This window comes from Lysinibacillus mangiferihumi (assembly GCF_003049665.1).
GTDB lineage: Bacteria > Bacillota > Bacilli > Bacillales_A > Planococcaceae > Lysinibacillus > Lysinibacillus mangiferihumi.
Genome location: NZ_PYWM01000026.1, coordinates 1 through 57671 on the forward strand (window position 1 = coordinate 1; position 57671 = coordinate 57671).

Consider the following 57671-nt stretch of genomic DNA (forward strand, 5'->3'; position numbering starts at 1 on the left):
ATTCTCACCTTTTCCGCGGGTAGCACTCTCTACTTCGCGGGTATTCTCACCTTTTCCGCGGGTAGCACCCTCTATTTCGCAGGTATTCTCACCTTTTCCGCGGGTAGCACTCTCTATTTCGCGGATATTCTCACCTTCATTGCTAACTATCTATTCACTAGATCCGTCCATTCATTCTTGCAGCTTGTTGTAAAGGATCCCATACCCCATTGAAAGGTGGTGCATATGCTAAATCTAAATCGAGTAAGTCCGGTAATGTCATTTTATTGTATAAAGCGGTAGCAAAGACATCAATACGTTTATCTACACCAGCAGGTCCAACGATTTGTGCCCCTAATAGTTGCTGATTTCTCTTTTGGACAACAATTTTAATATACATCCGTTGTGCACCTGGGTAGTAGCCTGCAATATGACGTGCTGAGAGTTTATATGCCTCGTAATCGAACCCAAGCTTTTTGGCAGTGTTTTCATTGATGCCTGTAGTAGCGATTGTCAAATCAAAGAATTTCATTATAGAGGTGCCAACAATGCCCCGAAACGGTGCAAACTTTCCAGACATATTAAGTCCAGCTAAGCGCCCCTGCTTATTTGCTGTCGTTCCAAGAGGTACATAATCTAAGCGTTCCTTTACAATATGAAAATGGGTTGCACAATCTCCAGCCGCATAGATATTCTCAACCGACGTCTCTAAGTGGCGGTTAACAACGATGGCTCCATTTTTAGCTAGTGCAATGTTTGTCCCATCTAAAAATTGTGTGTTCGGTTTTATGCCAGCAGCGACAATTACTAAATCCGTCTCTAGCACGCCATTATTTGTAATAATTCGTTCAACTCGTGAAGAGCCTTCAAAGCCTTCAACATTCGTATTTAATAGAAGCTCTATTCCTTGCTTTTTCGCCTCATCATGAACATGCTTTGCTAGTTCTTCATCTAAAATATTGGCAACTTGACTACCTCGTTGAATCAGTCGAACTTTTTTATTACATGCATGAATCGTTTCGGCCATTTCAAGTCCGATATAGCCTCCACCAAGAATGGTCACCTGTTCGATATTTGGCGATAAATCGGCTAGTAACTCTTCTAATCCAGGTATTGTTTTAATTTTATGAATACCAGCTAATTCTGCACCTTTCTTTACTGGCATTATCGGATCCGCTCCAGTAGCGATAAGAAGCTTATCATAAGCAATTTCGAATGGTTCGCCTGAAAATTGCGTACCCATAACAAGCTGGTTCTCAACATCGATGCGTTCGACCTCATGTCCAACGCGTGCATCAATACCGTATTTATCTCGGAATGTCTCCACATCTCGCGCGATTAGGCGCTTTGTCGATGAAATCCGACCATCTACTACATAAGGCAATCCACATTGTCCATATGAATAAATAAATCCACGCTCTAAAGAGGTAATTTCTGCCCCTGGTACATTTCTATAAATCTCCATAGCGGCTGACATTCCCGCCGCATCTCCCCCAATAATTACGAACTTCATCCTACAAACCCCCTTATTCATATCCTAATTCTACATACTGGTTCATATATAGAGGACACGTTCCGCCTCACACAGCGACTTTAAATCAATGTTAACAAAAAGCCAAATACAAATGCACGTTTCCAGTACTACCATTTTCTAATTTATCGTGACAAAAAAACAGGTAAAGAAAAACAATTGTTTTTCTCTACCCGTTTTACGTACTTAAGCTTTTGTGATCTCTTCTTTGCAGAACGTTAAAATTTCTTCTAATTCATCATCTTCCAGTGCAAAGTCTAAATACTCTCCCTCTGCCTTCTCCATAATGAAATAATTTAAAATAAATGGAGCTCCTTCTTTTTCACCAATTAAAACACGAATTTCAATACCTGCTTCATGGTATAGCTCATCCTCTTCGTCAATGTCCACATCTAAAATAAATTCAAAACGTTTACCTTCAATAATATTCGTCGGATCTAAAATTTCTTCCATCGAGAATTGTGTAATATCCATTTATACTAGCTCCTTTATCTTTACCTATTCTTTTCTATAATAAATCAATTTCAGCATGGGTCAACTAGAAAACCTGTATACACCTTCATGCAATTATGACACAATAAAATAAAACTTTTAGCCGTATGCTATTTTTCAGCAATCAAAATTAGCTAACAGTTAACGCTTGGCAAGCTACATACTTATTACATAAAGGAGGCTTTTTAATGAAAGAGCTACTATATTATCAAGACGCTATGCAACAAGAATTTACAGCAACGGTTGTACGTACTGGTAGTGAGCCTGATGGACGCCAGTACGTTGTGCTTTCTAATACCGCCTTTTACCCTACCGGTGGTGGTCAACCACATGATACAGGTACTTTAAACAATACTAACGTAATCGATGTCGAAAAGATTGACGATGAAATACGCCACTATATCGAGGGTGAAGCTTCTACTTTTTCTGGCGAAGTACATGGCAAATTGAACTGGAAGCGCAGATTTGATCATATGCAACAGCACGCTGGACAGCATATTTTAACAGCAGCATTTGTCGAACTTTTTGATGCACCAACCGTAAGCTTTCACCTCGGTAGTGAACAAGTTACAATAGATATTGCTGTAGACTCATTATCAAATGAACAGCTTGCGGCGGCTGAAGCTCGGGCAAATGCTATTATTTTAGAAAATCGCCCAATAGAAACAAAATGGATTACCGAACAGCAACTTGCTGACTATAACTTGCGTAAAGAGGTAGCTGTCACAGGAGCTATTCGTTTAGTCATCATCCCTGATTTCGACTACAATGGCTGCGGTGGAACACACCCGACATCTACAGGGCAAGTTAGCGCAATTAAAATTCTAGGGACTGAAAAAATGAAAGGCAATGTACGGGTCTCCTTTGTATGCGGAGGGCGGGTTTTAGCAGAGCTAGCGATGCGCAAGACCGTACTGGCGGACGTGGCTAGACAGTTAAGTGTGCCAGAAGCCGAAGCAGCAACTGCCCTTACAAAGCTTTTAGCAAGCCAAAAAACGACAGAAAAAGCGCTTGTAGCCGCAAGAGAAGAATTGCTTGCTTTTGAGGCAAAAGCATTAGCTGCTAGTGATACACATATTATCGCTACTGCTTTTCATAATCGCACGATACAAGAGCTCCAAAAATTAGCTCGTTTTATTGTTGCTGAACGTGCTGATGTGATTGCCCTACTTGTTTCAGAAAATGAAGATAAATTACAATTTGTAGCTGCTCGCGGTACACAAGTAGACACCAGCATGAAAGAGCTTGCTACAAACGTTTTACCATGTATTAATGGTAAAGGCGGTGGTAGCGATCAGATGGTGCAAGGCGGTGGTGAGCGCATTATTACTTGCGAACAACTGCTCACTGCTATGCAAGTTGCGCTACAATAAATCTATATACAGTAACAAGCCTCGCACAGCAAAACTGCTTTGCGAGGCTTGTTGTGTAATGACTTAATTTTCTAGATTAAAACCCTTCAAGAATAAGTTGATTGCCATTAACTTGAGTCGCTTATTCCAACAAAATTCAAGCTGCCCAAATAACTTTGGACAGCTTTAGCTTGTATTTTATAATTTGAATTTTTGGATGGCTCCATGTAGACGGTTTGCCATGTCCGACATTTTTACAGTTTGCTTGTTCATTGCCTCTACCGTGTTCATTTGCTCTGCAGTAGCATTTTTTACTTCCGCTACATAATCACTTGCAGCATGGGCAGTTGCCGCCATTTCCTCCATAGAAGCAGAAACCTCTTCCGTATTAGCTGACATTTGTTCTGCGGAAGCATTCATTTCCTCAATTTGACCTGCTATTTCACCGACAGCTTGAACTATCTCTTCAAAGCGCTCTCCTACTGCTTCGATTGCTACTAGACCTCGCGCTACATTCTCCTCGCCATTTTCTGCTGCTTTTACAACCTCTATTGTGTGCGCCTGTACTCTATCAATTAATATATTAATTTTGGCAGCAGAGCCAGCTGTTTGCTCCGAAAGTTTTCTTACCTCCTCTGCAACTACCGCAAAGCCTTTGCCTGCATCTCCTGCACGCGCAGCTTCAATTGAAGCGTTTAATGCTAATAGGTTTGTTTGGTCTGAAATATCCGTAATCATTTTGGAAATTAGCTCTATTTCTTTCGATTCCTGTTCTAGCTTATGGATAATGTCCAGTTCTATAGCTGTTCCACGTTGTATTTCATCCATACGGCTAATCGATTGCTGGACTGCTCCGTTACTTTCACTTATTTTCTCGGAAATAAAATCAGTATTCGTAGCTATCGTTGAAGCAACTTCAGCAAAGTTTTGAATACCAAGTGCCATTTGTTCCATCGCTGAGGCACTTTCCTCCGCCATTGCCGTTTGACTTTGTGCGCCACGATCTACCTCACCTATTGCAAGTGCGATTTGCTCAGAATGTTTAGTGACAGCAATTACATCCCCCATTAACTCACAAGAGGTTTCATTTACCGCAGTCGCTTCTTTACCAGCTTGCGATATCATATCTCGCATATTATCTGCCATTTTATCTAAAGCCCGCACCATTGTCCCCATCTCATCAATACGCTTCAAATATTTAGCCGGGATTTCTTGTGTAAAATCTCCCTCAGACAATCCTTCACTAATACGAAGTACGTGGCGAAGCGGTTTACTTACAGATCTCGATATCGCAAACGAAATCAACAATCCCAAGATAGAGACGATAATCGTCATTATAATAAAGTTTGTCTTCAATTGTGAAAGCCCTGCTAGCATTTCATCCTCTAGTGCGACAACCCCCATTTTCCAACCATTATCTAACGTATGATACCCCATTAAACTTGTACCTTGTTCCTTCGTATCGAAGGAGAAATAGCCATTTGTATTACGAATCATTTCTTTTGCAGCTAACGATTCACCTGTTATTTCGCCAGATTCTTTTGCGGCAGAAATTGCATTCACTTGCTCTTTCACAAGGGCATGGTTCTTATGTCCGATAACGGTACCTTTTGCATCTAACATAAGGGCATAACCATTTTCTCCAACTTGAATGTCTTCAACAATGTTAGATAAATAATAACCATCTATACGCGCTAACAATAATGCTTTTTCACCTGTCACAGTATCAATTGGTGCTACGATTAAAATAACTGGTTCACCTGTGACACGACTAATCGTGATTTCTGACATTACTGTCTTGCCTGTAAATCCTTCCTTTATATAATCACGATCACCTAAATCTGCTGTTGTATTATCTAAATAATGGGCTATCCCATCAGATGTGATAATGCCAAAGCCTAGATAATTTTTACTATCATCCATACGCTTTGTTAAATAGGTTTTTTGCTCCTCAAAGTCCATACCACGGATAACTGCTTGTTCCGCAATAGCCTCCACTTCCACTAAAGCTAGCTGAAAGTGCTCTTCTATATATTTTGATACATCTGCTGCTCTCGCTATCAAATTCGATTCAACCTGGTCTTCAACTGCTTTTGTACTATTCAACCATGTAGAAAAACCAAGGGTACCACATGTAACAAATACTAAAGCGATAATTGCTATAACTAATTTACCACCAATACCTTTAATCCACATATTCGCTTTGCTCATTTCTCCAAATTTATTTTTCATTATCATTTTAATTTTTGTAATTTTTTGCCCTTCTTCTTCAAGAGTAAGGTCACTAAAACTAGAAGTCAATAAAAGTTTTCCAATAAGGATAAAAAATGTATAAAATTGTATTTATTATCATACTCATAGTGCTTATAGTCTAATACATTTTATCCATACTCTTCCTAAATCGTTATTAAATAGATTTTTTATGGAATAAAATTAAAAATTTTTCCATGGTAATTTGATTATAATTTGCTTTTTTTGCTGATTATAAAAAATAGAACACAATCTGTTTACTTTGGAGGGGTGTATTTTTTATGAGTGCAGATAATAATGTCTCACGTCGAGATTTTTTAAAAACAACAGGTATTGCAGCTGGTACATTAGTCGGTGGTGGATTAATTGGTGGTCTTGTTGGCTATAACATCAACGGTAAAGGCACTGCTACAATAGAGCATGGTAATGGGACGACAAGTGAAGCTGCTGGTTCACCTAAAGCAAAGATGTTTTTCATGAACGAGCGCGATTTTAAAATTTTATCGAATGCTACTGAACGTATTTTTCCCAAGGATGATTTAGGACCTGGTGCGATTGATTTAGATGTACCTTACTTCATAGATCATCAGTTAGCCGGACAATATGGCAGTAATTCCAAAGAATATATGCAGGGTCCTTTTGGTGAAGGTTCCCCTACACAAGGCTATCAAAGTCGCTTAACACGCGCTGAAATTTTCAAACAAGGCATTGCCAAAATGGAAACGGAAGCTCAAAGTCGATTCAAAAAAAGCTTTAATGATTTAGAGGGCAAGCAAATGGATGAAATATTAACAGCTTTTCAAAAAGGTGACATACAAATGAGTGGTGTCACTTCCGCATTCTTTTTTGCACTATTACGTGCCGCTACTTTAGAAGGAGCGTATTCAGATCCTTTATACGGTGGGAACCGAAATATGGAGGGTTGGCGTATGAAAGGCTTCCCTGGTCATCAAATGGCTTATATCACAATGATTGAAGATCCTAAGTTCCAAAAAATTGAACCAAATCAATTAGGCAATCACTAATCTCAGGGGGTTTATAGATGGCAACAACATTACCAAGTGTAGACGTTGTAACAGTAGGTGTTGGGTGGACAGGTGGCATTGTCGCTGCTGAGTGCTCGAAAGCTGGATTAAAGGTCGTTGGTTTAGAACGTGGTCAGAAGCGTGGCACCGAGGATTTTTTAAGTATTCATGATGAATACCGCTACGCAATTCGCTATGATTTAATGCAAAATCTTTCAAAGGAAACAGTTACTTTTCGTAATAATCGAAAGATGCAAGCTTTACCGATGCGTCAACTCGGTTCCTTTTTATTAGGTGAAGGGCTTGGAGGGGCTGGGACGCACTGGAATGGTATGACTTTCCGCTTTTTACCGTATGACTTTCAGATTAAAACCATGACAGACGAGCGTTATGGGGCAAATAAATTAGGGCCTGACTATCTATTGCAGGATTGGGCACTAAACTACGATCAATTAGAACCCTATTTTGATAAATTTGAAAAAACACTTGGCATTTCAGGGGATGATAAAAATCCTTTTGCAGGTAAACGCTCAAGTGCCTATCCAACACCTCCTATGAAAATGACGCCTATGCTACAACAATTTGAGAAAGCAACAAAAAATCTAAAATTATCACCTTATATGGTTCCTTCTGCCAACATTTCAGAAGTCTATAAAAATCCTGATGGTGAAACAATTAATGCTTGTCAATATTGCGGCTTCTGTGAACGTTTCGGTTGTGAATATGGGGCAAAATCTTCCGCGGAAATTACCGTAGTACCTACTGCTTTAAAAACAGGAAATTTCGATTTGCGCTTTAACTCTAACGTTGTAGAAATTTTAAAACAGGGTAACAAGGCAACCGGCGTAAGATATATCGACACGGTATCTGGTGAGGAGTTTATTCAGCCTGCGAATATTGTCGTATTAACAAGCTATGTCTTCAACAACGCTAAGCTGTTAATGGTTTCTAATATTGGTCAACCATATGATCCAACAACAGGTAAAGGAACATTAGGTCGAAACTATTGTTATCAAATATTACCTGGTGCTAGCGGATTCTTCGATGAACAATACAATACTTTCATGGGTGCAGGGTCTCTTGGGATGAGTATAGATGATTACAATGGGGATAACTTTGACCATAGTGAATTAGATTTTATCCACGGTGGCAATATAGCGCTTACTCAAACAGGTACACGTCCTATTAGCTCTAACCCAACCCCTCCTGATACGCCAACATGGGGACCAGAATTTAAAAAGCAGTCTATTCATTACTATACACGTTCGTTTGGTATTGGCGCTCAAGGTGCCTCTATGCCACATAAAGAAAATTATCTGTCTCTTGATTCCAATTACAAAGATGCGTATGGGTTACCACTCATACAATTAACCTACAACTTTACTGATCAAGATCGGGCACTTCATAAATTTATTTCAGCTCGCGCTGCTGACATTATGAAAGAAATGGGTGCCAAAACGATTGTACCTAATGCAGAAATTACAGATTATAACATCGTCCCTTATCAAACGACACACAATACAGGTGGGACAGTTATGAGCTCAACACCAGATAAGGGCGTTGTGAATAACTATTTACAACATTGGGATATAGAAAATCTTTTCGCTATAAGTGCTGGAAGCTTTGCTCATAATAGTGGCTATAATCCAACCGGTACCCTCGGCGCACTAGCTTATCGCTGTGCAGAAGGTGTTGTGAAATATAGCAAATCAGGTGGTGCGTTAGTGTAGGGCAGCTATCTTTACTATGAAAATTGGAGAGGAGGATGAAGCGATGGGAGGTCTTGGTGCAATCGGCATTCCTGGGTTAATTATCATTTTGGTCATTGTACTTATCGTTTTCGGTCCAAAAAAATTACCAGAAATCGGTGGTGCAGTCGGTAAAACATTTGCAGAGTTCAAAAAATCAACAAAAGGATTAATGGATGACGACGATGAGCCTGCGAAAAAAGTAGAAAAAAAATCTGATGTTTCGTAGGAGGTTTCCTATGGATCCTTATGAAGAAAAAAATTATTTAAGTCCACTCGATAAAAAGCAAACAGAGCCTCCATCCTTACAGGAGGCTTTTGTTGAAATAGCCAGTATTGACGATGAGCAGACAATTGTCGAAGATAAACCACTTTTCCCTGTAGACTCTCTACTGGAGCATATTACAGAACTGCGAAAACAAATCATTAAAGGGCTTGTCGTCTTTCTATTATTTTTTATTGTCGCATTTTCAACCATTAATATTTGGTTTCCTTATGTAACTCGTGGCCATTCACTTATTATATTAGGACCTTTAGAGGTCGTTAAGTTTTATATGACCATTTCAACTACTCTAGCCTTTGGTCTATCGATGCCCTTTCTCGTTCACTTTCTTTGGAGCTTTGTCAAACCCGGCTTAAAGGAAGAGGAAAGCCGTTTTCTCGGGCTCTATGCACCTGTAATGTTTGTGCTCTTTTTATTAGGTATCGCATTTGGCTATTTTGTTGTAAACCCACTTAGCTATTCATTTTTAGTAAGCTTAGCTGCTGCTAATTTTGATGTAATGGTATCAGCTAGTGAATACATGCATTTTTTAATTATGACGACTGTACCACTCGGCTTATTATTTGAGTTACCCATCGTTGCACTCTTTTTATCGTCTATTGGTTTACTAACTGCCGAATCCATGAAAAAAATACGAGGCTGGTCCTATATCGCAATGGGTGTTGGCTCTGCAGTTATTACACCACCTGATTTCATTAGTCAATTACTTGTATTAATACCGATGATTATTTTATACGAAATTAGTATTCATCTTGTTAAACGTATAGAACGTAAACAACTGGAAAGCACTGCGTAACTACTAATGTTGATATCGGGCATGGAGGATTATATCCATAAGCATATCGCGCCCTTCTCGCTTGCGTAAAAATATTTTAAAATAATTCTTGTATTTCACCGTAGAGGCTGGGACAAAAGAGAAAAAGTGTTAGATTGACTGCCATCAATCTAACACTTTTTGCTGCGCCTTTGTTGTCCGCTTCGGCGGTGCTTTCCGCTCAGCACAGTAAGCCGCAACCCTCGCTAACGCGCAGAATGCCAGCGTCTTACGCTGTGTGCGTTCTGAGCAGGAGTCACCGCCTCGCTACCAACAACTAGTGAACACTTCTAATTTTTAATTTTTGCAAAAGCAAGAATGGCTAAGTTCCCATAATAGCCAAAATTTACGAACACCTTTCCTCTGTTCCTTAAATTTTTTTAGTTATGTGCCAGCCTCATTTAACGTCTGCACAGCGCTGAGATTAGAAAACCTAAGGGATATCGTAGATTTCATCGAATAAGTTTTTTCTGAAATACATTCCCATAAATGCATATTTATTAAAGTTAAGATGGAATTAATTTAAAGTTAAGATGGTTTTTTATTTTAATTTATATACTGTCATTGGAGGTGTTCAATATGTGCAGTAACATAATTGAAACTGTCAATTTATGCAAAAAGTATAAAACGACATATGCTGTAAAGGATTTAAATTTGCAAGTGAAGAAAGGTGAAATCTATGGTTTTTTGGGACCCAATGGCTCAGGAAAAACCACTTCTATCAAAATGTTATTAGGGTTAATAAAGGCGACAGCTGGTTCTGTTACTTTATTTGGAAAGCAATTAGAAAGTGATAGAAACCACATATTAAAAAAAGTGGGTGCATTGGTTGAATCACCCTCTTATTATGGTCATTTAACAGGTTATGAAAATCTTAAAATTATTCAACGTATGCTTAATGTATCAGAAAAGCGAATTGAAGAAGTATTAAATATTGTTAGATTAACAAAGGCTAAAAATAAACTAGTTAAACAATATTCTTTAGGAATGAAACAACGACTTGGAATTGCAATAGCACTTTTAGGCAAACCTGAATTGCTTATTTTAGACGAACCTACAAATGGTTTAGATCCAGCAGGTATTCATGAAATTCGTGATTTAATAAAAAGTCTTCCTGAAACCGATGGGATAACAATATTAATTTCTAGCCATTTACTTAGTGAAATTGATCAGATGGCTACACAAGTAGGAATTATTTCTGAAGGAAATCTTATATTCCAAGATTCTATAGAGGTATTACGCAATAAGAGTGATTCCCAAATCAGAGTGCGCGTAAATGATGCTAATAAAGCAAAAATTATTTTAGAAAACAAATTCGATGATAGCATTCAATTAGATGCTAATAGTAATTTGATTTTAAATAAGACAGATGATAATCACATTTCTTTGGTGAATAATATGTTGGTCGATTCTAATCTATCAGTATATAGAATTGAAGAAATAAAATCTTCTCTTGAAGATGTCTTTCTTAACATAATTAAGGGGGAATATTCATGAGAGAGGTCATTATAGGAGATAGGATAAAGTTTAAACGTTCAAAGTTATTGTTAATTGCTTCAGTATTCCCTTTATTCGTTTTTATAATGAACTTTTCAGATTTTTATTTAAGGTTGGACTTTAATAGAGAGTTGGCACAAGAATTACATACTACTGAATGGTCTTTTCTTGTAATTAGCTGCCACTGGGCTATGTTCATTATGGTGCCTTTAAGTATTACTATATTTGCTTCTAAAATAGTCAATATTGAACACGAGGCCAATACTTGGAAGATCTTATTTGCTTTACCTATATCAAAATATTCAATATATTTATCGAAATTTATTTATTTATTTTTACTTTGTATGTTTTCCGCTACTTTTATTGTTGGATCTTTGCTTTTCATTGGTATTTTTTTAGACTTTAATGGACCAATACCATGGGATTTAATTTTAAAACAAGCCTTTTATCCCTATATTGTATCTTTTCCATTAATGGCTTTTCAGCTATGGGTATCAATGGTTTGTCAGAACCAAATAATCCCTATATCTTTAGGGATTATATTCACTCTTTCAGGATTTTTCCTTCAAAATGTGAAATGGTTATTTTGGGTTTACCCAATTTGGGGGACTCCTATCTTACCATCTGATGAATTTAACAAAGTAATAATTAATACCGATTTATCATTTTTCTTTATTATGAGTTTAACAGTAGGATTATTGTTCTTGATAGGCGGTATGATTCATTTTAGTAAGAGAGAATTGAGATGAGATAGAGGGTGAATGAAATTGATAAAGACAATGGTTTTTATTGAATTTATGAAGTTAAGGCGTCAATGGCTTTGGGCGGTATTAATTATAGTTCCACTTGTAAGTTGTTTATTGGGCTATAATAATTTTTTTACTTATCAAGATATATTAGTACAGATAGATGACAATGAATGGATAGAAGCATGGACACAAGCATCACTATTTTATGGAATGATAATGTTACCTATTTTATCTGGGTTTTATTGTTCTTTAAGTTGTCGAAATGAAAATTTCGGCGGAGGTTGGAAACAAATGTTGGTATTGCCTCCCTCAAGAGTAGAAATCTATACAGCTAAAATGATTATTATTTTATTTCTTGTGTTAGTAACACAATTAGTTTTAATAACAGAATTTATTATCACAGGATTATTACTTGGACTTCAAGATTCTATACCGTGGTTTTTCTTATTTAAAGTTCTTGTTCTCGGCTTTTTAGCGGTTTGTGCTTTAGTAGCTATTCAACTTTGGATGGCATCGCAAATTAAGAGCTTTGTTACTCCCATAGCAATAAATGTTGCACTTACTCTGTTAGCTTTTATAGCAGCAGGTGCCGAATGGGGTAATTACTATCCATGGGCACAGCCGACCCTTGCCATGTCTGCTCCTGATGAAGTAGGAATCAGTTCATTATTGTTCTTTTTATCTATAAATTTAGTGATATTTAGTCTAGCAACAATTATAGGAGTAGCTTCATTTGATAAAAAAGATATAAATTAAAACCATTTTTTCTTAAACTTGAGAGGAGCATTAAAATGACAAAAAAGGTACTTATAACTAACTTAATATTAATGATTATTGCTGTACTATCTATGTTCTGGAATTATTTTCAGGCATCTGCGGTGTATAAAATGTTTACAAATGATATAGGGATTAAAACTATTGATTTTAAATTGGTAACTATAGAGTTTACTGGTACAGATGGCTCCATACAGAACATATATAATTATCCGGTTTTTATAATCAGCTTCATAATGATAGTAAATATTTATTTCTTTATTGTAAGTAAACGCTCTGAGGTAAATACAATAGATATTTAACATCGAAGGAATGAAGGAAATTTAGACTTATGGAAATGCTTCTTAAAGAACATTTCCATAAGTTTTGTAAAAATGAATGTAAAATAAATGAGGCATACTTAAGAGGCATTAGTTAAATCCAGCTTAAAACTAATATAAACAACGGTCCCTTTATTTAAAGTACTTTCAACAGAAACAGTGCCTTGATGAGCTTCAATAAGTTGTTTAGCAATACTCATACCTAATCCTGTACCTTCAGAAGGTATTTTAGTTGAAGTTCCTCGATAATAACGATTAAATAAATTTTTCCTAGTTTCATTATTCATCCCGACACCATTATCTGAAATTTTGATCATTAACTTATCACTGTTCATAATAGATATCATGATTTCAGTATTATTAGGATTATGGATGATGGCATTCATTAAAAGGTTATTAATAGCTCGTTTTAGTATCTGTTCATCAAATGTAAAGATTACAGGCTGAGTTGTATTTATCCCGATTGAAATATTTTTCTGTTTAAGTAATGGATTTTCTGTTATTTCCATAACTATTTCATGAATAAATTGAGAAATGTCTTGTTTGTTTAAATTTAAAGGAAATTGTCCATGATCAAAATGAAATACTGTATTTAAATCTTCAATTATATTTTCCATATGAATGGCTTGTTTTTTTATTTGAGCGGCGAACTCTTGTCTTTCTTGTTCACTCCATTCATGTTCAGTCGAAGATAACATAAATGAGTAACCTTTTATATAAGTAAGAGGCGTCTTTAAATCATGGGATATTCCTGCGGTCCACTCTTTTCTCATTTTTTCTAATTCTTTTCTTTCTAATTCATTTCGTTTTAATATGCCCATTAAGGTTCTCAGTTGAATAAAAATATCTTGGAAAATACTAAATCGTGGATTTTTATATGGTTTATTATTAGCATTCTTCCTCTTTCTTTTTGGTTCTTGATATATGCCTTTTGATAATAATAGGATCCATTCTATAATGTAAAAAAAATCTGACCCTATCCACCAACCATATAATAAACAGAAAATGATAACCGCTAGAAAAGGTAAGATTGGTAATAATTTTTGATCTACAAAATAAGAAGCAATAGTATCATCCGAAGTGAACCAAATAATTGCATGATTAACAAAAGTAGATAATAGAATAATCATACATAAAACAAAAACACCTAAGAAAATAAGGCTTCCAAGAAAGTGGAGTGCTAGCTTAATTTTTACTTTCATATGTCCCCCATTTTTGGAGGAATGAATTTATAACCTATGCTCCTTATATTTACAATTATTTTTGGTTTTTTTACATCCTCCTCAATTTTTTTTCTAAGACGTAGGATATGAACCATAACAGTATTTCGATCATTTAAGCCCGTTGATTGCTGCCATATCTTTTCATAAAGTTGTTCAGCTGAAAAAACTTGATTGGGATTGGCACAAAAAAAGGATAGCAGTTCAAATTCCTTTGCAGGACATATTATGCTCTTTCCGTTAACAAAAAGTTCTCCTGTTTTTTTGGATAAACTAAAATAACCATAATCGTATTGATCTTGATTTAATAATTTATTTTGTGATTGCAACTGTAAATTGTGACGCCGCATGTGAATCTTTATGCGTGCTACTACTTCAAGGGGATTAAATGGTTTAGTAATATAATCATCCCCTCCTATATTTAAACCAGTTAGTTTATCAATATCTGACGTGCGAGCACTTATAAATAAAATTGGAACATCACTTTTTTTCCTAATTTCTTGGCAAATTTGAAATCCATCTATATCTGGTAGCATGATATCTAGGACAATTAAGGAATAATCAACGTTATTTATTTTTTCAAGAGCCTGTTTGCCTGTTGCTGCAATATCTATATCTATAATGCCTTCCTTTTGTAGCATTATTTTTAACATATCTAGTAAACCTTCTTCATCATCAACTAATAATATTGGATACATTTCTATCACCTAGATTATTATCTTTTATTTTTTGAATATATTTAACTTTTTTAGTATATTAATTTGTTTCTTACTATTTATTATTAACATAGTCAACTATACAATTCCAATATTTTCATAAAATGATTGATTTAATTTTTAAAAGAGTTTAATGGAAAATATTAAAATGGGTTCTTAGCAGGAGTAATACTTAGCATCCACATCTAGTGAAGAGCAAGAAATATATGATGACGACTTAAGGGCTTACCCGATTTAAACTTACTTCCCTACTAAGTATAAAAAGCAAAGGCATTGAGTTGAAACTGATTTGCACCTTCTATTAGTAGATGTCGGCTACCAATGGAAGTACAAAACGAAACGATGAAAGCAAAATTTAAAATGAGCCCGGTACAATACCGAACTCATTTTACTCAAGCTGTCTAATGAAATAACCGTAGAGGTCATTTCATTAAAAGTGCTGATACCTTTTGTTATGAACAATGCTTATTTTTTCTTTAAATCCATGACAATAATTTCTGGTAGATTAAAAATTCGATATGGTACACTACTATTTCCTAGACCTCGGCTAACGACCATTTTGGTGCGTTCTTCCTCGTATAAACCAGCAGTGAACTTAGGAAACAGTCCCTGTCCTGGCGCCACAAGTCCTCCCATGCCAGGAATCCGCACTTGCCCACCATGTGCATGTCCCGAGAATACCAAATCTATTCCTTGATTTACATACGTACTAAACACTTCTGGTCGATGCGCCAGCAATAACTTTAGCATATCTTCTGGAACATACGCTGTCGCCAACTCTAGCATTTCTTCTGTCGATCTACCCATTAACGGATCTTCAATACCAAGAATCGCCAAGCGCTCCCCGTCGCGCTCTAGCACGGTCGATTCATTAGCCATCACATGTACACCTAACGATGAAAGCGCCTCATAAATTTCATTAACCTTATTCGACGCCACTTCATGGTTTCCTAGTACATAATATACATCCGCTAATTCAACTAGTCCTTTAACTGCCTGTAGACTTTGTTTTAAATCGTAACGATTGCTATCAATCACATCACCCGTGATAAAAATATAGTCAGGATTCGTATCCTTAACCTTAGCAATCAGTTTTTGCTGATTGTTACCAAAGCGGGCATCATGTAAATCCGATACTTGTACAATGCGTAGCCCATCAAAGCTGGCAGGCACCTTTTCTGATTCGAATACATGTTCACTAACGACTAGCCAGTGATTGTTTACGTACAAAAAAATGACTATAAAAAGAATAAAAAAGATACCATATAATAATTTTTTCAATCGCAATCGCTCACTTTGCGGCTACTTTTTTTCAGAATAAAACTCTGACTACTCTATTATAAGCAAAAACCAAAGTGATTGTAAGTATATGCACTTTAATAATATAAAATGCACAAAAGTACTATCTTCATATTCCTTCATTCTTTAGCATATGGCATCCAAAATCCATACTACTTTTTAGATTGAGATTCTCGTTGCGCCATCATTATTACTAGAATACAATTAAAAGCGCATTTAGTTCTCTTCTTTAAAAGAGCTAGATGCGCTTCACTATTTATAACACTTTTTCTAAAAAATCTTTTGCACGTTGTGTAGAAGGAGATGTGAAAAATTCTTCTGGAGGTGCATCCTCTATTAGCTTTCCACCATCAAGGAATAAAATACGATCCGCTACTTCTCGAGCGAAGCCCATTTCATGGGTAACAATTAACATCGTCATCCCTGAATCTGCTAAGTTTTTCATAACTGCCAATACTTCTTTAACCATCTCTGGGTCCAGTGCTGAAGTCGGCTCATCAAACAGTATCACTTTTGGGTCCATTGCTAGTGCTCTGGCAATTGCCACGCGTTGTTTTTGACCACCTGAAAGGCGGCTTGGATACTCATTACGTTTTTCAAAAAGCCCTACTTTTGTTAGTAAATCTTCAGCTACTTTGATCGCTACGGTCTTATCCATTCCCTTTACATTGATAGGTGCATACGTTAAATTTTCTAATACGGTTTTATGTGGGAAAAGGTGAAAATGTTGAAATACCATACCTACTTCTTCCCGTATTTTCATAATATTTGTCCCTTTATCTGTCAGGACATCGCCAGCAATTGTTATTTTCCCACTCGTCGGTTCTTCTAGTAAATTTAAGCAGCGTAGGAATGTAGACTTACCAGAACCTGAAGGCCCAATAATAGCAATTACTTCTTTTTCTTTTATTTCAGTTGAAATACCTTTCAATACTTCATTTTGCCCATATGATTTGTGTAAATCTTCAATTTTAATCACTTTTTCTCATTCCTTTCTCGATTCGTTTACCAAGGAACGTTAAGACAAGCGTCATAATATAGTAGATTACCCCTGCAAATAATAATGGTTCAAGATATCGATATGTTGAACCCCCTACAATATAGGCACGGCGCATAATATCAAGGGCACTAATGACTGTTACAACTGCTGTTTCTTTGTTTAATGTAATAAATTCATTTACTAAAGAAGGTAAAATATTTTTCACTGCTTGTGGAATAATAATATCCTTCATCATTTTTGAATACGGAATACCTAGTGCTTGAGCTGCTTCCATTTGACCTTTATCAACGGCATTAATACCCGCACGAATAATTTCTGAAATATAAGCTCCAGAGTTTAAGCCAAACGCAATAATTGCAGTTGGAATTGGCTGAATTTGAATGTCTAGTAGCTGTGGAACAGCGTAGTAAATAATTAATAATTGTAATACAAGTGGCGTCCCGCGGAAAATTGACGTGTAAAAGTCCGCTAACCAGCGTAGCATTTTTACTTTCCCAATTTTACATAATGCTAGTAATATACCAACAATAAACCCAATGAGAGAAGCACCGATTGCTATTTGAAGTGTAACACCTATTCCTTTTAAAATATAAGGAATAGAGGGAATGATTGCTGAGAAATCTAAATTCACAGCGTACCCTCCTTTCTCGTTTCCTTTTAGTGAAATGGACAAGCGATAGCCCTAAATAGGGCTATCGCATATCGATACTATTATTCAGCTTTTTCTAACCATTTTTCTTCAAGCTGTTGAATTTTGCCTTCATCTGCTAATTCTTTTAATGCTTTGTTAATTTTATCTTTTAAATCGCTACCTTTTTGAACAGCGATTGCTTTATAGTCTTCTGGCTGTTCTTCTACTGGGAATGCGGCTAATTTATCGTTTGTTTTCAGATAACCTTTCGCTACGCCACCTTCTAGAATTGCTGCGTCTAAGCGTTTAGACATCATATCTTGGATGATTTCAGGAATACGTGTGCGTCCTTCAACTGATACATCTACTTTTTTAGCAATGGCATTACCTAAATTTTCTTGAATAGAAGCTGTTTGTACGCCGACTTTTTTACCAGCTAAGTCCGCTTCTTTTTTAATGCCACTATCTTTTTTAACGATGATAACTTGTTCTGTTTGATTGTATTTATCTGAGAAATCTACTACTTTTTCTCGTTCTTCATTTGGTGTCATACCAGAAATAACAACATCTACTTTACCTGCTTGTAAAGCTGGCACAAGGCTGTTAAAGTCCATATCTTGAACTTGCATTTCTACACCTAATTTTTCACCAACTAATTTAATTAAATCGATATCGAAACCAATGATTTCTTCACCTTTAGCAGCGTCTACATATTCAAATGGTGCATAGTCTGCTGATGTACCTACTTTTAATACTTGTTTGTTTTCTGTATCTGAGCTTGAATTTGTTGCTTTATCTTCTTTAGTGCCACATGCTGCAAGTAAACCGATTACTAAGACAAGCATAAGCATGAAAAATTTGTTCTTCATCTTTTATATCTCCTTTTGATGTTTTTTATTGTCTATGAGATAGGAATGTCTCGAAAATAGTCGATTGGATATTTATTCATATAGCAGAATAAAAAATCTATCTGCTAATTAAGATATACTCTTTCAAAATATTTTTCAAGCTATACATGAAATTTTTTAGCAAAATATTTTACACAGAATTTTCTAATAAATCAATGTTTTTTATTTTTCAGTCAGTATATTTTTAAATTGCTCCTTTATAGGTGATACTATATATTTTCCTTCTTCTAATTTTTTATTCCTGTCGTTAAGTAAATACCCTATATTTCCTTTAATATAAACAACCCATGTAGCAGGCCAAATAAAAAAGCAAGGTATTGACGTTTTAAACGCCTTATACCTCGCCTTGCAACGATAGCAAATTTTTGCTTTCGCTATTCTTTTTCTGGAAATAGCTTTGATTTTAATTCATCTTCACCAGAACCTTCCGCTAATGGAACACGAGATCGATAGGCGGCACGACATATTAAATGCCCTGCTACTGGTGCTGTGACAAATACAAAGAGAATACCTAATATTAGTCGAACACTTACATACCCGTCATGTATCCAGAAATAAATAAAAGCTCCTAACAAACAGGTTAGTACTGACAACGTTGAGCTTTTTGTTGCAGCATGTGAACGCGTATAGACATCTGGCAAACGAATCATCCCAAACGCACTAATAACACTAACGATAGAACCAACAAGTATAAGGATGACTGCCGTCCACTCAATCATTTGATTTACGCTCAACAATCACACCTCTTTCAATATATTTTGTAAAAGCAATTGTACCGATAAACGCCAATATACCTAAAATTAAAATCGCCTCTAAATACGCTTTGGTTTTTAAGACAATCGATACAATGGCAATCGCCGAAAGTAGATTAATACCAATTGTATCAAGCGCTATTGCTCGATCCGGCATGGATGGACCTTTAATGACACGATATAGAGACAATGCAATTGACACACTAAATAACGCTAGTGCTAAAAGTAAAATTTTTTCAACCATTAGCGTGTCACCTCCATAATTGCTTCTTCAAATTTTCCAATGGAGCGAATAACGGCATCTTTAGATTGTTCTATATCCATAGCATGGATATAGAACATATCTCCCTCCTCCGAGACCTCCATCACTACTGAACCAGGTGTGAGCGTTAGCAAGAGTGCAAGAGCTGTAATTTCCCAATCTCCGTTCAGCTTTGTTTTATACGTAAAAATGCCAGGCGTAATATTTAACTTTGGTGTTGTGATTTGTTTTAGGACATTATAGCTTGAAAGTAATAGCTCCCAATTAAATAGCCATAGTAGTTTAATAATAGAGAAAACGCGGCGCAAATAAAATTGGGTTCCATAAAACCGATGCATCACATACAAAATCCCAATACCGACGACAAACCCCATTAAAAAGGTGGAAAACTGTGGCGTGATTTCGTCCTGTAGCAATAACCATAAGGTAGCGATAAATAAATTTAATATAAACTGCATAGCCATTACTTATTCACCTCACCTTGCCATTTTTCTCCATTTAACACTGCATCAATATAAATAGAGGGTGTATGAAGCGTTTCTGCCGCATCCTTCACATATGGCGCCATTGACTCGGCTCCTATACCTAAAGCAATTGTGCAAATAGAAAGTAATGTTAAAGGCAATACGATTCGCTTTGGAAGTGGTTTTTCATCTTCAATACTGAGGATCGTTTCGCCAAAAAAGGACGATAGAAAAATGCGCAGTAACGAATAGAGAACAATTAAGCTAGAGAGAAATCCTAGCCCTAGTAGGACAAAATTTCCTCCCTCAATCGCGCCTTGTCCTATTAAAACCTTGCCTAAAAATCCACTTAAAGGTGGAATTCCTGCAATTGAACACATCATAATAAAGAACAGCCATCCAAAAAAGGGATAATTTCGAATAAGTCCACTCATATTATCGATAAGTGTTTCACCTGTTACATATATCATCATCCCTACCGCTAAAAACAACATGGCCTTGACCACCATATCATGCATTAAATAATACGTTACACCTTGCAGTGCTGACTCTGTTCCGATAGCTAGTCCAGCAACAATAAAGCCAACACCAATTAGGATATTATATGAAGCGATTGTCCTCACATCTCTTCCAGCAAGGGCACCCATGCAACCAGCAAGTATTGTTAGCCCAGCCATAATACCGAGAGTTGTGTGGGTTACCTCACTATTCGTTGTAAATAGTAATGTAAATGTACGAACAAGGGCATAAATACCAACTTTAGTTAAAAGTGCGGCGAAGAGTGCAGCTATAGCGGTTGGAGGTACTCTATAAGAACCTGGCAACCAAAAGAATAGAAGTAATCCTGCTTTCAGGCTAAAAACAATTAGAAACACCAGTCCAACTGTAGTAATAAGTGGATCAGCTCCAGCTTCCATAACCCGCAATGAAATATGAGCCATATTTAATGTTCCGATCGTTCCATATAAAAATGCTAACGCTACTAAAAAAATCCATGAAGCTACAATATTAATAAGTACATATTTTAACGCCTCTCGTAGTTGGACTTTCCCTCCACCTAAGCTAATAAGGGCATAAGAGGCAAGCAACATCACTTCGAAGCACACAAACAGATTAAAAATATCTCCCGTTAAAAATGAACCATTTACACCTGCTACCATTAAGAGAACAAAAGGATAGAAATACATTTTTTCATAGTGTTCTCCAATTGTAAAAAAGGCGTAAACTACACAAATTGCTGCGACAATATTCGCTACGAAAACAAGTAATACTGCAAAAGAGTCTGCAACAAATAGAATGCCGAATGGCGGTATCCAACCACTAAAATCAATGCGCATTACACCTTGCTGCTGAACTTCTAACAAAAGGACAACGCTAATGAATATAACAAAGCCCAAAGTACACAAGCTCAAAATGCGTTGAATCATTATATTTTGTCTTAAAAACACAAGTAAAATAGCCGTTATTACCGGCACGATTAATGGTAAAACGATTATATTACTCATCAGACGTACCTCTCAATTCATCAAATTCCCCAGTGCCATTTGTTTTATAAGCACGATAGCCGAGAACAAGCACAAATGCTGTCACTGCAAAGCTAATGACGATAGCTGTTAAAATCAATGCTTGTGGAAGTGCATCTGTATAAGGACCTGCTGATTCCCCAATAAGTGGCACATCCCCTTTTTTAAGGCCACCCATCGTTAAAATCAGTAAATGTGCAGCATGTGAAAGGACTGCTGTCCCTAAAATGACACGCAATAATTGTTTAGAGAGGATAAGGTACGTCGCGACAGCAACTAATACACCAACTAATAATAGTATTAAAGACTCCATTGGCTATTCATCCTCACTTATACTTAAAATTATGGTTACAACAACGCCAACGACAGTTAGTGCCACGCCAGCCTCAAAAATAGTGACGGTCGAGAAGCCCATTTTCCCGAAAACCGGTACATTGACATATTCATACGTCTGCGTTAAAAATGGCACATCAAAGAAAAGCGAACCGATGGCTGTCCCTGTCGCAAGTAATACGCCCAGTGCAGCAACCTTTTTGAAATCAAACGGCATTCCTTTATGAACTGTTTCAATGTCATAAGCTAAATACAGTAGTACTATTGCAGAAGCAAGCACAAGACCGCCGATAAAGCCCCCACCAGGAGCGTGGTGGCCCGCAAAGAATAAATACACACCAAGCGTTAAAATTATAAATACAATCGCCTTAGTAATCGTTCGTAAAATAACATCATTAATTTTCATGGTCTGCCTCCTCTTTTCGTGGCTTTAGCTTAGTTAATGTGTACACACCTAAGCCAGCTATTAAAAGAACGACAACCTCTAACATCGTATCAAATGCACGAAAATCTCCTAAAATTGTGTTAACGATGTTTGAACCGCCTGCTAAATCATAAGCATCATTAAAATACAGTGCTACCGTTTCAAAACGGTCATAATGTACAACAGCCAAGCCGACTAATGTCACCGTAGCCCCTGCAAAAATAGCAATAATAGCATTTGCCCACTTCACTCTCATGCGTGAGTTTTCAGGCAATAAATCCGGTAAATATTTAAAACATAGCAGGAACAATGCTGTAGTCACGGACTCAACAACTAGTTGTGTCAGCGCTAAATCAGGTGCGCGAAATATAACGAAAAAGAAGGCAATCGAATAACCGAGAACTCCATTTAAAAGCATCGCTGTAATTCGTCCTTTGGCAAAAACCATCCAGATCGCAGCAAACATCATGACAAACACTAAAACTAACTCATAGGATTCAACAGGTGAATCCTTTGCAAATTCAAATACCATGGCATCAGACCAAATAAAGTATCCTGCAATCAGTGCAACAAAAAATACATAGATATAGACAAAGTAATGAGTTAAATTGCCAGACATATAGCGGTTCGTAAGCTTCATTGAACCTTTTTCACTAAAATTAATAAGGTGATTATAATAGCTATTGAATGTAAAATTTTGCGAAAAAACTCGGTATAGTGGCTTCCAGCTTTTTAATGTTTTAAATAATACAAAGCCAATAATGATTACACCAAGGGTCATTAATAATTCTGTATTCACACCATGCCATGCAGAAATATGAGGTGTTAACTCGCTAACCGTTGGAAAAGTTGGATATATACTAGCCATCGCAGGCTGTAAGATATAATGTCCTAGAACATTTGGAAAGAAGAAAATAGTCACTACTAATAAACAAAGTACTATTGGCGAAATTAGCATCCCAATGGGTGCCTCGTGTGGTTTTTTGTCCAACTTGTACGGCTGTAGCTTTCCAAAAAAAGTATGGCCAATTAAAATCATGCTGTATACAAACGTAAAAATACTTGCAACCCATGCTACAACGGGGAACAATATGCCCCAAGTATCGATGGAAAAGACCTCAACCTCACGAATAGCCAAAACCGCGGCAAAGAACATCTCCTTACTTAAGAAGCCATTAAACGGTGGTAATCCTGCCATCGAAAAACCACCTATTACTGCAATCGTAAATGTCACAGGCATCAATGCCATTAAACCACCAAGGCGTCGAATATCGCGCGTACCAACTTCATGATCGACAATACCGACCATCATAAATAACGCCCCTTTAAACGTGGAGTGATTAATAAGATGGAACAATGCCGCAAAGCTTGCCTGTGTGTATATAATGGAACTTTCTGCATAGCCAAAATAATGTCCCACAGAGCCCAAGCCAAATAAACTCATAATCAACCCAAGCTGGCTAACTGTTGAAAAGGCAAGTAACGCCTTTAAGTCTGTTTGACGAACAGCATTGAACGAGCCCCAAAATAATGTTACAAGGCCAATTCCACTTACTAACCAGAACCAAACTGGCTCACCACCAAATACTGGGGAGAAACGCGCAACTATATAAATTCCAGCCTTCACCATCGTAGCTGAGTGGAGATAAGCACTAACTGGAGTTGGTGCCTCCATCGCATCAGGCAACCAAATATGAAATGGAAATTGAGCTGATTTAGTAAAAGCACCTACTAAAATTAACAATAAGGCAGGAACAAACAATGTGTGCTCGCGTATCATCTCAACGTTCGATACAATGTCACGAATACTAAATGTGCCAGATGCTACATATAGCATTAGAAAACCTGCGAGCATGGAAAGACCACCGAAGACTGTGATTGTCATGGCTTTTCGTGCACCAGCACGTGAAGCTTTACGATGATGCCAGAAGGCGATTAACAAAAATGATGAGACGCTTGTTAATTCCCAAAACGTATATAGCACCATTAAATTATCTGAAAAGACGACGCCGAGCATAGCGCCCATGAATAGTAATAAGTAGCAGTAAAAATGATGAAGAGATTCTTTCGTTGATAAATAAAAAATTGAATATAAAATAACTAAACTACCTACACCTGTAATCAGCAATCCAAAAATGATACTGAGTCCATCGAGGTATGTCGTGAAGTTTATATTAAAAGAGGGAATCCACTCATATGTATCAATAAATGTTTTACCCTCGGCAATTTGAGGAATGTACCGTGCGAGTAAAATAAACAATATGATTGGAACGGATAAAACAAACCAGCCTAAATGTGCCATTCGCCTTAGTCGCCTATAAAGCAAGGGAATCAGCGCAGCACAAACAAATGGTAAAAGTATCGCAAAGAGAACTGTGACCAAATGAAAACCTCCTACAATCAAATTCGCCCAGCGAATTAGCATCTTCAATTTTGTATGTTTCTTAAGCACTGCATAATACAAGTCAGTTAGAGCATGAATAATGTATTAGCATAACTTTCTCATTACAAAAATTTGTGATATTCGCCGTTGTGCTTTTATTTACACAGCAAGCATTGAACAACCTGCGCATAAAGCAAAAGCGTGCTATATCTACCATTCTTTGAAGGAAGGTAGATTTTATACGAAAAAAGATGAACGAATATATCAGAATTCTTGTACATTTAGGTATTTTCTATACGCATGGCTGAGCATACGAGACATTTATCATGTCTAAAGTAACCGACAAAGCGTTTCAATGCATCAATACTTGACTATCCATTTAACTCACTGCATAATAATGTGGCATATGGAAGCTATTTATTTAAATGCATATCATGCATAAACAAAGTAGCCTTAGAACATGGACATTAGCCAAATTCCTTAAGGGTTTTCCGTATATCGTCCTTAACTTTTATTCATTTTTAAGTATACAATATAAATAAGCATAATGCACTGTAACAGCATTGATTTTAGCTGTTTTAGGATATTTTTTCATAATAAGCAGTACGAATAACAAAATAACAATAGGATAAAGAGGTGTATATTTTTAATGAAGCATGTAAAAGGGAGATTGGACGAAAGTATTTTAGTATGTGTCTATTATGGGCTTAACGGGGAACGCTTAATTCGTCGCGGTCATAAAATGGCCACGATGCTCGATTGCCCACTTTATATTCTTTCAGTCGATTCACAACCTCTTGATGCATTTGATGCAGAGAAATCTGGTTATATTGAACAGTGGAAAAACCTATCTGAAGAACTTGATGTTGAAAAATTTATTTTAGTAGATAATGAAAAACGCCCGATTCAAAAGGTTATTGCTGAAGTGGCTAAAAATTACGGTATTTCACAAATTATCGTAGGTCAAAGTGCACAAAGTCGTTGGGAGGAAATTACAAAGGGGTCTTTCCTAAATGTTCTGTTAAAGGAAGTTCCTTTTGTAGACTTTCACATTGTCGCTGTCCAACGACCAACTGAAGATGACGCCTACGATACATATGAAAAAGGGGTACGTGCTTATTTGATTAAAGAACAGGACAATTTCAAAGTAGCCTTTACCTGTCCAAAATATGTTTCAATTGAAGGTATTTTCTTTAAAGAAATTGGCACTGATTTTGACAATGGTATTTTTAAGTTCACGTACAATGATAAAATGCATGAAATCCATATTTCTGAAGGTCTAGTAATGGATAAAGAAAAATTGCCTCAAGAGTTTACATCTCCATTACGTCAATAGTAGGCTGTTATTTAAAAATTGCAGGGACAAAGATATTCCCCCTGTGTAATTTGGACAAACTAAAAAATTTTAACTAACCGCTGTAACAACAACGGCATAGCAAAAAAGTGTTAGATTGACTGCAATCAATCTAACACTTTTTCTCTTTTGCCCAACCTTGTATTTATAAAGCAGAAGCTGGTGTATCTTTAGGCAAGAAAAATGCCACTAATAATAACAACGGGAGTAATGAAACGACTAACATTGTAAAATCAATACCTTTATAATCCATTAAAACACCAATAACCATGGCACCAATTGCTCCCATACCAAATGCAAAGCCAGTTGTTAGCCCTGCCATTGTACCAATCTTAGTTGGTACGAGCTCTTGCGCATAGACAACCGTTACAGAGAAGCTAATCATAATTAATGTTCCGATAATGACTAAAAATATTGTTGCAGTCCATAGCGGTACATAAGGTAAAGCTAAACAGAATGGCATCGGCACGACAACTGACAGTAAAATAACATTTTTTCGTCCAATACGATCTGATAATGAACCCCCAAAAAAAGTACCAACGACGCCAAAAGCCATAAAAGTAAATATTAATATTTGTCCAAGACGCAGACTTACATCATAATGATCCATTAAATAGAAAACATAAAAACTTGTTATATTTGTTGTATAAAAGGATCTTGCAAAAATAATAGTAAATAATAATGTTAAAGCAATTCCCACCTGTTTCTTTGTTAATGGTGGTAAAGATGACACCAATGTTCGTTTTTTATTCGATAGACGTTCTTGCTCCAATTGTTTCTTATACCATTTAGCAATTTTACTCAATAAAAGAATCCCAAAAGTTGTGGCGATTAAGACGAATGCCGCTCCGCGTTGTCCAAAAATATCTAATATATATGCACTGATTAATGGTGCTAGCGCTTGTCCAGAATTTCCACCGACTTGATAAATCGATTGTGCAAGGCCTCGTTTAGAACCTGCTGCCATAAAAGATACGCGCGAACCTTCTGGATGAAATATAGCTGAGCCAAAACCTAAAAATAATACAGCTACAAGTATTACCCAATATTGCGCTGTGAAGGCTAAAATCGCGATACCTATAAACGAGCTAATCATTCCTATTGGTAAAGCATAGGGCATCGGTTTTTTATCACTGACATAGCCGACAACTGGTTGTAAGGCAGAGGCAAACATGTTTAATACGAATGAAATAAGCCCGATTTGTGTAAAGGTCAAACCGAGCTCACTCTTCAATATTGGAAACATCGCAGGGATGACAGCCTGCATTGTATCATTGATTAGATGGGCAATGGCAATAGCAATCATAATCGGAAATACCGGGTTGTTGTTAGAATGCACCATTTGTTTGTTCATGCTACCACCACACTTCCTTATCTATTTGATTCTTTAATTTAAACAGATTGTCGCATACAATTCCTCTTTTTGCACAAGCTATTCTTCGATAGTAGTTTAAGGAGTTGATTGTTACTATGGATGAATTTTTTCACGCTAATTTTTGGGAAATGATAATTAGAGCGTCCCTTTCCTTTTTTGCACTACTCATCGTTACACGAATACTTGGCAAAAAACAGCTAGGACAGCTTACATTTTTCCACTATACAACAGGTATTACTTTTGGATCCATTGCTGCAGAAATTGCAGCACATTCTGAGACACCCTTTTTAGAAGGGCTTATTGCATTAATTTGGTGGAGCGTTTTAACGTATCTTATGACCATTATTACTATTAAATCTAAAAAAGCGCGTGTGCTGATTGACGATAAGCCCACTATTGTTATTCAAAATGGGCTTATTTTAGAATCTGCACTAAAGAAAAATCGTTTACACATGGATGAGCTAACAATGATGTTACGTGAACAGGCTGTGTTTTCCGTTCAAGACGTCCAATATGCCATACTAGAAACTACTGGTAATTTAAGTGTATTATCTAAACCTACAGAGCAACCCGCTACAAAACAAGATGTGAAAGCGGATGTTACGCCGCCTACTTATTTGCCAACAGAAGTCATTTCCGATGGACAACTGATTAAAGCAAATATCGTCGAACTTGAATTGACCGAAGATTGGGTCATGAAAAAATTGAAAAAACAAAATGTCCAATCTTATGAAGATGTCTATTTCGCGCAAGTTCAAGCGAATGGCTCCTTATACATCAGTCTAAAAGATAAAGCGAGACGGTCAAGCCCTTAAGCTTGTTTCGTCTTGCCTATTCTACTTGCATTATATCCAATGGTGTAATAATACCAATCAGTTTTTGGTGTGTTTTGCCGTGCTCGGTAATTAACAACGCTTCAAAACGTCTTCCTCTCTCCACACCTTGCTTAAATATTTCCTCAGCCTCATAAATCGTTATGTATCTACTCACAAATTTGTAATTTACTCTATTTTTTTCGTGTAATAATATATCATGCAATGTAGGAACGTGCCTCGGTACATGATTGCCTCCCATGACAGATGCAAGCCAGTTAGTAATACCAACAGTCGTCACGAGACCTTTAAATTGCGTCTTATTGTAAACCGGAAATTGAGTGAATTTCCGACTGCGAATCACTTTTAATACATGCTTTAAAGAATCCTTTTCTTGAAAGACCAGCACCTTTTTTCGGAACATTTGTCCTACAAGTGTTGGTTTTGCCAGCGTAGCGTCCATATATTCAATGCGCTCTACGACATCTACATGCGGTTCTGCAATTACATATTCCATAGATGTACGATGGTGGACAATCGCATTCCGTAAATCTGCATAGGACCGTAAATCATCCTCATATTTACGCACCAATACATCCTTTTTCTTCGCCTGATCCACCAAACGGTAAAATGGCATAAAATCTTTTGCACCAATAATATCTCTTAGCCTATGGTCAATTCGATTAAATGCCGTTAGAAAGCGATCAGAATTTTGAGTAGTAACCAATCTTATCACCTACCATAGCAATATTTTATATTTTTCGAGTTATTTGACAAATATTGAGTTATAGCTACATTATATTCCTAAGTTATGGATATTCCAAGAAAAGTTCGTGCAATAAGTTTGGGTGCCAAGTTTGGGTGCCTGGCACTCACACAAATGTGAAAAATCTGAATTGCTCAGGTGCCTGGCACGTAAAAATCCACTTCGCTTTCCGCAGGCTCAAGGTAAGCCGCGAGAATCAAAGTGGATTGGGGTGTCAGGCACCCAAACAAATTTAAATATTCTGAATTATTTGGGTGCCTGGCACTATATTTTAGTCGATGATGCATTTTTCTTCATTGAAAAAACACCGATACTCATACATACACATATAAGAACAACTGTCATAACTAGGCTCCACCAATAATCAGACATCTCCATCGTGCCACGAATAAGCTGAACACCGTATAGTGGTAATTTCCAAGGTGATATAGTCCAAAACGTACCTACAAGTCCATCAATAATTTGACCAATAAAAATAATAATAAATGCAGCTGTTGCCGCAACAGTTGTTTTAAATGCAGCACTCATCATTAACGTTAATGCTAAGACAAATAAAACCCATATAAAATAAGTACCAATACTTGCCAAAAGCGTCCCAACTTCAAATGTTCCATACAGCACAACCGTATAGTACACACTTGCTGCAAACCCCGCCACTATACTGACAAAGCCAACTGCGCTAATCACAATAAACTTACTTATAAAAAAAGAACCAAATGAAATAGGTCGTACATACAATAAGGTTGCTGTTCCATTTGAACGCTCCTTACTAATAGCCCCTACAAAAGAAGCCATCAGCACCAGTAATCCAATTAATTGAAACTGACTAATTGTAGCAAGTAACAGATCGGCTGGTACTAATTCTGGCATCAACATTTCAAAACCTTCAGGCATATTGCCAACCGCCTCTAGTATATCCATCATATAATAGTTCGTTAGTGGTTCGCTCATACCTAAAAGTGCGAAAACAAGTGGAATCCATAAAAACTTTCTACTTCGCCACGCTTCTCTGAATTCCTTCTGAAGAAGTACGTTCATGCCACTCATACTCGTTTCGCCACCTTCATAAAAATTTCTTCGAGCGATGCTGTTTGACGTGCAACATTTCTCACTAAATACGGATAAGCAGTAAGGCTTTCAAGCAATTGCTGCATGCTTGGTTTATCTTCTTGAATGGCTACAGACACATAGCAACCATTGACTGTACATTTAAATGTAGATTGACTGACAAAATACTGCGCCTCTTCCACTGTACTAAACTCTACTACATAATTTGGCTCGTCATAACGTTGGCGTACCTCACGTAATGTCCCTTGTTCGACAAGTTTGCCATCACTCAAAAATAATAGTTGGTCCGTCATCTCTTCCGCATCATTTAAAATATGTGTGGAATATAAAATTGTCGTCTGTTGCTGTAAGCCTTTTAATAAATCAAGTACTTCCCTACGTCCAACAGGATCTAAAGCAGATACTGGTTCATCTAACAACAGTAGTTTAGGCTTATGGACAATTGCCTGGGAAATACCTAGCCGTTGTTTCATCCCACCGGAAAACGTTGCAATTTTTTTATGAAGATCATTTCCTAAGCCGACAAATTCTAATGTTTTTTGAGCTTCCTGCTTTGCCTTTTTAGCAGATACACCGCTTAACTTTGCAGCCATCTCCGTAAACTCTAATGCACTTAACCACGGCTGAAATTGTGGATATTGCGGTAAAAACCCAATATTTGCTCGTAAATCTCCCCCCACCATGTTTACACTACCGAAAGAGGGTCTTAATAAACCTGTTAACATGGATAAAGTTGTTGTCTTTCCTGCTCCATTTGGTCCGATTAACGCTGTAGAGGTATGCTCTTCTAAAACAAAATCAATGGCATCCACTACAGTTTTTTCCGCAAAACGCTTCGTCAACCCTGTTACCTGTAGTAATGTAGTCATGATTGTTTTCTCCCAACGATAAAATATGCTATTGGTCCAAGTAAATTAATAAATAATATTATCAATACCCATAAAATTTTCGGTCCATTCGTTGCATGAATTTTACTAAGATCAATTAATGCAACAATAACTAAAATAATTTGTACGCCGATTAGTGGCGCTATAATCGCCCAAGGGATATTTGCTAACTCCTCCATCATCCAAACCACCTCGCCTTTTGTTCTAATTCAACTATAACAATTTTGTTATAATATGTATAGAACAATTTTTATCTTGCTTATAAATTTTTCAATAAGCGCTAAATCAAGAAAGCGTGGATTTCAGTAGATGTCTCAAGTACGGCTAAGACGGCTCTGGCAGAACTATAACTTGTATATCTGACTTACCTACAAATTAGTCATACCGCAGTTACTTAAATTTATTAAAAATTATAAAAAGCCCACCATTTGAACATGGCAGGCCGCGTTTACATATAGATTTGTTTCGTAAGACGATAACATGTAGATGCTAAGGTTGATAGCACTACTTTTCATACAATTTCTTTAAAGCAGTAGCCATATTTGGGCGTATCGTTACTTGGGAACGAGCCTGTTTAACAGCTAACTCCGCTTCCTCCAAAGAATTGGCTAAGCCAAGTTCCATTAACACAGCCGTTGCCGCTACACCTGCTCGTCCACCCCCACTTCCACAATGGAAGTAAACCTTCTGTCCAGATTCATAGGCAGCGACTATTTTTTTCGCTACTGTGTCAATAGACTGAGCTACTTGTGCTTCTTCATCAGCGATAGGCAGATGGTTGTAGTTATAGTGTGCTGCTTGCTGTTCTAGTTCAGTTAATCCATTTACTCGAACATCAATGACAACGTCTACCTGCTCATTTGAAAAAGCAGCTTCAGCATCCTGTGCACCACCAAAAAATAATCGATCTTTCACTAACACATCATAGTTTTTTTCCATCCTATGCACGCTCCAAGCTGTTATTTCTCTAATAAATGTCCGATCTTATGAAGATAATTAAGTTGAACAGGTTCCGCCTTAATCGCTCGTTGTCTAAATACTTCTAGGAAAAACCAAGCTTTTTCATTACCTCCATTACTCGTTGTTTCAATGCTTCTAGGGAAAACCAATCTTCTTCGGTTTCATCAATTTCAACAACGCTAGATTGTACCCTCTCAATTGCTCGTTGTCTAAATACTTCTGGGGATACCCAATCTTCTTCTTCAAATTCATCAATTTGAGAAACTTCAATGCCTTCTAGGCCGTCTCCCCATGTAACTGTAGCTTTTACTTCCTCTAAAATTTCTATATATTGTTGATGTAATTCTTCTTTTTCTTGTTGACTTAACTCAGTTACAGGTGCTGTATCAATTTTTGTAATAAAGAATATAAAGGGGATACAAGCCAAGGCAAAAAGGATTGTGAACAATTTGTACGTTTTTAATCGACGTTTTTTTTCCATTCTATCCTACTCCTTATGATGTTCAGATGTCTCATAAAGAAATATTTTTTGATTTATGTTATGAAACTACACCAGTTGGACTGCAATAGAATTTTGTATTTAATGTATGATAAGTTGTTAAACCAACATACTTTAAACTTCCACCAATCGTAAATGCGTAAGTTGTGCCTCTATTAGTAATACGAGCGTCTATTCCTGTACGGGTAAAAAAACCTCTTGAAGGAATAGTGCGTAAATTAGAATAGCCAGTTAATACTTGGCGACCATCAGAAAGCTGTGTTGTAAAAGTCGCAAATATTGTTATATCAATAGGAGTTGATTCATGTAACACTCTAACCTTACGTGATGCAGAAGTAGTAGACAATAGCGTTATGTTATTTGCAAGAGCCGCAACAGGGTTAGCTTGTGTCGCCCCAATTGCTCGCCGTTCGAATATTTTTTCTGAAAACCTATCTTCTTCGAATTCATAAAAAGGAATTTCAGGAATTTCAATTTCAACAACGCTAGATTGTACCCTCTCAATTGCTCGTTGTCTAAATACTTCTGGGGAAACCCAATCTTCTTCTTCAAATTCATCAATTGGAGAAACTTCAATGCCTTCTAGGCCGTCTCCCCATGTAACTGTAGCTTTTACTTCCTCTAAAATTTCTATATATTGTTCATATAATTCTTCTTTTTCTTGTTCCTGTTGACTTAACTCAGCTGCCGATGCGGTACTATTATTTGTAATAAAGAGAATACAAGCGAAAATAAAAAGAACTGTGAACAATTTGTACGATTTAATCAATGACTTTTTTTCCATTTTATCCTTCTCCTTATCTTTCGGAATAATTAAATAATACACCATTAGCAAAAGGCAAGAGCAAAAGAGAAAATTTATTTATACATTTTAATCGACTATTTTCTGCTACTCTATCCCCCTTCGTAGTTTTTTGAATAATTAAATAATATATTATTTATTTAGGGGCAGTCTAGTAAAAATGACAGAAAATATAGTATTTTTTAAGCTATAATGTCAAAAAAGCTAAGTAAAAAACTACTTCATGGTCATGAACTTGCTTGCCGGCATTAAACAATCGTTTTTATTACGAGTCAACTTTATTGAAATGTATGGCCAATATGTTCACAATACAGACTTCGACCAGCAAATCCTGAATAGCATGGTAGAAGCTATTAAAACAAGACAGGATCGCCGTATCAATGTGATTGATGCATCTATGCGGAATCCTCATAATATGGGCAACTATAAGTCATATGGCCGCAATGCTCGCACGTTTGCTTTAGGTGTAGCAGAAGACATGGCTGACTTTTATAAACATGCCACCTTTGATCGCATCGCTCTTGGCGGTCTAAAGGGCTCCACTGTTTCAAACGAAGTCTTTGATGTACTTATGCTTAGTCCGCATATTACAATTCAAAAGACAAGTGAGCGTCTTCTCGAGAAGAAAGAAAAAGACATGATCAAAGAGACAGTCAAGTATCTTCGTCCAGGAGGATTTCTAATCTTAGCGTTGCCGCACTTCCGTTTTTATAAAGACATTTGCACGATTTTAGCAAAGGCTTATAAGAACATTCAGATCCGCAAATCAGCTGATCTAGACCGTGGCAAGTTTATATATATCTTAGCGGAGCGGAAGCTAAACAAAGAAGAGATGAAAGAGGTAGACAAAGATGTCTACAATCTTCTTCGTTCCGCTCACTCTAATCAAAAGTTCGATAACGTCATTGACGAGCCATTCAATGAAGTATATCTTCCAGATGGAGAACTTGATGTTAAGACATTCCGTGGCAGCATCTTAAATAAAGATGAGCTGGCTAATATCTTAAACTCTTCTCCATGTATGTCAGCCTTCTTAAAGGATCAAAGATATGCTTCAGAGAGTGATACAACTCGTGAGCCTTTGCTGCCGTTTACGACTGGCCAATTAGGTTTAGTATTGACTTCCGGTGCACTAGACGGAATCATCGACGAAGGCAATGGTCATTACCATGTCGTTAAAGGTCGTGTAGTAAAAGATAAACAATCCAACCGAGATGAAGACCGAGAAACAAATCAGATTACATTCACTGAGACTGTTGCGAACCGCGTTGAGATCACAGCAATCACAGCGGACGGGACAATCAAAAGGTTGGCTTAATGAATTTAGCGAAATACATCCCCGTCGTGAAGAAGAAGTTATGGTTCGGCCTGAGCTCTCCTTCTGTCGGTGATATTGCTTACGATACAAGTACGGAATCTTTATATATCTACAACGGATCCAGCTGGGTTCGTGTTAAAACAGAAGCCTAAGAAAAGGGGGATTAACCATGGAATTAAGACGTGTAACTGTCGACAATACAATCAAAGCAAATGCAAACATGGCCGCTTTCGATGGTGTGACGCACAAGCTAGTTTTCCTGTCGGTTTTAGGATATGACGCTGCTATCAAAAAGCTTGTCAAAGAAATAAACCGCAAGACAACTGTTTACGTGGAGCGCTTTGGAAACTACGGCACAGGTTATAAAGAATACGACGTGAAGCGTCATAAGGACCAGGCAACAGATTATGGCCATACCGTTATCTCAATCAAAGACCAAGTCGATGTGAGTGAGTCTGGAGTCGTATCTCTGCGCGGCTATGTCTACGCAGAATTAACAGCAGAAGAATTTAACTTGCGTGCAGCTACTCATGAGCGAGGCGAGATTCATGAAGATTTAATCAACTTGGTTCATGATAAGCTTAGTCAGCACATGCCGGTTGCCATAATTGAAGAGTGGAAGGACTATGTAGTTGAGCAAGTATTCCGCAATCGTCTAGTTGATGAGATCCGTGTCTTCAAAGACGAGAACGATAAACTTCGTGTATTTAAAGTTAGTATTGATTCAAATCAACTGTCTAACATCATTCAGAACGGATTACAGAGACGTGAAATCTCGATCATGGGAACAAACACTGTCTCTGAAGAAATGGCAGAAGTAACAGGAATGGACTCTTACTTGAATGCATTCTCTGTACCTACAGCGAATAAATTAGAGGACTTGTTTACGCCGAAGTTTATTCCTGGCCAAAGCGAGTACAATGAAAACATGCAAACATTCATTGACTATGCTGAATACAAAGGCATTTCTTTGTATGAGCCACAAAAGATTGTTGTTCAGTCAACATCTAACAACTTAGATAAAAATAACGTTAGCTTTATCATTGCAAGACCAGGTTCAGGTAAAACAATCATGGGAGCGGCTGCTGTTTATGCCAATGCCAAGAAGCCTAATACAACAAACATTGTATTGTGCCCGGGCCACTTAGTTGAGAAATGGGCAGCGGAGATTACAAAATACACTCCGCTATCAGAAGCCATTGTTGTAGATGACTTTGCTCACTTCAAGAGCTTAGAGCCTAAGATCAACGACAGACGCCGTCGCAAGCATTTGTTCTTGGTTATCTCTACTTCTACAGCAAAGACAACTTACGAGAAACGCCCAGCTGTTATTTGGTCTTCTGCTAAGAAATCTTACTGCTGTCCAAAGTGCGGTCAAAAGCTTCTCAAGAAAGAATTTGCAGGAACTGGCCGTAACCGCTATGAATACTATCGTGATTTAACAGAGCTAGACTTCACAAAGGAATACGCATTTAACCAAGTGTGTGACCGTGAAGTGCGCTACTGGAATAAAGAATCACGTCGTTGGGACACTCGTCCTTGTCACGAGCCATTATGGACTCCATTCATGAAGGAAGAGGGCGGCGACCGTTGGATTCGTCTTCCACGATCTCAAGGATGGATTGAGAAGATCCACATGAACAAATTGTTCGATGAGCTTGTTGTTCGTACTGATCTTGACCGTAATGAGTCTAGATTGTTGTCTGCTCTTTCTGAAGCGATTCAGACAGAAGAAGATGGTACAACAATCGTTCGTGCGCCACGTAAATATTCATTAGCGAATTACATTCGTCGTTTCTACAAAGGGAAGATTGACTACTTGCTTGCTGATGAGCTGCATCAATACAAAGGCGGTAACTCACAACAAGGTCAGGCATTCGGGGATCTTGTAAACTCCGCTCGTAAAATCATTGGCTTAACAGGTACTCTGTTAAATGGTTATGCTGATTCATTGTTCTACATCCTGTATCGTACGTATCCTCAGCTAATGAAGGCAGAAGGATTCGATTACAACGATGAAAAAGAATTTGCTCGCACATTCGGTGTTGTTCGAAGCATGAACCGCTTCAACATGAATGCAGCTGGAAACCCAACGACTCGTGTTGGTTCTGGCAGTGAGAAGTTCTTACCAGGTGTTTCTCCACTTGTATTTACGAAGTTCTTGCTAGAGAATGCTGTCTTCTTAAACTTAGAGGATATCTCTGATGACCTTCCGAACTATGAGGAGATTCTGATTGCTGTTGCAATGGACGAAGATTTACAACAAGCTTATGAGGAGCTTGAGCGTGAATTGCGTTCTAACATTGGATGGGGCTCAGGCGGATCTAAGATCATGGGATCCATGTTACAAGCATTGTCTGCTTACCCAGACATGCCTTATGATCAACCTGCAGTTATTCACCCAGACACAGGTCAGACAGTTGTTACGTTGAATGACCTTCCTGTTTTTGAGCGCACAAAAGAAACAGAGACTGTTCGTTTATGTCGTGAACGTGTAGCGGCCGGAGATAAAGTTTTACTTTACTATCACTGGACAAACCGCACGAATGTTGCAGAGCGCATGACAGAACTTCTAGAAGCAGCTGGTCTACGTGTAACTGTGTTGAGTTCTAATTCATCTTCTACGCGTGATCGTGAAGCATGGATTAAAGAACGCACGCCTGAGACAGATGTTTTAATCTGTAACCCAACTCTTGTTGAGACAGGATTGGATTTATTGGATTACACGTCTATCATTTTCTATCAAGTTGGTTATAACATCTTTACAATGCGACAAGCTTCTAAACGTTCTTATCGTCTGAACCAAACGAAAGACGTTAAGGTATACTTCGTGTATTACCAAGACACTGTTCAAGAACAAGCTCTATCTCTAATGGCAACGAAGCTTCAGGCTTCACAAGCGATTGAAGGAGACTTCTCTGAAGAAGGGCTTCATGCTATGAGTAACAATGAAGATCTGTTAACTCAAATTGCTAACTCTGTCGTGAAGAACATCAAGCACACTGTTGATATTGATGTCTTTGCCGGAACAAAAGAACGCACAATTCATACTGACTTAGATACAGAGAACATGCCGTTCGATACAATCTTCTCTGAGGTTCCAGATGCCAAACGTGAAGTTGTAGCAGAGTTTATAGACAATAAAGTTATTCGCATTGAGTTTAGAACGTACTCTTTGAAAGATTCTCTTGTGAATAAAACAAAGAAATGCAAAAAGAAAAAAATTGCTGCCCAAGTTACAGCAACTCAATCTAACACTAACAAACTAATGTTTATGCTCCGTAATAAGCAGACGCATATTGCAAATTTACTGTAATGTGTGTCTGTAATGAATAAAAAATCACAAGAAGATATCCTGAAAATAGATATCTTCTTGTGTAATAAAAATTATACTATACATCAAATATCGGAAATTTATTTACAGTCGATTTCAACAGTGTTACATTATGATTACTATTTAATATATAAAATTTTGTAATTTTAGTAAATTAAGAAAGGATAAATAGTTATGTTTTGTATTCATTGTGGAGAAAAAATTTCTGAAGAAGCATTGTTTTGCAGTAAGTGTGGAACTACAACCAACAAAAAAGAAGCACCGATCTTAACAGGTAAAGTTAATAGAAAATTCAAACTCGGTGTTTTTTATTCTATTTCTGCTTATGTTATGGGTGGAGCTTTAATTCCTATTTTTATATTTATTTTTTTAACATTTAAATTCCATGAATCAATTTACGGCATTTTGTTGTCTATGCCTGGAGTACTTTATGTTGTAGGTTATGGAGTAGCAGTTTTATTATTTTCTCATTTTTTTGCAACCACTACGATGTCAAAAATATTAGTAAAAATTACTTTTATAACTTATCTAATAGGAACTATTGTAGTAGCAATCAATATCCCTTTCTTCCTTTTTGCTGCAGTTTCTGTTGATTTTAATACGATTAGTGATATGAATCCAATATTCTCAGATGGAAAAAAAAGAATTGTTGCGCTCTTAATGATACTCCCTGTTTTATTTGTTATGGCTAGTTATTTATTGATAATTTTCTTATTATTAAAAAGATGGTTTAAAAAAGAAAAAGGAATTACTCTTAAAAAAGGTTTGCAATCCATTTTCAGGCCAAAATTTAATAAAATTAAATTCATTAATATTGTGAAAAATTTAAGATAAATATATCAAAAAGATTAGAGACTAGAGTATCTGGCATCTGGTCTTTTTATTTATTAAAAGAAATTAATACATAGCAATTGCAATGATTCTAAAGATCGTTCCGAGCTTCTCTGATACTGCATAGACGGTTGCCGAGAGTGCTCCCTTCGGGTTAGTTGAACAAAGTAGGAATTATTGGAACTTCATCTTAAGTTCTGGCGTCAATCGTCACCTTTGCTTTTTACAAAATACCAAAACATAAAAACCATCTATTAAATCAATATCAACATAATTTCATACTACTTATATTAGTTCTTCATTTCAAAACAAAAAGGAAGCAGATTAAATGATTAAAACACTGGAACCAATGACTAATCGTGTTTTCTTCGTACTCTTTGAAAGAAACATCTATGCGAATGTAAACGTAACTAATGACGGCTGGCATGTATGTAGCTTTCGATCTGAGGCGGAAACGCAAGAGGACTTCGTCAAGGAATGCGAGAAGTTCATGAAGACGAGCAAGTATAAGAGAGCCCTTGCATTGCAGAGGGGATATTGATGGGAGGTGAAGACATATTTACTCATATCTTGTATTGCCTTGGCTTTATGGCGCTTGGCGTATACACGACAGTTAAAACGCTTGTAATCTAATGACACTTCAGTCCTTGTCTTGTATAATCAAAGACAAGGTGGTGACGCAATGAATTTAATAGACCTTATGAAGTGCCGCTTTGTATTTGACCTATTGGAATCAGAGCTTTTTAAGCTTTCATACCACAAGAATTCTTTCCGTGCGGCATTCTCTAAAAGACCTGTTGATCTCGTTAAGGTACGCGCAACAGTTCGTAGTCTACAAGGCAACTCACTTAGGATAACTAATATTAAAGTCACGTCTAAAGATAAAAGCAAAACTATTATATCTTTCCATTCTGAATAATATTTTGTATCTTGGAAGTTAGTATGCGGAAAGGAAATACACAGCTTTAGCTGCTACGCTATTGTGTAAAAAACTATCTGTTACATAAAAAGAAAAGTACTTACGTTCCCATCCTGTTAGCTACTTGGACAATAGCATGTTCCTAAATAAACTACAAAAATAGTTTTGGCATATGTTAACTTAATAACTTTGTAAAAAAGAAAAAGATGTACCATAATCAGCACATCTTTTAATTAATTTTTATTTATATAGACCTACACCCACTGTAACTCTTATTTCTCTAATAAATGTTTGATATCTTCATAATACGGTAACGCAGTTAACGCACCTGGCTTTGTCGCTGCCATCGCACCTAAGCGATTACCAAAGCTCACACAACGAACTAGCTCCTCTTCCGTTGTTGGTAAACCGTTGTAATGGACATCGCGCAGAACGCCTGCCATAAATGCATCTCCCGCACCCGTAGTGTCCACTGGCACAACTTTCTCGGTCGGTACATGTATAACCTCACCGTTTAATACTGCATACGTGCCCTCTTCCCCTACAGTTACTAAAATAATCGGCACTAAATAACTGTTTAATTGTTCAATACCTTCTGCTAAAGTAGTCGTCTCTGTTAAGAAAAATAACTCATCATCCGTGACTTTTAAAATATCTACATTTTCAAAGAAAGAAGTAATGGTCTCACGACAAATTTCTTCACTGCTCCAACGCAAAGGTCGAATGTTGGCATCCATTGCGATAATAGCACCTTTTTCCTTTGCCATATCAACAGCAGCACTAGTCGTTGCAAGTGCAGTTGGATGGAACATTGTGCCTGAGCACACAATGAGAGCAGAAGCATGTTTAAAGGCCGCTTCATTTAATTGTGTTGCTTCCACCTGTAAATCGGGTGTCTCATCGACATAATCTTTGAAAATTCGCTCACATGCTTCTGTTAAATGTACGTATACACCACTTACACGTTTTGCAGGGTTAAATACCGCAAAATCGAGGTTCACGCCTTCTTGTGCAAGGCCATCTCGAACAAATTGTGAGCCTTCGTCATCTCCTGTAATCGTAATTAGCGCAGATGGAGCACCGATACGGCTAATGCCTGCAGCCACATTTACCGTTGCGCCACCCATATATTTAGTAAAAGATGTATTCGTTACATCATCAGCAATATAGTCAATAAAAGCATCTCCATAGACTAAAATATAATCCTTATCTTCCTTTGTCATTGTAGTCCCCCCGAAAGTCTATTCATTCTAGATTAACATGAAAGTTGAATTCCAATAAAGTTTTAAACTTTCGGAAAAATAATGAAAGACATACATCATTTACGCCAGCACAGCTTCTTTAGCTTAATTTGGCCATCCAAAGGAGGAAAACCCGCCCGTAAAGGCAACCAACGGCAGTGTTTTCTATATTTAATTTGAAACATTTTTCTGTTTTATTCTTCTAACGATTATATTTTTTTCCTTTCAGCAATGGCGGCATCGATGTATAGTTCGTAAGACGAGGAATCCCAGCGCCTGCAAGGGTTGTGCTGAGCGGAAAGCACCGACCGCAACGTCTATCCATAGCCAAAATATTTGATAAATATAAAGTAGCGAATATTTCAAAAGCTTGAGACATCATCTATCTTTGTTATACTTGCCTATAGAAAGGTAGGGATTTTAACAATGAGTATTACGATTCGACAAGCACAACCACAGGATGCCCGTGCCGTTGTGCCACTAATTATTGATGCGATTGGTGAGATTGCCAACCGTTTAACAGGTGAACAGACAGCTTCAATGGTTGAACAAGAACTAACAGTCCTCTTCAAACGTGAAGACAACAGACACTCTTATTTAAATACTTTTGTTGCTGTGGAAGGTGAACAAGTATTAGGCATCCTTGTTTACTATAATGGTGAACAAGCCATTCAAATGGATGCCAATCTCGTAAAATGGCTTGAAGAGAAAAACGCTCCTTCTATCGCCATCGATCAAGAGGCGCATCAAGATGAATATTATATTGATACAGTTTGTGTAGCACCAGAGGCTCGTGGTAAAGGAATCGGTACACTATTAATCCAATTCGCCATTGAGCAAACAAAACAACGAGGCTTTACAAAATTATCACTGAATGTTGAAACGCAAAAAGAAGATGCTCGTCGCTTATATGAACGTATGGGCTTTGTGATTACTGAACCATGGTCCATCATAGACGAACCTTTCCATCATATGGTGAAACAGATTTAGGATGTGGATTAATTAAGCATGAAAACAAATTTATTATATCCTCTGTTGATTGTCATCGCTTCTAGTAGCTATGGCATTTTATCGACCATTGTGAAAGTAGCTATGCTGGATGGCTTTACATCATCGGAGGCGGTATCGAGTCAATATATCATTGGCTTTATACTTGTTTTAACAATTTTTATCATCACTCAAAGAAAACTACCGAAACTTTCAAAACACGGACTATTTATATTAGTCAGCGCAGGGGTTTTTACAGGTATTACTGGCATCGTTTACGGCGAGTCATTAAAATATTTACCTGCATCTCTAGCTGTCGTTATGCTTTTCCAATTTACTTGGATTGGTTTGTTGTTGGATTGCGTTCTCCATAAACGTATGCCAAGTAGACCAGAAGTCATTTCGATACTGATACTATTTGCGGGAACTATTTTAGCTGCCGGTGTATTGAATGTCGATTTAAGCGATATTGCGATTCAAGGCTGGTTATTTGGGTTAGCTGCTGCATTTACATTTGCCTGCTTTATCCAATTTAACTCTCGTCCCGTTGAAGGTGTTACAACGACATCAAGAGTTTTAATTGTTTCTTTTGTAGCACTAATTATGATTAGTATTTTCCTCAGTCCTGAAATTGCATGGAATGGCAAATTATTCGCTGAAGGCTTATGGAAATATGGATTAGCACTTGGACTATTCGGTATAATCTTACCCATTTATTTATTTTCAATTGCAGTACCCAAAGTGGGTGGCGCACTGGCCTCTATTTTAAGTGCGATTGAACTACCTGTAGCTGTGACTGTTTCTGTTATCGTATTGCATGAATCACTCACTGTTTTACAAGTAATTGGCATTGCTTTAGTTATTATCGGCATGATGCTACCTAGTATGCTTGCCAATCGAAACTCACCCGTAAAAACTCCTTAAAAATGGATAAAACCATTTTTAAGGAGTTTTTAATTTTTACAAAATATCGTTGAAAACAGTCAATTTTTTAAATTATGATAGTAATAACGTTAGAATTTTTTAATTATTCTAACATTAATGTTTTATTTTAGTATTATACTGCACTATGTAAGCAACTTACTAAAGGAAGGGGAAGAGGATTATGAAAAAAACACGTATTTTTGGATTTTTGCTTGTGTTGATGCTGATCGTTGTAGCTGCTTGTAGTAGCACTGACGATAAGGGTTCGACAAAAGATGCTGAAAAAAGCGACACGGCATCTAATGCTGAAAAAGCCGATGGAAACACATCTCCGTCAGGTAAGCTGGTCATTTACACAGGGCGTGATGAAGAAATGGTGCAAGGCGTAATCGATCAGTTTAATGAGAAGTACCCTGACATTCAAGTGGAGTTTTTAACAATGGGGGCTCAACAAATATTAGAGCGTCTACGCGGTGAAAAAGCGAATCCTCAAGCAGATTTTTGGTGGGGTGGTACTCAATCCGCCTTAATGGTTGGAGCAAACGAGGATTTACTCCATGCATGGCAACCGAGCTTTATCGACACAATAGATGCAAACTATAAAGATACAGAAGGTCGCTGGTTCGGTGAAATGCTATTACCTGAAGTCATTATGATTAATAGTGACTTACTAACAAAAGAAACCGGTCCACAAGATTGGGATGATTTATTAGATCCGAAATGGCAGGACCAAATTTTAATTCGTGGTGTATTAGCGTCAGGAACTATGCGCACGATTTATTCATCCATGATTGTTCGTCAAGGTGCCGACACACCTGACAAAGGTTACGAATGGCTATTAAAATTAGATGCGAACACAAAAGAATATACGCAAGATCCTAATGCACTTTATTTAAAGCTTACACGTCAAGAAGGCAGTGTTTCATTATGGAATTTACAAGATATCCTATTGAAAAAGTATACAACAGATTATCCGTTTGATTACATTTATCCAAAGAGTGGTGCACCAATTTTAGTGGATGGTGTTGCGGTTGTTAACAAGGCAAAAAATTTAGAGAACGCAAAATTATTCGTTGAATTTTTATTTGAAAAAGACATGGTTACGAAATTAGCGAACGACTATTACCAAATTCCAACACGCTCCGACATTGATCAAGCGACAATGCCAGAATGGTATCAGGAATTAGATTTAAAAACGTTTGATATTGATTGGCAATTAATGTCGGAAAAAGAGGCAGAATGGATGGAACACTGGGATACAAATATAAAAGGTAGAGGGAAGAAATAGAGCAACTCAGAAAACGCGTGCTGATTAAAGGTATCAAGAAGCCCCTCTTGATGCCTTTTATTAAAATTTAAGTACCTAATATAATAACCTGTAAAGACACATAAAAATCTTTGCATCCCACACATAATGAAACATAAGGTTACAATACTAGCATTGTCAAATTTTATACTAATTTGTTTTTTCAGATTATTCAATTTATAATTATTATACTTAAAATCGAAGGAGGATTACTTATGGTACTAAATAAAAGTATTTTTAAAGGAATCGCTTTTCTGTCATTCGGATTTTAATTTCTATCCCTAAAATTTGCGATTTTATCAGTTAATTAAACAATTCCGCGTGACAGGCTAACGCAAATTGTATTTGGAATATAAATACAATATATACTGTATAATTAGGTGAAGAATCATGAATACAATCTACTCTTATGTCAAACTTACCTTAAAAACCTTCCCTCTTTTTTGGGGGGCTTCCAAGTTTTATTCTATTATTTTGTTCGTTATTATTCCCTTTCAAGCAATACTACCATCTCTAACTCTATGGTTTTCGAAAGGATTAATCGATGCTATTTCTACTACCGACACCATCGTTTATTCTATCATTATTTTCTTTGTACTAGCCTGGATAGTTGTATCATTTTTGAATGCCATATTAGGACCATTAGAAATGACTTTTCAAGGTTTAATGACGGATAAATTAATTGCCCAATTAAATAAAAGCTTGATGGATAAATCCTCAGAAATCAAAGGATTATACTACTTCGAAAATCCGGAATTTTATGACGATATCCAAGTGCTTGAGCAAGAGGCTGCATGGCGACCAGTAAACCTTATTGTTTTTACGTCAGGCATGATTAGTAGTGCTCTAACAGGCATTTCGATGCTGGTGTTATTGACGAACTTTAATATTTGGATTGCATGCATTATTTTTGTTGCGATCGTTCCGCAGGCTATCGTTACCTATCGATTACAGAAGGAAGCATTTGAAACACTTGTCACGAATAGTCCGGAAGCAAGGAAGATGCAATATTATAGCTCTGTCATGCTGTCAAAAGAACATATTAAAGAAGTGAAATTGTATAACACAGCTACCTTCTTCATTAATAAATACATGATGACATTTAATAAAATTCATACTGATATTAAAAAAATTAGATATAAACAAGCTTGCTACTCCATCGTCTTTGTTGGAATTGGCATGGTTGGCATTGGCTTCAGTTTTTGGTGGGTGGTCAATGGTGTACTGAATAATACATTTACTGCAGGAGATATATTAATTTTCGCTTCATCTATTTTACTTGCCCGTCAAAGTTTGGCGAGTTTTATCGAAAATTCAAGCTTGCTCTATGACACGCTACTTTATATGGAAAAATACTTTAAATTTATTTCTTTAAAATCAGATATTACATCAGGTGAGAAAATATTGTCGCTAGAAAAAAATGAATTTACGATTCGATTTAACAATGTATCCTTTCAATACCCTAATTCCTCAAAACTGATACTCGACAATATCAGTTTTACAATCAACATGGGCGAAAAGATTGCACTTGTCGGCGAAAATGGTGCTGGGAAATCGACTATCGTTAAGCTGATTACAAGATTATATGAACCAACCGAAGGAATCATCGAATTAAACGGCATTGATATTACCGAATATGAAATCGACGCATACCGCAAAATTATTGGTATAGTGTTCCAAGACTTTTCGCGTTACCAGTTAACTTATAAAGAAAATATTTTGATTAGTAACACAGAAAATACTAATGATGATGGAATGTTAGCAATTGTTACCGAAAAAAGCGGTCTTGAGGAGTTGGTTGGAAGTTTTGAGCATGGCTACGAGCAAGTTTTAAGTAAAAACTTTGATAATGGAACAGAACTTTCAGGTGGTGAATGGCAAAAAGTGGCGATTGCCAGAGCTTACTTCCGCAATGCGGCATTTCTTATTTTAGATGAACCGTCTGCATCTCTTGACGCAAGAAGTGAGCATCAAATGCTTGAAACCTTAACAGACCTTTCAGCAACGAAAACATTACTATTAATAACACATAAATTATCTGCTTTAAATATGGTGGATCGTATCATTGTATTACAAGACGGACATATAGCAGAGGAAGGTTCGATGCAAGAACTGTTGACCAGCAAAGGCTATTTTGCGGAATTGTATCAACTACAGGCTAATAAGTATGTCAATTGGTGAAATCAATGCATAACTGTCTTTTCAAAATAGAAAGGAGCATTGCATTTGAAAAATGTCAAAATCGAAAATGTCTCTAAGCAATTTGGGAAAGTGCAAGGTGTAAAAGATTTAAATCTCGAAATCAAAACGGGTGAATTCTTTACCTTCCTTGGGCCTAGTGGCTGTGGGAAAACGACGACATTGCGAATGATTGCAGGGTTTTATTATCCTACTGAAGGAAAAATTTTTTTCGATGATCGCGATGTGACATTACTTCAGCCAAATAAACGCAATATTGGTATGGTGTTTCAAAATTATGCGCTGTTTCCACACATGACAGTAGACGAAAATATTGCTTTTGGCTTACAAGTACGAAAGCTCTCTAAACAGGAAATAACACAAAAAGTTGACCGCATTCGAGGACTTGTACATTTAGGGCAATATGGCAGCAGGAAAATTAATGAATTATCTGGTGGTCAGCAGCAGCGTGTTGCCCTAGCAAGAGCACTTGTGATTGAGCCTGATATTTTATTACTCGATGAACCGTTGTCGAATTTAGATGCAAAGTTACGTGAGGAAACGCGCATTGAAATTAAAAGAATTCAATCCGAGCTAGGTGTTACAACCATTTATGTAACACACGATCAAACGGAAGCGATGTCCATGTCGGACCGCATTATGGTGATGGACAATGGTTATGTAAAACAAATCGGCACACCTCAAGAAATTTATAATCGGCCAGTAAACCGCTTCGTTGCCGATTTCATCGGGGAAACCAATTTAATCGAAGCGACAATCTTTGCGATTAACGCAGATGAAGTGCAAGTAAAAACAAAGAATGGACTTGTTCTAACTGGGCGAAAGCAACACAGCTCCCCTACTTTAACGCATATGATTGGAGACAACGTGTTTATTTCGATTCGTCCAGAGTCTGTCAATCTAGGCCCTGGAGAAAATACATTAACTGGAACAATCACATTTGTTGAATTTACAGGAATAAGTGTAAATTACATTGTCGATTTTATTGAATTCTCATTGAAAGTTATGATAATCAATAAAAATGCACAGCTAAAAAACATTGGCGAAAGCATTACTTTAAATATAGCGCAGGAATCACTATATTTTTTAGGAGAATAGGAGGCAGACCACATGGAAAAACCACCTGTACATTCTTATCAAAATAATGCTTGGACACGGCTAACGCAATCTAAATGGTTTGTCTATATTTTAATTTCACCTTTGTTTTTAGTATTGTTTGCTTATGTCATTTATCCTTTCTATCAAACTTTTCTTCAAAGTTTTTCAGGAGAGCGCGCACTTAGTCATTATCAAAAGTTTTTTAGCCTTACTAGCCCTGCTAATCTTGAGGCGCTATGGACTAGTTTATATATATCCATTATTAGCGTGATTTGCTGTGCACTTGTTGGTGTAACAATGGCATTTTTATTGGAACGCTATGAGTTTCCAGGAAGACGCATATTATCTATTTTAGTATTAGTGCCAATGGCTCTTCCACCGCTTGTTGGCGTACTCTCTTTTACATTCCTATACGGGGAGAGTGGCATTTTTCCACGCGCAATTCAGCATTTATTCGGCTTAAAGCAAGTACCCTTTTCTTTAAAAGGTATATGGGGTGTCATCGTTGTCCATACATTTACCATGTACACCTACTTCTATTTAACCGCTTCAGCTGCTATTAAAGGACTCGATCCATCATTAGAGGAAGCAGCAACTAGTTTAGGTGCAGGGCGTATTCGTGTATGGACAAAGGTTATTTTACCGATGTTGACACCTTCTATTATTGCATCTGCCTTGCTCGTCTTTATGGTATCAATGGCATCCTATACGGCACCATTAATGTTTGGTGTCGAACGAACGATGACCATGCAAATTTACTTATCACGGACAAATGGTAATTTAGAAATGGCCGCTACACAGTCAATGATTTTATCGTTTGTATCCATTTCATTTTTGATTGTTATGCGCTGGTACCAAAACCGTAGAAATTACCAAAATTTGAGTAAAGGCATTAGTGTTCATCGCTCAGAAGTATCTTCAAAATTCATGAAAATAATTGCTACAATAGCTTCTTTTGGCGGAACACTGATTTTAATTTTACCAATTTTAGTGCTGATTTTAATTTCCTTTTCAGTCGATGGCGCATGGAAAACACAAATACTTCCCACCGACTACACCGTCGATCATTATGTGGCACTCTTTACTGATGAACGAACGTGGAGACCTATTTGGAACTCCATCCAAATGGGTATTGTCGCAACGTTTGGTAATGTACTTTTTGGTGTCGCTGCAGCCTACGCGATGGTGCGTCTCAACTTTAAAGGGAAAACATTGCTCGATATTTTAATTATGGTTCCTTGGGCACTGCCTGGGACTGTTGTTGCCGTCAATTTAATTGCTGCCTTTAGCACTGAAAATATTTTTGCCTTTAACCATGTGCTGATTGGTACGTTTTGGATTTTACCGCTTGCTTATTTTATTAGACATTTACCACTTGTTTTCCGTTCAACATCAGCCTCTCTTGTGCAATTAGATCAGTCGATTGAGGAGGCGTCACGCAGCTTAGGTGCAAATTGGTGGTATACGTTTCGACGTATCGTCCTGCCGCTAACTTTTTCGGGCATATTAGCAGGAACATTACTAGCGCTTGTCCAAAGTTTAGGTGAATTCGTAGCTTCTATTCTTATTTATAGCACTTCTACGATTCCGCTATCTGTCGCTATATTTCAAAAATTATATGCCTTTAAATTTGGAACTGCTTGTGCCTATGGTGTTTTACAAATTTGCTTAATTTTAACAGTACTTATTATTTCGGAAAAGCTATCAAAGGGCAGTGCTGGCTCAGCCATATAACTGTTATTCTATTAGGAGGCCATTAATTATGTTTGAAGATTTCCGCAACAAAATTCAGCAAGAGGATGGAATAATTTTTCCTTCGAATATTTACCGGAAAATTGTATTGCAACCGGCTTATGATGAAGCAAAGAAAAATTTTTTAACGATTATGCTTCAAATTAATATTGCCCATTTAAAAATGCTAGAAGAACAAGGACTTGTAAAAAAAGAAGAAGCGAAACAAATTGCTTTGGCACTGAAAAAACTAGATTTGAACTATTATCGAATAGAAGATTACAGCCCGCAATACGAGGATTTATTTTTCCGCATTGAAAATAAATTAATTGAACTTGCTGGTGATGTTGCCGGAAATCTTCATATCGGTAGAAGTCGGAATGATATGGGGATTGCCATTTATCGCATGACATTGCGCAAAAAATTATTAATGCTTATGGGGGAATTGCTTAAATTACGCGGTGATTTAATTGCAGCTGCCGAGGAGCATATTGATACGATCATGATTGGCTATACACATACGCAACAAGCTCAACCGACCACTTTTGCCCATTATTTAAAAGCTGTTATCGATCAGCTAGATCGTGATTTTGAGCGCATGCAGCATTGCTATAAAACGATAAATCGGAGCAGTATGGGGGCAGCCGCCTTAACGACAACTGGCTTTAACATTAGTCGTGAGCGTATGCGAGACTTATTAGCTTTTGACGATATTATTGAAAATGCATGGGATGCGGTTGCTGGAGCTGATTATATTGCTGAAACAGCAAGTATTGTGCAGCTTGCGGCACTGAACCTCGGCCGTACATCACAGGACTTTTTACTATGGGCTACGCAGGAATTCAACGCCTTTACACTCGCGAGTCCATACGTTCAAATTAGCTCTATTATGCCTCAAAAGCGAAACCCTGTGTCCATTGAGCATACGCGCTCATTATTATCTGCGGTTGTTGGAGATGCAAGTACAGTGCTACAAATGGTACATAATACACCGTTTGGTGATATTGTTGATACAGAGGACGATATGCAACCGTATTTATGGCGAGCGATGGATCGATTAATAGGTATATATAAATTATTTGGTTCGCTTGTTGTCACAATGGATGTCAATAAGAAAAAGCTTCGAAACCGTGCAGAAAATAGCTTTGCCAATGTAACAGAACTTGCTGATACTTTAGTGCGTTCGGAAGGGATTTCATTCCGCCAAGCCCATAGTATCGTAAGTAAATGTATTAAAGTATTACTTGCTCACGGCGAAGAATCACTGGCAAGTCTTACGTGGGGATTAGCCAATACACAAGCCAAATTGGTGACTGGCAAACCGTTAGTTATTTCTGAAGAAGATTTCTACCATACTTTAAAACCCGAGTTCTTCGTAAATGTCCGAACATTACTAGGCGGTCCTTCCCCTGAAACGATGCGGGCTTCTATTGAACGTTCGAAGGAACAAGCCAATACCTTACTTGAGTGGATTCAACTGAAAGAATCAGCTATTATAGAGGCGGAAAAGCAATTAATTTTGTTTATAGAGGAATGGGATCAATGAATGAATGGCTACTAATAATAGACGGTGGTGCAACTAAAACGGCATGTGCTATCGTACATGCCGAGTCAGGTGAAATTCAATATACAACAACAATGGGAGGATCCAATTATCAGGCGATTGGCATAGCGTCTGCAACAGAAATACTACGAGCGTTATTAAGCAAAGCTCGTGTATTTTTGCAGGACCAAGCTATCTCTAAAATCGCCGTCGCCACGTTTGCTATGGCTGGAATTGATTCTCCAAAGGATTATCAAAATGTGACCGCAATGGTTCATGAAGCAATTACAGCGGAACAGCTAGACATCCATACGTTAATCGTGGAAAATGATGCACAAGCTACTTTATTAGGTGTCACTGCTGGACAAGCAGGTGCGCTACTAATCGCAGGCACAGGGGCTATTGCCTATGCATTCGATGGGCAACAAATTGCCCGCACTGGTGGTTGGGGCCATCGTGCGGGCGATGAAGGAAGTGGCTATTGGCTTGGGCAGGAAGTCATACGTGCCATTTTCCGGATGGAAGATGGTCGAGGGGAAGCGACGCTATTAAAAGATGCTGTTTATAACTATTTACGTATTCAGGATGTCACCGAGCTCGCAGCATGGTTATTCCGCCCTTCTTATACAAATGCACAATTAGCCAAAATGGGGGCATTTTTGGCCGATGCCGTTGCCAAAAAAGATACATGTGCTATTCAAATATCCACTCAGGCAGCCCATGAATTAGTGCTCCTTGCTTGTGCGGTACTTAAAAAAATCAGTTATCAAGGCGAACCATTTAACTTTTATTGTAATGGGGGTGCTATAAAACATAACCCTCTGATTTTAAAAATATTTTCACAAGAAATGACTTCAATGTATCCCAAAATTAATGTTTCCTTATGTCAACATCAGCCAATATCTTATATTATCAATCGTTCAAAAAGGGCGTATGACAATTTGTAATATCCTACTCCCCCAAGTGTCGACAAGAAGGCTGGGACATAACTAAAAAAATTTAAGAAACAGACGAAAGGTGTTCATAATTTTTTGCTATATGGAGCTTAGCAAACTTAGCTATTCTTGCATTTGCATTAAATAAAAAATTAGAAGTGTTCACTAGTTGTTGGTAGCGGAGGCGGTGACTCCTGCGGGAACAGCACATAATGTAAGACGCAACAGACCGCGCGTTAGCGAGGGTTGCGGCTTACGTGTGTGCCCGCGGAAAGCACCGCCATAGCGGACAACAACGGCATAGCAAAAAAGTGTTAGATTGACTGCCATCAATCTAACACTTTTTCTCTTTTGTCCCAGCCTCTTCTCTTTTATCCCAGTCTCTTTGTTATTTTTTTAGCCTTTTAATAGCTTGAACAAAATATGATTGAAGTAAAGAGTGGCATCCTGCTGTAAACTGCGTAGCCAGCAACAGTAATCACTGCATATAAATTATAGTTGCATTTTCTTTAGTTCATTCGTCATGAAATATAAATAACCGTCCTTAATAAATAAATCTTTCGTGTCTTCCTTATTCAGCAGTTGTTCGCCGCTTCCATCGGGGCGAATTTTCGTTAAATAAGCACCATGTGAATAATTACTAAAGTATAGCCATCCATCTGCATAAACGATATATTGTGCACGCGTTTTCGTGACACGCTGTGCTTTGCCGGTAGTCATATCAAGCACATATAATCTATTGTCATCAGAAATACTGCTATAGAATAGTTGATTTCCTACCTGTGCAGGAAAATCAATATCCTGATAATAGCTATAAGCGGTACTTGTTGCTTTCGGATAATCGTCCGCTATCCATGTGTGATCACGTGCCATCGTGCGATCATCCACTAAAAAGTATTGATATCTTATAGCCCCTTTACGATCAGGCACCGGATCATTCCACGTTGTATCAAGATGATACCATTGACCGTCGAGTTTTACTAAATTCCAAGCATGGCCTTCTTGACCGACATAACCCACAATATATTTTGTCTCGAAACCAAGTTTTTGCAACATTGAGTGTGCTAATAACGCATAGCCCTGACAAACACCACCATGCTCGGCCAGCACCGTATAGGCACTATGTGGGCTTGACTTTGTTTGCTCAGTATAAGCTGTATTGGCTACTATATAATCATTTACTGCTTTAATCTTTTCTACATCGGTTTTCGCGTTTTTTGCAATCGTAGCAACGATTTCTTGCGCATTCATCTCTACATAAGCCGCTTGCTCCGGTGTCATTAAATAGCTTTGTTCTCCAAAAATCTTAGCTGTTTTTTTACCATATTCAAAGCGTATGGAATGCTTACTAATATGACCATAGACATAATCGTCTCGTTTAATGGCACTATCATAAGCCTCCTCCACAATTTTCTCGATTCGTTGCGTACTTCCTTTATATTGAATTTCAAAGCTAGGCGAAAAACTACTATAGTAGGCGTACATTGCATCCGCCATTTCCTTCGCATTAGTGACAACAAGCTTTGTTTCAGGCTGCTTTACAACTGGAGCAGTGACCGCTAGCTCTTGGTTCTTTACATCTTCAGGGTTGGCTGTTTGAATTGAGGCATCTTCTGAAAATTTGGTGGTAACATCAACAATTTTTTCTTTTGTTGCTAGTAGCATCGTTTCGATGTCATCATTATTTGCCCAAGTTACGACTTGCTTAACTGTCGCTTTACCCGCTGTATAGATTGGTTCCATAAAAACAATAAATATTACTATAATCGCTAGCTTCTTCCACAAAAATCTTCACCTCACACAGTTTCACTACTTTCATTATATACAAAAAAAGCACAAAGAACTCATTTAAGAGTCCTTTTGTGCTATAAATAAGATATGCATACAACAGGTAATCTAGAAACGTCCTGTTGTTTCGTCCACTGCATATTAGTTAATTTTTTGCTTTTGTTCTTTACCGTTAACTTTATACACTAAATAACCGCTACTAATCATTAAATCAGTTACAGATTGTTTCACTACTACATTTGTTTTTAATGTTTTAAGATTTAGTTTTGTTAAGTAGCCGCTATTACTATAATCGCTATAATAAAGATAATCGCCAGCGCCTGTAATATACAGAGCACGAGTATCAATCACCTTCGTTTTCTTACCACTTACCAAGTCAAGTTTATACAACTTATCATTATCCGCTGTATTGCTGAAGTATAAAGTATTTTGGATTTGGTGTGCAAAATGTACATTTTGCATGAAATTATAGGAAGTACTTGTGGCCGCAGGATAATCTGTAGTAATCCAAGTATGGTCTTTGTTTAGCTGCGCATCCGTTACAAGGAAGTAATCATAGGAAGATGCCCCAATTCGATTTGGTAACGGATCATTCCATGTTGTATCTAGATGATACCACTTGCCATCAAGCTTCACCATATTCCAGGCATGTGCTTCAGTGCCATTCACATAACCTACTACATATTTTGTTTCAATCCCTGCTTGCTCTAGCATTTTATAAGCTGATAACGCATAGCCCTGACATACAGCTTGTCCTTCGAATAGTAAAGCGTAAGCGCTATGTGGACTTGCTTTCGTTTTTGTACCATAAGTAGTATTTGACACAATATAATCATTAATAGCCTTTACTTTTTGAAACGGTGTCATAGAAGGCTTAATAATCGTCTTTAAAATGCTATCAATCTTCTTTTGTACAGCAGCTTCTTGTGTGGCATTTGTAAAGTATTTTACTTTATAGGTTACATTCCCTGCGGAGTCAGCAGACATTGAAATGCTTTGAAGATGACCACTAGCATACGTAGCTTGTTGCTGCGCCTTTTCAAATGCCTCCATAAACTTGTCCATATCCGTCATTGAACCACTATATGTAACTTTTATTTCAGTCGCAAAATTATTAAGTTGCTTTGCTATTTCTTTTGTTAATTGATCAACAGTTGCTATCTTCGTACTAGCCATCGCATTGTATACAATCGGTGCAGGAGTATTGAATGGTTGAGTCTGTGCACTTTGTGCATTGGCTACAGTTGGGCTTAACATCAACAATGTGGCACTGCTTAATAACCATTTTTTCAAGATAGATTCACCTTCTCTTATATAATATCTTTATACTAATTATAAAAGAAAATGCAACTTTAAATCTATCATACAAGTTCACTACATACGACTTTTTTCTACAATAATTCATTCCAATAATTAGGTTTTTACACCTACCTTTACTATAAATCTACTAAATTAAAGTAATTTTTTGCAAAATCCTTAATTTCACTTCTTCTAGACTACTACATGTAAGACGACACAAGCCCCGCTACATCGACTTTTATTGAAAAACGAATTCATCGAGCCTTCAGGAGGCTTACCGTTGTCCAATGAAAAGTGAAGAAGCAGAGCTTGTCGATTTAACAATAATCCATTTTAATTTTATGCTTTTTATATTAGCCTTAACAATCAACGGCTTTTAACAACTAAATTAACCGCTTCTTGAATCAATTCATTCATTTTCTCGCCGTCACCTTCCGCATTTTGGACACATTCCAACAGATTCGTACTCACAATGACACCTACTGTACGATCTACTGCTGAACGCACTGCTGATAATTGCGTAATAACAGCCTTACAATCCTTTTCTTCTTCCATCATTTTTAAAATACCGCGTAGCTGACCTTCCATGCGCTTTACACGATTTTTTACTTGATCTGAATATTCCACATTCATTACCCCTTCTTTTTATACTCGCGACGTCCAGTTGAGTAATTATTATTCTTATCCTAGCACAAAATATAAGAAATAAACCTGCCACATCATTCTTGCTAAGGTTTTAAATATTTTATAAGCATTTTAGTCATGACAGTACCTGCATTTGTTAGTTCATCGTATTGAAGTATTGAATTCTTTTTTATGCGTAGCTGACCAATTTCTACTTCGAAAATGGGACATTTCCTTCTTAGAGCGACGACAAGCATATTTGTATCGTAGTCAAAACGATCACCTTGCACTTTAATAAGCCATGGTAATTCATTGATTGCTATGTAACGCAAACCTGTTTGTGTATCCATCAGTTTTTTATGGAATAGTAATTCAAACAACAAACTAGTCGCTCGATTTCCCCAATAGGAAAAAAATGTACTATCCGAAGAATGAAAATTTCGTATACCTAGCACAATACCTTCTGAAAAAACTTTTGTCATGTTCAATACTAGTTTGATATCTTGTAACGTATGTTGCCCATGTGCACCTACTGTTAATACACCATGAAACTTCACACGTTTAGACCATACATAGGAGAATGCAGTTTTTAATGCGCCTCCCTTTCCAATATTGTGTTCATGCTGAAGAACCTTGCAGCTATCTATTTTCTTTAACTCTTCAAAAATACTTGTATATTTTTGATCGCTACCGTCATTCACAATAATAACTTGGGAAATGGAGGTAGCTAATAATTGATGTACAAATGTTACAAATGATTGTTGCGGATTATATGTTGGAATAATTGCTGCAATGTTTTTCATCAATTAAACAATCCCCCCAATAACTATAAACAAACTCTTATATCAAATAGTAACATGGAATGTCGACAATTCAACTGATGAATTCATTGTCAAAACATCAATAACTTTAATATTTTCCCGATATATGAAAAAAGGCTGCTACCGTGAATTGGTTAAGAAGAGGTGAGTACAATCGTTATACAATATGAAATCCTACATGAACAATGTAAAAAGTTACACATATTATCGTTTACGCATTTAGCAGAAAGCCTAGAAGAAGCTAGCACTCATGCTATATCCCAACCTTCCATTTCCTTACATAAGTCACGCCTCGTTGTCGAGGAGATTGTTTATGACTTTTACGAGCTGGAAATGCACGCCAAACCTAAAATAAAAAATATGCGAACACTATTAAATAATCGTACGTTTATAGCAAAAATACATCCACGTCGCATTTATTTATTAATGGAGCTTGTCCTAAAAATGACAAGTACTAGCAATAATGACATTGTTGAAGCAAAAGCAGCCAAAATTGTCCTCGATTATGTTAGTGATATCGTTGAATGGTTTATTCATCGTTATGATCGGAAACTTAAAATGTCCATGTCCTCGCGAAAAGGCGCTAAATTTGAAGATATTTTGCCGCCAATCGATACGAAGACGCTGGATCACTACTCTGCGAAGGACTATGAACATGCGGCTAGTTGGTTTGAATTAGCTGCTAAAAAAGGCAATGCAAGTGCACAATACAATTTAGGCTTCCTTTATAATCATGGTCGTGGTGTCCAAAAAGATTATATTGCTGCAAAAACATGGTATGAGAAAGCAGCCGCACAACATGATGCGAACGCACTTTATAGTTTAGGGGTGCTTTACCATTTAGGACAAGGTGTTGCACAAAATTATGAAGAAGCTGCAAAATATTATAAATCAGCCGCGGATTTAGGAAACGCCGACGCACAGTACAATCTAGGTGTACTTTATAATCAAGGGCTTGGGCTTCCTGTTAATTTTACAGAGGCTGCAAAATGGTATATTTCAGCTGCCAATCAAGGGAACACTAGTGCACAAAATAATCTCGGTTTTCTTTATCATAATGGAACTGGTGTGCAACAAAGCTTTGAGGAAGCGATAGCCTATTTTGAAATGGCAGCACTTGCTGGAGATGCAAGTGCGCAATATAACCTTGGTTATATGTATCTTAAAGGTCGTGGTATCTCACAAAATATGGAGGAAGCCGCAAGATGGTTCCATTTAGCCGCTCTTCAAGACCATACCAATGCCGAATTTCAATTAGCGATGCTATACAATTCAGGATTAGGTATACAGCAGGATCATGTTGAAGCAATGAAATGGTTTAAACTTGCAGCCCATAAAGGACATACCAATGCGCAATATTGCCTCGGTATCCTCTACCAAAAGGAGAAGGATAACACACGAGCAGAAAGTTGGTTACATCTTGCCGCTGACAGTGGTCATATTAGTGCTGGCTACGAGCTGGGGCTTCTTTATGTCTATCAACTTCAACAGCCCGAAAAAGCATTACCATATTTTAAAATT

General features: G+C 37.2%; 52 protein-coding genes (1 of these 52 running past the window's edge). 23 read left to right on the plus strand and 29 right to left on the minus strand.

What is annotated here, in order from left to right:
• Positions 1-157: 157 nt before the first annotated feature.
• Positions 158-1492, minus strand: a complete 1335-nt coding sequence (locus C9J37_RS20440; RefSeq protein WP_107896866.1) for an FAD-dependent oxidoreductase — start codon at positions 1490-1492, stop codon at positions 158-160.
• 204 nt (positions 1493-1696) lie between these two features.
• Entirely contained in the window at positions 1697-1984 is a 288-nt protein-coding gene (locus C9J37_RS20445; RefSeq protein WP_024360765.1) for a DUF6509 family protein, read from the minus strand.
• 206 nt (positions 1985-2190) lie between these two features.
• Here C9J37_RS20445 and C9J37_RS20450 point away from each other — a divergent pair, with 206 nt between their 5' ends.
• Positions 2191-3375, plus strand: coding sequence for an alanyl-tRNA editing protein (locus C9J37_RS20450; RefSeq protein WP_107896867.1), 1185 nt, complete (start codon positions 2191-2193; stop codon positions 3373-3375).
• Positions 3376-3552: 177 nt separating this feature from the next.
• On the opposite strand, the gene C9J37_RS20455 is transcribed toward C9J37_RS20450, so the two are convergent.
• A complete protein-coding gene (locus C9J37_RS20455; protein WP_235617190.1) occupies positions 3553-5655 on the minus strand; it encodes a methyl-accepting chemotaxis protein in 2103 nt (700 codons plus the stop codon).
• 230 nt (positions 5656-5885) lie between these two features.
• Here C9J37_RS20455 and C9J37_RS20460 point away from each other — a divergent pair, with 230 nt between their 5' ends.
• From C9J37_RS20460 to C9J37_RS20495, 8 genes are all read left to right on the plus strand, one after another.
• Positions 5886-6629 carry a gluconate 2-dehydrogenase subunit 3 family protein gene (locus C9J37_RS20460; RefSeq protein WP_107896868.1) on the plus strand — a complete coding sequence of 248 codons (744 nt, stop codon included), beginning with the start codon at positions 5886-5888 and terminating at the stop codon, positions 6627-6629.
• 17 nt (positions 6630-6646) lie between these two features.
• Positions 6647-8359, plus strand: a complete 1713-nt coding sequence (locus C9J37_RS20465) for a GMC family oxidoreductase (protein ID WP_107896869.1) — start codon at positions 6647-6649, stop codon at positions 8357-8359.
• Between the two features lie 43 nt (positions 8360-8402).
• The gene (gene tatA / locus C9J37_RS20470) at positions 8403-8606 is read left to right on the plus strand and encodes a twin-arginine translocase TatA/TatE family subunit (RefSeq protein ID WP_024360772.1); all 204 of its coding nucleotides are present in this window, start codon (positions 8403-8405) and stop codon (positions 8604-8606) included.
• 10 nt (positions 8607-8616) lie between these two features.
• Positions 8617-9456 (plus strand): twin-arginine translocase subunit TatC, encoded by an 840-nt coding sequence (gene tatC, locus C9J37_RS20475; RefSeq protein ID WP_107896870.1) that lies wholly within the window; start codon positions 8617-8619, stop codon positions 9454-9456.
• A gap of 597 nt (positions 9457-10053) precedes the next feature.
• On the plus strand, positions 10054-10971 hold the full coding sequence (locus C9J37_RS20480) for an ABC transporter ATP-binding protein (protein ID WP_107896871.1): 918 nt from the start codon (positions 10054-10056) through the stop codon (positions 10969-10971).
• Positions 10968-11720, plus strand: coding sequence for an ABC transporter permease (locus C9J37_RS20485; protein WP_107896872.1), 753 nt, complete (start codon positions 10968-10970; stop codon positions 11718-11720). Before C9J37_RS20480 ends, C9J37_RS20485 begins: the two co-directional genes overlap by 4 nt.
• An 18-nt stretch (positions 11721-11738) precedes the next feature.
• Complete coding sequence (locus tag C9J37_RS20490; RefSeq protein WP_167397383.1) at positions 11739-12476, plus strand: ABC transporter permease; 738 nt, start codon at positions 11739-11741, stop codon at positions 12474-12476.
• A gap of 35 nt (positions 12477-12511) precedes the next feature.
• Positions 12512-12796, plus strand: coding sequence for a hypothetical protein (locus C9J37_RS20495; RefSeq protein ID WP_107896874.1), 285 nt, complete (start codon positions 12512-12514; stop codon positions 12794-12796).
• Between the two features lie 98 nt (positions 12797-12894).
• Here the strand turns inward: C9J37_RS20495 and C9J37_RS20500 are convergent, their stop codons facing one another.
• The 13 genes from C9J37_RS20500 to C9J37_RS20560 all read right to left on the minus strand — a co-directional run bounded on the left by C9J37_RS20500 (position 12895) and on the right by C9J37_RS20560 (position 24729).
• The gene (locus C9J37_RS20500) at positions 12895-14016 is read right to left on the minus strand and encodes a sensor histidine kinase (protein WP_107896875.1); all 1122 of its coding nucleotides are present in this window, start codon (positions 14014-14016) and stop codon (positions 12895-12897) included.
• Positions 14013-14732, minus strand: coding sequence for a response regulator transcription factor (locus C9J37_RS20505; protein ID WP_107896876.1), 720 nt, complete (start codon positions 14730-14732; stop codon positions 14013-14015). Before C9J37_RS20505 ends, C9J37_RS20500 begins: the two co-directional genes overlap by 4 nt.
• A gap of 483 nt (positions 14733-15215) precedes the next feature.
• On the minus strand, positions 15216-16031 hold the full coding sequence (locus C9J37_RS20510) for a metallophosphoesterase (protein ID WP_107896877.1): 816 nt from the start codon (positions 16029-16031) through the stop codon (positions 15216-15218).
• Between the two features lie 274 nt (positions 16032-16305).
• Positions 16306-17028, minus strand: coding sequence for an amino acid ABC transporter ATP-binding protein (locus tag C9J37_RS20515; RefSeq protein ID WP_107896878.1), 723 nt, complete (start codon positions 17026-17028; stop codon positions 16306-16308).
• A complete protein-coding gene (locus C9J37_RS20520; RefSeq protein ID WP_069508779.1) occupies positions 17021-17680 on the minus strand; it encodes an amino acid ABC transporter permease in 660 nt (219 codons plus the stop codon). Before C9J37_RS20520 ends, C9J37_RS20515 begins: the two co-directional genes overlap by 8 nt.
• Before the next feature lie 80 nt (positions 17681-17760).
• The gene (locus C9J37_RS20525) at positions 17761-18549 is read right to left on the minus strand and encodes a transporter substrate-binding domain-containing protein (RefSeq protein WP_107896879.1); all 789 of its coding nucleotides are present in this window, start codon (positions 18547-18549) and stop codon (positions 17761-17763) included.
• A gap of 413 nt (positions 18550-18962) precedes the next feature.
• Positions 18963-19322: a Na+/H+ antiporter subunit G gene (locus C9J37_RS20530; protein WP_024360778.1), complete on the minus strand. Its 360-nt coding sequence runs from the start codon at positions 19320-19322 to the stop codon at positions 18963-18965.
• Positions 19300-19584 (minus strand): Na(+)/H(+) antiporter subunit F1, encoded by a 285-nt coding sequence (locus C9J37_RS20535; protein ID WP_024360779.1) that lies wholly within the window; start codon positions 19582-19584, stop codon positions 19300-19302. Before C9J37_RS20535 ends, C9J37_RS20530 begins: the two co-directional genes overlap by 23 nt.
• Positions 19584-20066 carry a Na+/H+ antiporter subunit E gene (locus C9J37_RS20540; RefSeq protein WP_107896880.1) on the minus strand — a complete coding sequence of 161 codons (483 nt, stop codon included), beginning with the start codon at positions 20064-20066 and terminating at the stop codon, positions 19584-19586. Before C9J37_RS20540 ends, C9J37_RS20535 begins: the two co-directional genes overlap by 1 nt.
• Complete coding sequence (locus tag C9J37_RS20545; RefSeq protein ID WP_107896881.1) at positions 20066-21571, minus strand: Na+/H+ antiporter subunit D; 1506 nt, start codon at positions 21569-21571, stop codon at positions 20066-20068. The genes C9J37_RS20540 and C9J37_RS20545 overlap by 1 nt, the downstream gene beginning before the upstream one ends.
• On the minus strand, positions 21564-21902 hold the full coding sequence (locus C9J37_RS20550) for a Na(+)/H(+) antiporter subunit C (RefSeq protein ID WP_024360782.1): 339 nt from the start codon (positions 21900-21902) through the stop codon (positions 21564-21566). Before C9J37_RS20550 ends, C9J37_RS20545 begins: the two co-directional genes overlap by 8 nt.
• Before the next feature lie 3 nt (positions 21903-21905).
• Positions 21906-22328, minus strand: a complete 423-nt coding sequence (locus tag C9J37_RS20555) for a Na(+)/H(+) antiporter subunit B (protein WP_024360783.1) — start codon at positions 22326-22328, stop codon at positions 21906-21908.
• On the minus strand, positions 22318-24729 hold the full coding sequence (locus C9J37_RS20560) for a Na+/H+ antiporter subunit A (RefSeq protein ID WP_201262196.1): 2412 nt from the start codon (positions 24727-24729) through the stop codon (positions 22318-22320). Before C9J37_RS20560 ends, C9J37_RS20555 begins: the two co-directional genes overlap by 11 nt.
• Positions 24730-25378: 649 nt before the next feature.
• Here C9J37_RS20560 and C9J37_RS20565 point away from each other — a divergent pair.
• Positions 25379-26065, plus strand: a complete 687-nt coding sequence (locus C9J37_RS20565) for an adenine nucleotide alpha hydrolase family protein (RefSeq protein WP_025218362.1) — start codon at positions 25379-25381, stop codon at positions 26063-26065.
• Between the two features lie 163 nt (positions 26066-26228).
• Here C9J37_RS20565 and C9J37_RS20570 read toward each other — a convergent pair whose 3' ends face one another.
• A complete protein-coding gene (locus C9J37_RS20570; RefSeq protein ID WP_107896882.1) occupies positions 26229-27437 on the minus strand; it encodes an MFS transporter in 1209 nt (402 codons plus the stop codon).
• 116 nt (positions 27438-27553) lie between these two features.
• On the opposite strand from C9J37_RS20570, the gene C9J37_RS20575 reads away from it, so the two are divergent.
• Positions 27554-28273, plus strand: a complete 720-nt coding sequence (locus tag C9J37_RS20575; protein ID WP_107896883.1) for a DUF421 domain-containing protein — start codon at positions 27554-27556, stop codon at positions 28271-28273.
• A 16-nt stretch (positions 28274-28289) separates the two neighbouring features.
• On the opposite strand, the gene C9J37_RS20580 is transcribed toward C9J37_RS20575, so the two are convergent.
• The 7 genes from C9J37_RS20580 to C9J37_RS20610 all read right to left on the minus strand — a co-directional run bounded on the left by C9J37_RS20580 (position 28290) and on the right by C9J37_RS20610 (position 33234).
• On the minus strand, positions 28290-28997 hold the full coding sequence (locus C9J37_RS20580) for a CBS domain-containing protein (RefSeq protein WP_107896884.1): 708 nt from the start codon (positions 28995-28997) through the stop codon (positions 28290-28292).
• Between the two features lie 303 nt (positions 28998-29300).
• Positions 29301-30083, minus strand: a complete 783-nt coding sequence (locus C9J37_RS20585) for an ABC transporter permease (RefSeq protein WP_107896885.1) — start codon at positions 30081-30083, stop codon at positions 29301-29303.
• On the minus strand, positions 30080-30973 hold the full coding sequence (locus C9J37_RS20590; RefSeq protein WP_107896886.1) for an ABC transporter ATP-binding protein: 894 nt from the start codon (positions 30971-30973) through the stop codon (positions 30080-30082). Before C9J37_RS20590 ends, C9J37_RS20585 begins: the two co-directional genes overlap by 4 nt.
• Complete coding sequence (locus C9J37_RS20595) at positions 30970-31173, minus strand: PLDc N-terminal domain-containing protein (protein WP_029747045.1); 204 nt, start codon at positions 31171-31173, stop codon at positions 30970-30972. The genes C9J37_RS20590 and C9J37_RS20595 overlap by 4 nt, the downstream gene beginning before the upstream one ends.
• Positions 31174-31495: 322 nt before the next feature.
• Positions 31496-31930, minus strand: coding sequence for a protein-tyrosine phosphatase family protein (locus tag C9J37_RS20600; RefSeq protein ID WP_107896887.1), 435 nt, complete (start codon positions 31928-31930; stop codon positions 31496-31498).
• Positions 31931-32033: 103 nt separating this feature from the next.
• On the minus strand, positions 32034-32432 hold the full coding sequence (locus tag C9J37_RS20605; RefSeq protein ID WP_024360793.1) for a hypothetical protein: 399 nt from the start codon (positions 32430-32432) through the stop codon (positions 32034-32036).
• A 58-nt stretch (positions 32433-32490) separates the two neighbouring features.
• Entirely contained in the window at positions 32491-33234 is a 744-nt protein-coding gene (locus C9J37_RS20610; RefSeq protein ID WP_107896888.1) for a hypothetical protein, read from the minus strand.
• Between the two features lie 241 nt (positions 33235-33475).
• Between C9J37_RS20610 and C9J37_RS20615 the strand changes: the two genes are divergently transcribed.
• The 3 genes from C9J37_RS20615 to C9J37_RS20625 all read left to right on the plus strand — a co-directional run bounded on the left by C9J37_RS20615 (position 33476) and on the right by C9J37_RS20625 (position 38738).
• Entirely contained in the window at positions 33476-34570 is a 1095-nt protein-coding gene (locus tag C9J37_RS20615; RefSeq protein WP_107896889.1) for a DUF6094 domain-containing protein, read from the plus strand.
• A gap of 169 nt (positions 34571-34739) precedes the next feature.
• Complete coding sequence (locus C9J37_RS20620) at positions 34740-37886, plus strand: DEAD/DEAH box helicase family protein (RefSeq protein WP_107896890.1); 3147 nt, start codon at positions 34740-34742, stop codon at positions 37884-37886.
• A 192-nt stretch (positions 37887-38078) separates the two neighbouring features.
• Entirely contained in the window at positions 38079-38738 is a 660-nt protein-coding gene (locus C9J37_RS20625) for a zinc ribbon domain-containing protein (protein ID WP_107896891.1), read from the plus strand.
• 1188 nt (positions 38739-39926) lie between these two features.
• Here C9J37_RS20625 and C9J37_RS20640 read toward each other — a convergent pair.
• Positions 39927-40877 carry a carbohydrate kinase family protein gene (locus C9J37_RS20640; protein WP_069508752.1) on the minus strand — a complete coding sequence of 317 codons (951 nt, stop codon included), beginning with the start codon at positions 40875-40877 and terminating at the stop codon, positions 39927-39929.
• A 444-nt stretch (positions 40878-41321) separates the two neighbouring features.
• Between C9J37_RS20640 and C9J37_RS20645 the strand changes: the two genes are divergently transcribed.
• The 8 genes from C9J37_RS20645 to C9J37_RS20680 all read left to right on the plus strand — a co-directional run bounded on the left by C9J37_RS20645 (position 41322) and on the right by C9J37_RS20680 (position 51630).
• Positions 41322-41885, plus strand: a complete 564-nt coding sequence (locus C9J37_RS20645) for a GNAT family N-acetyltransferase (RefSeq protein ID WP_024360796.1) — start codon at positions 41322-41324, stop codon at positions 41883-41885.
• Between the two features lie 18 nt (positions 41886-41903).
• Positions 41904-42806 (plus strand): EamA family transporter, encoded by a 903-nt coding sequence (locus tag C9J37_RS20650; RefSeq protein WP_107896894.1) that lies wholly within the window; start codon positions 41904-41906, stop codon positions 42804-42806.
• A 181-nt stretch (positions 42807-42987) separates the two neighbouring features.
• A complete protein-coding gene (locus C9J37_RS20655; RefSeq protein ID WP_107896895.1) occupies positions 42988-44094 on the plus strand; it encodes an extracellular solute-binding protein in 1107 nt (368 codons plus the stop codon).
• A gap of 408 nt (positions 44095-44502) precedes the next feature.
• Complete coding sequence (locus C9J37_RS20660; RefSeq protein ID WP_107896896.1) at positions 44503-46293, plus strand: ABC transporter ATP-binding protein; 1791 nt, start codon at positions 44503-44505, stop codon at positions 46291-46293.
• Positions 46294-46338: 45 nt separating this feature from the next.
• Complete coding sequence (locus C9J37_RS20665) at positions 46339-47409, plus strand: ABC transporter ATP-binding protein (RefSeq protein WP_107896897.1); 1071 nt, start codon at positions 46339-46341, stop codon at positions 47407-47409.
• Between the two features lie 12 nt (positions 47410-47421).
• The gene (locus C9J37_RS20670; protein WP_107896898.1) at positions 47422-49143 is read left to right on the plus strand and encodes an ABC transporter permease; all 1722 of its coding nucleotides are present in this window, start codon (positions 47422-47424) and stop codon (positions 49141-49143) included.
• Positions 49144-49171: 28 nt separating this feature from the next.
• Positions 49172-50686: an argininosuccinate lyase gene (gene argH / locus C9J37_RS20675; RefSeq protein ID WP_107896899.1), complete on the plus strand. Its 1515-nt coding sequence runs from the start codon at positions 49172-49174 to the stop codon at positions 50684-50686.
• Entirely contained in the window at positions 50683-51630 is a 948-nt protein-coding gene (locus tag C9J37_RS20680) for an N-acetylglucosamine kinase (protein WP_107896900.1), read from the plus strand. The genes argH and C9J37_RS20680 overlap by 4 nt, the downstream gene beginning before the upstream one ends.
• Positions 51631-52110: 480 nt before the next feature.
• Here the strand turns inward: C9J37_RS20680 and C9J37_RS20685 are convergent, their stop codons facing one another.
• The 4 genes from C9J37_RS20685 to C9J37_RS20700 form a co-directional block, all read right to left on the minus strand.
• Entirely contained in the window at positions 52111-53403 is a 1293-nt protein-coding gene (locus C9J37_RS20685; RefSeq protein ID WP_024360803.1) for a transglutaminase domain-containing protein, read from the minus strand.
• A 144-nt stretch (positions 53404-53547) separates the two neighbouring features.
• The gene (locus C9J37_RS20690) at positions 53548-54699 is read right to left on the minus strand and encodes a transglutaminase domain-containing protein (RefSeq protein ID WP_107896901.1); all 1152 of its coding nucleotides are present in this window, start codon (positions 54697-54699) and stop codon (positions 53548-53550) included.
• Positions 54700-55071: 372 nt separating this feature from the next.
• Positions 55072-55332 carry a metal-sensitive transcriptional regulator gene (locus C9J37_RS20695; RefSeq protein WP_024360805.1) on the minus strand — a complete coding sequence of 87 codons (261 nt, stop codon included), beginning with the start codon at positions 55330-55332 and terminating at the stop codon, positions 55072-55074.
• A 101-nt stretch (positions 55333-55433) separates the two neighbouring features.
• Positions 55434-56132 (minus strand): glycosyltransferase family 2 protein, encoded by a 699-nt coding sequence (locus C9J37_RS20700; RefSeq protein WP_107896911.1) that lies wholly within the window; start codon positions 56130-56132, stop codon positions 55434-55436.
• Positions 56133-56294: 162 nt separating this feature from the next.
• Between C9J37_RS20700 and C9J37_RS20705 the strand changes: the two genes are divergently transcribed.
• Positions 56295-57671 carry the 5' portion of an SEL1-like repeat protein gene (locus C9J37_RS20705; protein ID WP_235617191.1) on the plus strand. It continues 561 nt past the right edge of the window, so only the first 1377 of its 1938 coding nucleotides appear in the window; its start codon is at positions 56295-56297; the stop codon falls past the right edge of the window.

Coding starts and splice junctions, on each gene's coding strand:
- C9J37_RS20440 (WP_107896866.1), bottom strand. CDS start 1,492: ATGAAGTTCGTAATTATTGGGGGAGATGCGGCGGGAATGTCAGCCGCT.
- C9J37_RS20445 (WP_024360765.1), bottom strand. CDS start 1,984: ATGGATATTACACAATTCTCGATGGAAGAAATTTTAGATCCGACGAAT.
- C9J37_RS20450 (WP_107896867.1), top strand. CDS start 2,191: ATGAAAGAGCTACTATATTATCAAGACGCTATGCAACAAGAATTTACA.
- C9J37_RS20460 (WP_107896868.1), top strand. CDS start 5,886: ATGAGTGCAGATAATAATGTCTCACGTCGAGATTTTTTAAAAACAACA.
- C9J37_RS20465 (WP_107896869.1), top strand. CDS start 6,647: ATGGCAACAACATTACCAAGTGTAGACGTTGTAACAGTAGGTGTTGGG.
- tatA (WP_024360772.1), top strand. CDS start 8,403: ATGGGAGGTCTTGGTGCAATCGGCATTCCTGGGTTAATTATCATTTTG.
- tatC (WP_107896870.1), top strand. CDS start 8,617: ATGGATCCTTATGAAGAAAAAAATTATTTAAGTCCACTCGATAAAAAG.
- C9J37_RS20480 (WP_107896871.1), top strand. CDS start 10,054: ATGTGCAGTAACATAATTGAAACTGTCAATTTATGCAAAAAGTATAAA.
- C9J37_RS20485 (WP_107896872.1), top strand. CDS start 10,968: ATGAGAGAGGTCATTATAGGAGATAGGATAAAGTTTAAACGTTCAAAG.
- C9J37_RS20495 (WP_107896874.1), top strand. CDS start 12,512: ATGACAAAAAAGGTACTTATAACTAACTTAATATTAATGATTATTGCT.
- C9J37_RS20500 (WP_107896875.1), bottom strand. CDS start 14,016: ATGAAAGTAAAAATTAAGCTAGCACTCCACTTTCTTGGAAGCCTTATT.
- C9J37_RS20505 (WP_107896876.1), bottom strand. CDS start 14,732: ATGTATCCAATATTATTAGTTGATGATGAAGAAGGTTTACTAGATATG.
- C9J37_RS20525 (WP_107896879.1), bottom strand. CDS start 18,549: ATGAAGAACAAATTTTTCATGCTTATGCTTGTCTTAGTAATCGGTTTA.
- C9J37_RS20535 (WP_024360779.1), bottom strand. CDS start 19,584: ATGGTTGAAAAAATTTTACTTTTAGCACTAGCGTTATTTAGTGTGTCA.
- C9J37_RS20540 (WP_107896880.1), bottom strand. CDS start 20,066: ATGGCTATGCAGTTTATATTAAATTTATTTATCGCTACCTTATGGTTA.
- C9J37_RS20545 (WP_107896881.1), bottom strand. CDS start 21,571: ATGAGTAATATAATCGTTTTACCATTAATCGTGCCGGTAATAACGGCT.
- C9J37_RS20550 (WP_024360782.1), bottom strand. CDS start 21,902: ATGGAGTCTTTAATACTATTATTAGTTGGTGTATTAGTTGCTGTCGCG.
- C9J37_RS20555 (WP_024360783.1), bottom strand. CDS start 22,328: ATGAAAATTAATGATGTTATTTTACGAACGATTACTAAGGCGATTGTA.
- C9J37_RS20565 (WP_025218362.1), top strand. CDS start 25,379: ATGAAGCATGTAAAAGGGAGATTGGACGAAAGTATTTTAGTATGTGTC.
- C9J37_RS20570 (WP_107896882.1), bottom strand. CDS start 27,437: ATGAACAAACAAATGGTGCATTCTAACAACAACCCGGTATTTCCGATT.
- C9J37_RS20575 (WP_107896883.1), top strand. CDS start 27,554: ATGGATGAATTTTTTCACGCTAATTTTTGGGAAATGATAATTAGAGCG.
- C9J37_RS20585 (WP_107896885.1), bottom strand. CDS start 30,083: ATGAGTGGCATGAACGTACTTCTTCAGAAGGAATTCAGAGAAGCGTGG.
- C9J37_RS20590 (WP_107896886.1), bottom strand. CDS start 30,973: ATGACTACATTACTACAGGTAACAGGGTTGACGAAGCGTTTTGCGGAA.
- C9J37_RS20595 (WP_029747045.1), bottom strand. CDS start 31,173: ATGATGGAGGAGTTAGCAAATATCCCTTGGGCGATTATAGCGCCACTA.
- C9J37_RS20600 (WP_107896887.1), bottom strand. CDS start 31,930: ATGGAAAAAAACTATGATGTGTTAGTGAAAGATCGATTATTTTTTGGT.
- C9J37_RS20605 (WP_024360793.1), bottom strand. CDS start 32,432: ATGGAAAAAAAACGTCGATTAAAAACGTACAAATTGTTCACAATCCTT.
- C9J37_RS20610 (WP_107896888.1), bottom strand. CDS start 33,234: ATGGAAAAAAAGTCATTGATTAAATCGTACAAATTGTTCACAGTTCTT.
- C9J37_RS20615 (WP_107896889.1), top strand. CDS start 33,476: ATGGTCATGAACTTGCTTGCCGGCATTAAACAATCGTTTTTATTACGA.
- C9J37_RS20620 (WP_107896890.1), top strand. CDS start 34,740: ATGGAATTAAGACGTGTAACTGTCGACAATACAATCAAAGCAAATGCA.
- C9J37_RS20625 (WP_107896891.1), top strand. CDS start 38,079: ATGTTTTGTATTCATTGTGGAGAAAAAATTTCTGAAGAAGCATTGTTT.
- C9J37_RS20640 (WP_069508752.1), bottom strand. CDS start 40,877: ATGACAAAGGAAGATAAGGATTATATTTTAGTCTATGGAGATGCTTTT.
- C9J37_RS20645 (WP_024360796.1), top strand. CDS start 41,322: ATGAGTATTACGATTCGACAAGCACAACCACAGGATGCCCGTGCCGTT.
- C9J37_RS20650 (WP_107896894.1), top strand. CDS start 41,904: ATGAAAACAAATTTATTATATCCTCTGTTGATTGTCATCGCTTCTAGT.
- C9J37_RS20655 (WP_107896895.1), top strand. CDS start 42,988: ATGAAAAAAACACGTATTTTTGGATTTTTGCTTGTGTTGATGCTGATC.
- C9J37_RS20660 (WP_107896896.1), top strand. CDS start 44,503: ATGAATACAATCTACTCTTATGTCAAACTTACCTTAAAAACCTTCCCT.
- C9J37_RS20670 (WP_107896898.1), top strand. CDS start 47,422: ATGGAAAAACCACCTGTACATTCTTATCAAAATAATGCTTGGACACGG.
- argH (WP_107896899.1), top strand. CDS start 49,172: ATGTTTGAAGATTTCCGCAACAAAATTCAGCAAGAGGATGGAATAATT.
- C9J37_RS20680 (WP_107896900.1), top strand. CDS start 50,683: ATGAATGAATGGCTACTAATAATAGACGGTGGTGCAACTAAAACGGCA.
- C9J37_RS20700 (WP_107896911.1), bottom strand. CDS start 56,132: ATGAAAAACATTGCAGCAATTATTCCAACATATAATCCGCAACAATCA.